This is a genomic window from Gillisia xinjiangensis (genome assembly GCF_046298265.1).
GTDB classification, from domain to species: domain Bacteria; phylum Bacteroidota; class Bacteroidia; order Flavobacteriales; family Flavobacteriaceae; genus Gillisia; species Gillisia xinjiangensis.
Genome location: NZ_JBKAHK010000005.1, coordinates 1 through 57,671, shown reverse-complemented (window position 1 = coordinate 57,671; position 57,671 = coordinate 1). Strand labels below are relative to the sequence as shown.

At 37.8% G+C, this 57,671-nt stretch carries 59 protein-coding genes and 1 tRNA gene (1 of these 60 running past the window's edge); 27 read left to right on the top strand and 33 right to left on the bottom strand.

The features are described 5' to 3' along the window. The 3 genes from ACKGJN_RS09760 to ACKGJN_RS09750 all read left to right on the top strand — a co-directional run. Positions 1-328, top strand: partial view of a non-canonical purine NTP diphosphatase gene (locus ACKGJN_RS09760; protein WP_409539304.1) — the 3' portion only. 245 nt of this gene lie to the left of the window's left edge; 328 of the gene's 573 nt are visible here — the last part of the coding sequence; its start codon lies off the left edge, out of view; the stop codon is at positions 326-328. Positions 329-404: 76 nt separating this feature from the next. Further along, a complete protein-coding gene (locus ACKGJN_RS09755; protein WP_409539303.1) occupies positions 405-2,225 on the top strand; it encodes a DEAD/DEAH box helicase in 1,821 nt (606 codons plus the stop codon). Positions 2,226-2,298: 73 nt separating this feature from the next. Next, complete coding sequence (locus tag ACKGJN_RS09750; RefSeq protein ID WP_409539302.1) at positions 2,299-3,057, top strand: carboxypeptidase-like regulatory domain-containing protein; 759 nt, start codon at positions 2,299-2,301, stop codon at positions 3,055-3,057. A 48-nt stretch (positions 3,058-3,105) separates the two neighbouring features. Here the strand turns inward: ACKGJN_RS09750 and ACKGJN_RS09745 are convergent, their stop codons facing one another. The 3 genes from ACKGJN_RS09745 to rocD form a co-directional block, all read right to left on the bottom strand. Further along, on the bottom strand, positions 3,106-3,675 hold the full coding sequence (locus tag ACKGJN_RS09745; protein WP_409539301.1) for an SRPBCC family protein: 570 nt from the start codon (positions 3,673-3,675) through the stop codon (positions 3,106-3,108). Positions 3,676-3,707: 32 nt separating this feature from the next. Then, positions 3,708-4,367: a TrmH family RNA methyltransferase gene (locus ACKGJN_RS09740; RefSeq protein ID WP_409539300.1), complete on the bottom strand. Its 660-nt coding sequence runs from the start codon at positions 4,365-4,367 to the stop codon at positions 3,708-3,710. 71 nt (positions 4,368-4,438) lie between these two features. Then, entirely contained in the window at positions 4,439-5,719 is a 1,281-nt protein-coding gene (rocD, locus tag ACKGJN_RS09735; RefSeq protein ID WP_409539299.1) for an ornithine--oxo-acid transaminase, read from the bottom strand. A gap of 174 nt (positions 5,720-5,893) precedes the next feature. Between rocD and rlmD the strand changes: the two genes are divergently transcribed. Genes rlmD through ACKGJN_RS09720 form a run of 3 tightly spaced genes read left to right on the top strand, consistent with a single transcriptional unit; the run spans position 5,894 to position 8,485 of the window. Beyond that, a complete protein-coding gene (rlmD, locus tag ACKGJN_RS09730) occupies positions 5,894-7,303 on the top strand; it encodes a 23S rRNA (uracil(1939)-C(5))-methyltransferase RlmD (protein WP_409539298.1) in 1,410 nt (469 codons plus the stop codon). Further along, positions 7,285-7,815: a DUF6452 family protein gene (locus tag ACKGJN_RS09725; protein ID WP_409539297.1), complete on the top strand. Its 531-nt coding sequence runs from the start codon at positions 7,285-7,287 to the stop codon at positions 7,813-7,815. The genes rlmD and ACKGJN_RS09725 overlap by 19 nt, the downstream gene beginning before the upstream one ends. After that, positions 7,781-8,485: a DUF6048 family protein gene (locus ACKGJN_RS09720; protein ID WP_409539296.1), complete on the top strand. Its 705-nt coding sequence runs from the start codon at positions 7,781-7,783 to the stop codon at positions 8,483-8,485. The genes ACKGJN_RS09725 and ACKGJN_RS09720 overlap by 35 nt, the downstream gene beginning before the upstream one ends. Here ACKGJN_RS09720 and ACKGJN_RS09715 read toward each other — a convergent pair. Beyond that, on the bottom strand, positions 8,482-9,651 hold the full coding sequence (locus ACKGJN_RS09715; protein WP_409539295.1) for a THUMP domain-containing class I SAM-dependent RNA methyltransferase: 1,170 nt from the start codon (positions 9,649-9,651) through the stop codon (positions 8,482-8,484). The genes ACKGJN_RS09720 and ACKGJN_RS09715 overlap by 4 nt on opposite strands. A 164-nt stretch (positions 9,652-9,815) precedes the next feature. On the opposite strand from ACKGJN_RS09715, the gene ACKGJN_RS09710 reads away from it, so the two are divergent. Beyond that, on the top strand, positions 9,816-10,484 hold the full coding sequence (locus tag ACKGJN_RS09710; protein ID WP_409539294.1) for a ZIP family metal transporter: 669 nt from the start codon (positions 9,816-9,818) through the stop codon (positions 10,482-10,484). A gap of 2 nt (positions 10,485-10,486) precedes the next feature. After that, on the top strand, positions 10,487-10,915 hold the full coding sequence (locus ACKGJN_RS09705) for a DUF4268 domain-containing protein (RefSeq protein ID WP_409539293.1): 429 nt from the start codon (positions 10,487-10,489) through the stop codon (positions 10,913-10,915). A 344-nt stretch (positions 10,916-11,259) separates the two neighbouring features. Here the strand turns inward: ACKGJN_RS09705 and ACKGJN_RS09700 are convergent, their stop codons facing one another. After that, entirely contained in the window at positions 11,260-12,567 is a 1,308-nt protein-coding gene (locus ACKGJN_RS09700) for an NAD(P)/FAD-dependent oxidoreductase (RefSeq protein WP_409539292.1), read from the bottom strand. A gap of 204 nt (positions 12,568-12,771) precedes the next feature. Between ACKGJN_RS09700 and ACKGJN_RS09695 the strand changes: the two genes are divergently transcribed. The 3 genes from ACKGJN_RS09695 (at position 12,772) to ACKGJN_RS09685 (ending at position 14,991) form a co-directional block, all read left to right on the top strand. Further along, positions 12,772-13,266: an RNA polymerase sigma factor gene (locus ACKGJN_RS09695; protein ID WP_409539291.1), complete on the top strand. Its 495-nt coding sequence runs from the start codon at positions 12,772-12,774 to the stop codon at positions 13,264-13,266. A gap of 2 nt (positions 13,267-13,268) precedes the next feature. Further along, on the top strand, positions 13,269-13,907 hold the full coding sequence (locus ACKGJN_RS09690; protein WP_409539290.1) for a hypothetical protein: 639 nt from the start codon (positions 13,269-13,271) through the stop codon (positions 13,905-13,907). Between the two features lie 160 nt (positions 13,908-14,067). Then, positions 14,068-14,991 carry a sterol desaturase family protein gene (locus ACKGJN_RS09685; RefSeq protein ID WP_409539289.1) on the top strand — a complete coding sequence of 308 codons (924 nt, stop codon included), beginning with the start codon at positions 14,068-14,070 and terminating at the stop codon, positions 14,989-14,991. Positions 14,992-15,063: 72 nt separating this feature from the next. Here the strand turns inward: ACKGJN_RS09685 and ACKGJN_RS09680 are convergent, their stop codons facing one another. Next, on the bottom strand, positions 15,064-15,867 hold the full coding sequence (locus ACKGJN_RS09680) for a lysophospholipid acyltransferase family protein (RefSeq protein ID WP_409539288.1): 804 nt from the start codon (positions 15,865-15,867) through the stop codon (positions 15,064-15,066). A gap of 313 nt (positions 15,868-16,180) precedes the next feature. Further along, positions 16,181-16,822 carry an NUDIX hydrolase gene (locus ACKGJN_RS09675; protein WP_409539287.1) on the bottom strand — a complete coding sequence of 214 codons (642 nt, stop codon included), beginning with the start codon at positions 16,820-16,822 and terminating at the stop codon, positions 16,181-16,183. Here ACKGJN_RS09675 and ACKGJN_RS09670 point away from each other — a divergent pair. Then, positions 16,821-17,561 carry a peptidylprolyl isomerase gene (locus ACKGJN_RS09670; RefSeq protein WP_409539286.1) on the top strand — a complete coding sequence of 247 codons (741 nt, stop codon included), beginning with the start codon at positions 16,821-16,823 and terminating at the stop codon, positions 17,559-17,561. The genes ACKGJN_RS09675 and ACKGJN_RS09670 overlap by 2 nt on opposite strands. Before the next feature lies 1 nt (position 17,562). Here ACKGJN_RS09670 and ACKGJN_RS09665 read toward each other — a convergent pair whose 3' ends face one another. After that, a complete protein-coding gene (locus ACKGJN_RS09665; RefSeq protein WP_409539285.1) occupies positions 17,563-18,276 on the bottom strand; it encodes an RDD family protein in 714 nt (237 codons plus the stop codon). A 36-nt stretch (positions 18,277-18,312) separates the two neighbouring features. On the opposite strand from ACKGJN_RS09665, the gene ACKGJN_RS09660 reads away from it, so the two are divergent. The 8 genes from ACKGJN_RS09660 to ACKGJN_RS09625 all read left to right on the top strand — a co-directional run bounded on the left by ACKGJN_RS09660 (position 18,313) and on the right by ACKGJN_RS09625 (position 25,986). Beyond that, a complete protein-coding gene (locus ACKGJN_RS09660) occupies positions 18,313-19,296 on the top strand; it encodes a stage II sporulation protein M (RefSeq protein WP_409539284.1) in 984 nt (327 codons plus the stop codon). Further along, positions 19,271-20,122 carry a hypothetical protein gene (locus ACKGJN_RS09655; protein WP_409539283.1) on the top strand — a complete coding sequence of 284 codons (852 nt, stop codon included), beginning with the start codon at positions 19,271-19,273 and terminating at the stop codon, positions 20,120-20,122. Before ACKGJN_RS09660 ends, ACKGJN_RS09655 begins: the two co-directional genes overlap by 26 nt. Next, positions 20,094-20,888, top strand: a complete 795-nt coding sequence (locus ACKGJN_RS09650; protein WP_409539282.1) for a DUF4129 domain-containing protein — start codon at positions 20,094-20,096, stop codon at positions 20,886-20,888. The genes ACKGJN_RS09655 and ACKGJN_RS09650 overlap by 29 nt, the downstream gene beginning before the upstream one ends. Continuing rightward, entirely contained in the window at positions 20,881-22,083 is a 1,203-nt protein-coding gene (locus ACKGJN_RS09645; protein ID WP_409539281.1) for a DUF4350 domain-containing protein, read from the top strand. Before ACKGJN_RS09650 ends, ACKGJN_RS09645 begins: the two co-directional genes overlap by 8 nt. Then, on the top strand, positions 22,076-23,074 hold the full coding sequence (locus tag ACKGJN_RS09640; RefSeq protein WP_409539280.1) for an AAA family ATPase: 999 nt from the start codon (positions 22,076-22,078) through the stop codon (positions 23,072-23,074). Before ACKGJN_RS09645 ends, ACKGJN_RS09640 begins: the two co-directional genes overlap by 8 nt. Further along, positions 23,075-24,403 (top strand): DUF58 domain-containing protein, encoded by a 1,329-nt coding sequence (locus tag ACKGJN_RS09635; protein ID WP_409539279.1) that lies wholly within the window; start codon positions 23,075-23,077, stop codon positions 24,401-24,403. Between the two features lie 106 nt (positions 24,404-24,509). Then, complete coding sequence (locus ACKGJN_RS09630; RefSeq protein WP_409539278.1) at positions 24,510-24,935, top strand: DUF2141 domain-containing protein; 426 nt, start codon at positions 24,510-24,512, stop codon at positions 24,933-24,935. Between the two features lie 79 nt (positions 24,936-25,014). After that, positions 25,015-25,986: a LysR family transcriptional regulator gene (locus tag ACKGJN_RS09625; protein WP_409539277.1), complete on the top strand. Its 972-nt coding sequence runs from the start codon at positions 25,015-25,017 to the stop codon at positions 25,984-25,986. Positions 25,987-26,062: 76 nt separating this feature from the next. On the opposite strand, the gene ACKGJN_RS09620 is transcribed toward ACKGJN_RS09625, so the two are convergent. From ACKGJN_RS09620 to ACKGJN_RS09610, 3 genes are all read right to left on the bottom strand, one after another. After that, complete coding sequence (locus tag ACKGJN_RS09620; protein ID WP_409539276.1) at positions 26,063-26,740, bottom strand: hypothetical protein; 678 nt, start codon at positions 26,738-26,740, stop codon at positions 26,063-26,065. 373 nt (positions 26,741-27,113) lie between these two features. Further along, positions 27,114-27,308, bottom strand: coding sequence for a hypothetical protein (locus ACKGJN_RS09615; RefSeq protein WP_409539275.1), 195 nt, complete (start codon positions 27,306-27,308; stop codon positions 27,114-27,116). Positions 27,309-27,561: 253 nt separating this feature from the next. Further along, positions 27,562-28,014 (bottom strand): DUF4442 domain-containing protein, encoded by a 453-nt coding sequence (locus tag ACKGJN_RS09610; RefSeq protein ID WP_409539274.1) that lies wholly within the window; start codon positions 28,012-28,014, stop codon positions 27,562-27,564. Between the two features lie 146 nt (positions 28,015-28,160). Here ACKGJN_RS09610 and ACKGJN_RS09605 point away from each other — a divergent pair, with 146 nt between their 5' ends. The 4 genes from ACKGJN_RS09605 (at position 28,161) to ACKGJN_RS09590 (ending at position 31,253) form a co-directional block, all read left to right on the top strand. After that, positions 28,161-28,685: a DUF4870 domain-containing protein gene (locus ACKGJN_RS09605; RefSeq protein ID WP_409539273.1), complete on the top strand. Its 525-nt coding sequence runs from the start codon at positions 28,161-28,163 to the stop codon at positions 28,683-28,685. Next, the gene (locus ACKGJN_RS09600) at positions 28,682-29,026 is read left to right on the top strand and encodes a PadR family transcriptional regulator (protein WP_409539272.1); all 345 of its coding nucleotides are present in this window, start codon (positions 28,682-28,684) and stop codon (positions 29,024-29,026) included. The genes ACKGJN_RS09605 and ACKGJN_RS09600 overlap by 4 nt, the downstream gene beginning before the upstream one ends. Then, complete coding sequence (locus tag ACKGJN_RS09595) at positions 29,019-30,770, top strand: PspC domain-containing protein (RefSeq protein WP_409539271.1); 1,752 nt, start codon at positions 29,019-29,021, stop codon at positions 30,768-30,770. Before ACKGJN_RS09600 ends, ACKGJN_RS09595 begins: the two co-directional genes overlap by 8 nt. Before the next feature lie 255 nt (positions 30,771-31,025). After that, a complete protein-coding gene (locus ACKGJN_RS09590) occupies positions 31,026-31,253 on the top strand; it encodes a hypothetical protein (RefSeq protein ID WP_409539270.1) in 228 nt (75 codons plus the stop codon). Positions 31,254-31,325: 72 nt separating this feature from the next. Here ACKGJN_RS09590 and trxB read toward each other — a convergent pair whose 3' ends face one another. Further along, positions 31,326-32,303, bottom strand: coding sequence for a thioredoxin-disulfide reductase (gene trxB / locus ACKGJN_RS09585; protein WP_409539563.1), 978 nt, complete (start codon positions 32,301-32,303; stop codon positions 31,326-31,328). A 274-nt stretch (positions 32,304-32,577) separates the two neighbouring features. Between trxB and ACKGJN_RS09580 the strand changes: the two genes are divergently transcribed. Further along, positions 32,578-33,210 (top strand): trimeric intracellular cation channel family protein, encoded by a 633-nt coding sequence (locus ACKGJN_RS09580; protein WP_409539269.1) that lies wholly within the window; start codon positions 32,578-32,580, stop codon positions 33,208-33,210. A 184-nt stretch (positions 33,211-33,394) separates the two neighbouring features. Here the strand turns inward: ACKGJN_RS09580 and ACKGJN_RS09575 are convergent, their stop codons facing one another. The 21 genes from ACKGJN_RS09575 to ACKGJN_RS09475 all read right to left on the bottom strand — a co-directional run bounded on the left by ACKGJN_RS09575 (position 33,395) and on the right by ACKGJN_RS09475 (position 55,960). Continuing rightward, positions 33,395-34,936, bottom strand: coding sequence for an acyl-CoA carboxylase subunit beta (locus ACKGJN_RS09575; RefSeq protein ID WP_409539268.1), 1,542 nt, complete (start codon positions 34,934-34,936; stop codon positions 33,395-33,397). 9 nt (positions 34,937-34,945) lie between these two features. Further along, positions 34,946-36,385: an acetyl-CoA carboxylase biotin carboxylase subunit gene (gene accC, locus ACKGJN_RS09570; protein WP_409539267.1), complete on the bottom strand. Its 1,440-nt coding sequence runs from the start codon at positions 36,383-36,385 to the stop codon at positions 34,946-34,948. Positions 36,386-36,480: 95 nt separating this feature from the next. Beyond that, on the bottom strand, positions 36,481-36,990 hold the full coding sequence (locus ACKGJN_RS09565; protein ID WP_409539266.1) for an acyl-CoA carboxylase biotin carboxyl carrier protein subunit: 510 nt from the start codon (positions 36,988-36,990) through the stop codon (positions 36,481-36,483). Positions 36,991-37,220: 230 nt separating this feature from the next. Further along, positions 37,221-38,129: a sterol desaturase family protein gene (locus ACKGJN_RS09560; RefSeq protein ID WP_409539265.1), complete on the bottom strand. Its 909-nt coding sequence runs from the start codon at positions 38,127-38,129 to the stop codon at positions 37,221-37,223. A 109-nt stretch (positions 38,130-38,238) separates the two neighbouring features. After that, on the bottom strand, positions 38,239-39,519 hold the full coding sequence (locus tag ACKGJN_RS09555; protein WP_409539264.1) for a phenylacetate--CoA ligase family protein: 1,281 nt from the start codon (positions 39,517-39,519) through the stop codon (positions 38,239-38,241). Between the two features lie 3 nt (positions 39,520-39,522). Continuing rightward, positions 39,523-41,193 (bottom strand): C45 family autoproteolytic acyltransferase/hydolase, encoded by a 1,671-nt coding sequence (locus ACKGJN_RS09550; protein ID WP_409539263.1) that lies wholly within the window; start codon positions 41,191-41,193, stop codon positions 39,523-39,525. A 16-nt stretch (positions 41,194-41,209) separates the two neighbouring features. Continuing rightward, positions 41,210-44,194 carry an MMPL family transporter gene (locus tag ACKGJN_RS09545; protein ID WP_409539262.1) on the bottom strand — a complete coding sequence of 995 codons (2,985 nt, stop codon included), beginning with the start codon at positions 44,192-44,194 and terminating at the stop codon, positions 41,210-41,212. Next, a complete protein-coding gene (locus tag ACKGJN_RS09540; RefSeq protein ID WP_409539261.1) occupies positions 44,195-45,343 on the bottom strand; it encodes a DUF2062 domain-containing protein in 1,149 nt (382 codons plus the stop codon). 133 nt (positions 45,344-45,476) lie between these two features. Continuing rightward, positions 45,477-45,851 carry a hydroxymyristoyl-ACP dehydratase gene (locus tag ACKGJN_RS09535; RefSeq protein ID WP_409539260.1) on the bottom strand — a complete coding sequence of 125 codons (375 nt, stop codon included), beginning with the start codon at positions 45,849-45,851 and terminating at the stop codon, positions 45,477-45,479. Between the two features lie 92 nt (positions 45,852-45,943). Next, a complete protein-coding gene (locus tag ACKGJN_RS09530) occupies positions 45,944-46,567 on the bottom strand; it encodes a LolA family protein (RefSeq protein WP_409539259.1) in 624 nt (207 codons plus the stop codon). After that, positions 46,554-47,324, bottom strand: coding sequence for a polysaccharide deacetylase family protein (locus ACKGJN_RS09525; RefSeq protein WP_409539258.1), 771 nt, complete (start codon positions 47,322-47,324; stop codon positions 46,554-46,556). Before ACKGJN_RS09525 ends, ACKGJN_RS09530 begins: the two co-directional genes overlap by 14 nt. Beyond that, positions 47,321-48,385 (bottom strand): beta-ketoacyl synthase N-terminal-like domain-containing protein, encoded by a 1,065-nt coding sequence (locus ACKGJN_RS09520; RefSeq protein WP_409539257.1) that lies wholly within the window; start codon positions 48,383-48,385, stop codon positions 47,321-47,323. The genes ACKGJN_RS09525 and ACKGJN_RS09520 overlap by 4 nt, the downstream gene beginning before the upstream one ends. Further along, on the bottom strand, positions 48,375-49,568 hold the full coding sequence (locus tag ACKGJN_RS09515; protein WP_409539256.1) for a beta-ketoacyl-[acyl-carrier-protein] synthase family protein: 1,194 nt from the start codon (positions 49,566-49,568) through the stop codon (positions 48,375-48,377). The genes ACKGJN_RS09520 and ACKGJN_RS09515 overlap by 11 nt, the downstream gene beginning before the upstream one ends. A gap of 3 nt (positions 49,569-49,571) precedes the next feature. After that, positions 49,572-49,829, bottom strand: a complete 258-nt coding sequence (locus ACKGJN_RS09510) for a phosphopantetheine-binding protein (protein WP_409539255.1) — start codon at positions 49,827-49,829, stop codon at positions 49,572-49,574. Then, positions 49,822-50,421: a hypothetical protein gene (locus ACKGJN_RS09505; protein WP_409539254.1), complete on the bottom strand. Its 600-nt coding sequence runs from the start codon at positions 50,419-50,421 to the stop codon at positions 49,822-49,824. Before ACKGJN_RS09505 ends, ACKGJN_RS09510 begins: the two co-directional genes overlap by 8 nt. Next, the gene (locus ACKGJN_RS09500) at positions 50,414-51,562 is read right to left on the bottom strand and encodes a beta-ketoacyl synthase N-terminal-like domain-containing protein (RefSeq protein WP_409539253.1); all 1,149 of its coding nucleotides are present in this window, start codon (positions 51,560-51,562) and stop codon (positions 50,414-50,416) included. The genes ACKGJN_RS09505 and ACKGJN_RS09500 overlap by 8 nt, the downstream gene beginning before the upstream one ends. Before the next feature lie 19 nt (positions 51,563-51,581). Further along, positions 51,582-51,968, bottom strand: coding sequence for an acyl-CoA thioesterase (locus ACKGJN_RS09495; protein ID WP_409539252.1), 387 nt, complete (start codon positions 51,966-51,968; stop codon positions 51,582-51,584). Between the two features lie 35 nt (positions 51,969-52,003). Beyond that, complete coding sequence (locus tag ACKGJN_RS09490) at positions 52,004-52,453, bottom strand: hypothetical protein (RefSeq protein WP_409539251.1); 450 nt, start codon at positions 52,451-52,453, stop codon at positions 52,004-52,006. A gap of 10 nt (positions 52,454-52,463) precedes the next feature. Beyond that, a complete protein-coding gene (locus ACKGJN_RS09485) occupies positions 52,464-53,342 on the bottom strand; it encodes an LpxL/LpxP family acyltransferase (RefSeq protein WP_409539250.1) in 879 nt (292 codons plus the stop codon). Position 53,343: 1 nt separating this feature from the next. After that, positions 53,344-54,081, bottom strand: a complete 738-nt coding sequence (fabG, locus tag ACKGJN_RS09480) for a 3-oxoacyl-ACP reductase FabG (protein ID WP_409539249.1) — start codon at positions 54,079-54,081, stop codon at positions 53,344-53,346. 349 nt (positions 54,082-54,430) lie between these two features. Then, positions 54,431-55,960, bottom strand: a complete 1,530-nt coding sequence (locus ACKGJN_RS09475; protein ID WP_409539248.1) for an HAL/PAL/TAL family ammonia-lyase — start codon at positions 55,958-55,960, stop codon at positions 54,431-54,433. Positions 55,961-56,055: 95 nt separating this feature from the next. Here ACKGJN_RS09475 and ACKGJN_RS09470 point away from each other — a divergent pair, with 95 nt between their 5' ends. Next, a complete protein-coding gene (locus ACKGJN_RS09470) occupies positions 56,056-57,294 on the top strand; it encodes an NAD(P)/FAD-dependent oxidoreductase (protein WP_409539247.1) in 1,239 nt (412 codons plus the stop codon). Between the two features lie 141 nt (positions 57,295-57,435). Further along, positions 57,436-57,520, top strand: a tRNA-Ser gene (locus tag ACKGJN_RS09465). Positions 57,521-57,671 lie beyond the last annotated feature (151 nt).

The window sequence follows — 57,671 nt, the reverse complement described above, 5'->3', positions numbered from 1 at the left end:
TCATTCTGCAAGATATGCGGGTAACAGGAAAAATGACGATGCCAATATATCTAAGTTACTGGACAATTTAAAAGACAAATCCAATAGGAAAGCGCAATTTAAAACCGTGATTGCCTTAAATCTTAATGAACACCAAATATTGTTTATTGGAATTTGTAAAGGTGAAATAACCAGGGCGCGAAGGGGAGATTTCGGTTTTGGGTATGATTCTGTTTTTCTACCGGATGGAAGTGATAAAACATTCGGGGAAATGACACTTGAAGAAAAATCTGGCTTTAGTCATCGCGGAAAAGCTTTACGCGAGTTGCTTGATTACCTGAGTAGTTAGCATATTTTATTCATTTAAAAATTTTTGTAATAAGCTATAAACTAATGCTTACCTTTGCAACTTATTAAAATTTTATATGAATAAATTTGAACAATTAGGATTAAATCCTGCAATACTCAAAGCAATTGAAGATATGGGCTTTGAAAGCCCGAGTGAAGTACAGGAAAAAGCAATCCCCATTTTATTGGAAAAAGACACCGACATGGTGGCTCTTGCACAAACCGGTACCGGGAAAACCGCAGCTTTTGGTTTTCCGCTCATTCAAAAGATCAATGCTAACAGTAAGCAAACGCAAGGATTGATTCTTTCCCCAACCAGGGAATTGTGTTTACAAATTACAAATGAGCTTAAAAATTACGCGAAACATACCCCGGGATTAAACACCGTTGCAATTTACGGAGGAGCAAGTATTACAGATCAATCCAGACAAATCCAGCGGGGTGCACAAATTATTGTGGCCACTCCCGGTAGAATGCAGGATATGATCAACAGGAAATTGGTGGATATTTCAAAAATAGAATTTTGTATTCTTGATGAAGCCGATGAAATGTTGAATATGGGATTCTTTGAGGACATCACTGCGATTCTCTCCCATACTCCAAAAGAAAAGAATACCTGGTTATTTTCGGCTACCATGCCTAAAGAGGTATCAACAATCGCTAAAAAGTTCATGCGAACTCCAGTTGAGATTACCGTTGGTACAAAAAACCAGGGAACTTCAAATGTTTCGCACGAATACTACATGGTAAATTCAAGGGATCGTTATGCTGCGCTTAAACGTCTGGCAGATGCAAATCCTGATATTTTCTCTGTAGTTTTTTGTAGAACTAAACGGGATACTCAAAAAGTTGCCGAACAACTTATTGAAGATGGCTATAATGCTGCTGCATTGCACGGCGATTTAAGTCAGAATCAAAGGGATTTGGTGATGAAAAGTTTCAGAAGCCGTCAAATCCAGATGTTGGTTGCCACCGATGTTGCCGCAAGGGGAATTGATGTAGATGATATCACTCACGTAATTAACTATCAGTTACCAGATGAACCTGAAATTTATACGCACCGAAGCGGTAGAACAGGACGTGCCGGGAAAAGCGGAGTTTCTATGGTAATCGTTTCCAAAAGCGAATTACGAAAAATAAAAAGCATAGAGCGAATTATAAAGCAACCTTTTGAACAAAAAGATATTCCCGATGGGATGGAAATTTGCAAGGTTCAGCTCTTTCATTTGGCCAATGACATAAAAAACACTAAGATCAATAACGATATTGAGCCTTATTTACCTGGTATAGAAGAGGTTCTTAATGATTTTTCTAAAGAAGAACTTATACAGAAAGTATTTTCTGTCGAATTTACCAGATTCTTTAATTACTACAAAAATTCATCCGATCTTAATTCTAAGGTTTCCGGAACAAGAGCAGAAAGCTCTGGTGGTGGAGACAGTACCAGGTTCTTTATAAACGTTGGTACTAAAGATGATTTTGACTGGATGACCCTGAAAGATTTCTTAAAAGCAACTTTAGACCTTGGAAGAGACGATGTTTCCAGAGTAGATGTGAAAGAAAGTTTCTCTTTCTTCAACACCAATTCTGAACTTGCTGAAAAAGTGATCTCTACATTCCAGGATTTCCAACATCACGGAAGACGCATAAGTGTTGAGATTTCTCAGGATACCGGTGGCGGAAGGTCTTCAGGACGAAGCAGAAGCAGCAAACCCCGTGGTGATTTTAAACCCAGAGGCGGCGGCGGTTCAAGATCTTCAGATTCCGGAGACGGAGGAGGAAGGAGAAGATCCTCTAAACCTTCTGAAGGTGGTGAAAGCAGATCTTCAGGAAAAGGCGGAAGTCGTAAAAAAAACATTGAAAGTTCTGTGAACCGAAGAAAATCCAGACGTTCATAAAATAAATCAAGGCAGCGGGGGTAAGTTTGGTATAATATTTACTATACTTACCCCTCACTGCATTTATACTTTTATGAGATTATTACTACCCCTTACATTTTTATTTTTATTGGTCTTTAACGCAAATGCGCAGGACCAGGACATCGTAACCGGAAAAGTTTTAAATGCCTCCAATGATCTTCCATTGGAAAACGTGAATATTGTAAATCTCAATCAGGTTAAAGGAACCATTTCAAACTCTGAAGGAGATTTTGAAATCGCAGCTACCGTTAATGATACCCTCTATTTTTCTTATTTAGGTTTCAGGACTATACAGGTACGGGTTACCAATGACTGGTTAAAATACGGGTCGGTTAAGGTTAAGATGACAGATATTGGTATTGCCCTGGAAGAAGTGATAGTGAGACCAATTCAATTAACCGGATACCTTGAGATCGATGCCAAAAACATCCCTATTTACGAGAATAATCGGTACAGTATTTCAGGACTGAATTCTGCTTATGAAGGCGGAGGTTCTTCCTCCAGTGCTGTTGGAAAGGCTTTTGGCGCGATTTTTAATCCCGCAGATGCACTCTATAATATTTTCGGAAAGAAGCCCCAACAAATGAAAAAGCTTCGTCAAATGAAAGATGACGCGGAGATAAGAACGCTGCTCCAATCTAAATTTGACCGGCAAACTTTGGCTGCAGTTCTTCAAATAAATGAAGTTGACATTGAAGAAATTCTGGCAAGGTGCAATTATTCCAAGGATTTTATTCGAAGTGCAAACGATCTTCAAATACTGGATGCTATAAGTGGTTGTTATGAGGAATACAAAGTGTTGAAGAGATAATTAAATATTCAGAATAACCTTCGATCAATAATTAAAATGTTATACTATTTACTTTTCCGAAGGAAAAACTTTTAAGCTGCTTTTTTCATTTTTGGTCTCCATAAAGACTTTAAGATTTTTTAAACCTTCCTCCAGTTTTTCACCATAGGCTTTATCTACCGGATAAATAAGAGCCATTACAGATAAAGGAAAAGCAAGCCCTCCCTTTATTCCCCAAACGATCTTGGTTTTATTTTCGTCGATCTCCTTCAATCCCTTATACTCTATCAATACCATTCTCACGGGTTTTACAACTAAAATTTTGGTTTCGATTATTTTACCCTGGTTGATCTTGGTTATTTTCTGGGTGCCCTCGTAAAATGTTTTATGTCCTTTCCAGTAGAGCAAGGCATCCATTTTCCCATCTTCTCCACTATATTTAAGATTTCCGTTAAAATCATTTTTAAACCAGGGAATCCATAAATGCTCTTTTCGCAACTGCCTTACAATATTGAACACCTCATCTTTTGGCCTGTTTATCACCACCGTTCTGTTTATTTCAAATTCTTTACCGGCCCAAGCGTGCAGAAATGCAATAAAAGTTATAATACCGATAATGATATAAAAAAATAAGGTCATAGGGGATAGTTATCAGCTTTAAATGTAAAAAATTATTCGGTATTAGAATAACTTTTGATCATTTCATCACAATTTTTAAATGTTTTTCTTAACCACTCAAATTTAACCGCATTTTTCTCATTTTCTGTTAATTCCCAATTTATTTTACTTTTCCTTAACTCCTGTGTAATGTGCTGCAAAATAATAGCCGCTGATACAGAGATATTTAAGCTTTCCGTAAAGCCTACCATTGGAATTTTTAAAAAAGTATCGGAATTGTCCATAACCTCCTGTGAAAGGCCATGTTTTTCGGTTCCAAAGAATATTGCCGATGGTTTGGAAATATCAAAATCTGATAAATTTTCAGAATTTCCGTAAGGCGTTGTTGCAACAATCTGATATCCTTTTTCACGTAATGCCTCTACACAATCCTTACTGCCTTTATGCCTGTTTAGGCTCACCCACTTCTGGGCACCCATCGCGATCTCCCTGTCTATTCTTTTTAGATTTCTTTCTTCGATCACATGGATATTCTGTATTCCGAATACATCACAACTTCGCATTACCGCGCTGGTATTATGAAGCTGATATACATCCTCCGTTGCCACAGTAAAGTGATTCGTTCTTGAATTCACCACTTTTTCAAATAAGGATTTCCTCTTTGGGGTAAGAAAACTTTCTAAATATTTTATAAGGCCGGGTTCAACAGTCATTTATTTGTTTTGATTTATAAAAAGGGGCTGTTCAAATTGAACAGCCCCTTGATTAACAAAAATGATAAAATTTATTTTTCAAACGTTTTTAAAGTTTTTATGATAATTTGAACACAGTCCAGTAATTCCTCTTCATTCATTACCAGGGGAGGTGCAAATCTAATGATATTCCCGTGAGTAGGCTTGGCCAGCAATCCGTTCTCCTTTAATGCCATACAAATATCCCAGGCGGTAGAGCTCTCTTCAGAATCATTAACCACAATAGCATTTAGTAACCCACGACCTCGTACCAGGCTTACCAAATCACTGTTCGTTATATATTTATTTAATTCATCTCTGAATAATTTTCCCAGTTTTCTCGCATTTTGAGCCAGATGCTCATCTTTCACCACTTCTAAAGCAGCAACACCTACGGCACTTGCCACTGGGTTTCCTCCAAAGGTAGAACCGTGTTGTCCCGGCTGTATCACATTCATCACGGCATCATCTGCCAACACCGCCGAAACAGGATAATTCCCTCCGGACAATGCTTTTCCTAATATAAGAATATCAGGCCTGCTATAAGTCTCCTGACGTTCACAATGACCTTCACAGGTGCAGTTTCCGCAAACAGCAAGCAAAGCTCCTGTTCGTGCGATACCTGTCTGGATTTCATCTGCAATAAACAAAGCATTGTATTTTTCACACAAAGCCTTGGATTTTTTCATGAAATCATCTTCAGGAGTAAAAACTCCCGCTTCTCCCTGAATAGGTTCTACCAGGAATCCCGCGATATTATCATTGCTTTTTAAAGCCGCTTCAAGGGCTTCTGTATCATTGTATGGAATTTTTATGAATCCCGGGGTATAAGGTCCAAAATTTTTCCTTGCATTTTCATCGTTTGAAAAAGAAATTACGGTAGTGGTTCTTCCGTGAAAATTATTTTCACAAACAATGATTTGGGCCTCCTGCTCCTTCACACCCTTTTTTTCGTATGCCCATTTCCGGGCGATTTTGATGGCTGTTTCAACTGCTTCTGCACCGGTATTCATCGGCAAAACCTTATCGAATTTGAAATATTCCGTAATATATTTTTCATAAGGTCCCAGAACATCATTATAAAATGCTCTGGATGTTAACGAAAGGGTTGATGCCTGATCGTGCATAGCGCCAATTATCCTTGGATGACAATGCCCCTGATTAACTGCGGAATAAGCCGATAAAAAATCGTAATATTTTTTCCCCTCAACGTCCCAAACGTGGACTCCTTCTCCTTTTTTCAAAACCACAGGTAGCGGATGATAATTATGCGCTCCGTGCTTTTCTTCCATTTTAATAGCTTGTTCTGAAGAAGTGATTTTTTCTAAATGCATGACAGTATTTTTTATGATTTATGTTTAAATAATTCCTTCTTTTCTGTTTCTGAAAAAGTAAATAAACAAGAGGAGAGAAATCATCCAAATGCAACCAGCGCAAATTACTAAATCTTATCTGAAATTTATAATTCCAGCATTAATAAATCTTTACAATTATCCTATTTTTGCGCTATGGGTAGAAAGAAACAAAACATCATATTCGAGAAACTGGAAATAACCGATGCCGGCGCAAAAGGTAAAAGCATCGCAAAGGCGCCCGACGGAAAAGTAATATTTATAAACAACACTGTTCCAGGAGATATTGCCGATATCCAAACCACCAAAAAGAAAAGGTCGTTTTATGAAGGGACCGCAATTGAATTCCATAAGCTTTCAGAAAAGCGCGTCGACCCCGTTTGTCAGCACTTTGGGACATGTGGAGGCTGTAAATGGCAATTTATGGGCTATGAGCATCAATTATTCTACAAACAACAGGAGATCGAAAATAATTTAATCCGAATAGGGAAAATAGAATTACCAGATGTTACCCCAATTTTGGGAAGCAAGGATATTTATTTTTACCGGAACAAAATGGAATTCTCCTTTAGTGACAGCCGATGGCTAACTCTGGATGAAATTAACAGCGGGAAAGAGTTTGAAGATAAAAATGCACTTGGATTTCACATTCCCGGCATGTGGGATAAGATCCTGGATATTAAAAAATGTCACCTGCAGGCAGACCCCAGTAATGATATCCGGAATTTTGTGAAGGACTTTGCAAATAACAATGACCTGGCTTTTTTCAATACCCGAGAACAAACCGGCCTTTTGCGAACCTTGATGATACGAACTTCCTCCAATGGAGAGATTATGGTTGTTGTTCAGTTTTTTAAAGAAAAAAAAGAGAAGCGGGAGTTATTGATGGATCATTTAGCTGAAAAATTTCCGGAAATAACTTCTTTGCAATATGTGGTCAATTCAAAGGGGAATGATACGATTTATGATCAGGAAGTGATATGTTATAAAGGGAGGGACCATATTTTTGAAGAAATGGAAGGTCTGAAATTCAAGATCAATGCAAAATCCTTTTACCAAACAAATTCAGAACAGGCGTATGAGTTATACAAGATAACCCGAGACTTTGCCCAGCTTACCGGCAACGAGCTTGTATACGACCTATATACAGGGACTGGTACTATCGCTCAATTTGTGGCTAAAAATGCCAAAAAAGTGGTAGGAATAGAAGCTGTTCCTGTTGCCATTGAAGATGCCCGTGAAAATGCAAAACGCAACAATATTGAAAATACCGAATTTCATGCAGGGGATATGAAAAAGGTATTCACAACCGGATTTATCGAAAAACATGGACATCCGGATGTGATTATTACAGATCCTCCCCGTGATGGAATGCATAAGGATGTAATTGCTCAAATAATTGGTATCTTGCCTCAGCGCATCGTCTATGTAAGCTGTAACTCGGCCACACAGGCAAGGGATCTGGCTTTACTGGATGAACATTATAAAGTCACCCGGGTACAACCTGTAGATATGTTTCCACAAACTTTTCATGTAGAAAATGTAGTATGCTTAGAAAAACGATAATCAAATATGCATTCTTTTCGCTGGCATTTGGTTTGGTGCTTCTTACCTCCTGCCAGCGGGATGATATTTGCCCGCAATCTACGGTTACCACGCCTCAGCTTAGAATCTCATTTTTTGATTTTGAGGAACGCGATATTCCGAAACCTCCGGCAAATCTAAGGGTGAAACTCTCTGAGACTGATTCCATTCTATTAAACAGGGTGAATATTCCGGACATACGGATCCCGTTAAGAACCAATCAAAATTTTACCGAATACGACTTCATCCTAAATGCTGCTGTTCTTGATTCTACCGGAGTAGATACTACGGGAAATCCGGACAGGCTGCTTTTCGCATATGCGCGAAATGAAATTTATATCAACCGGGCCTGTAGTTATAAGGTGAATTATATAGATTTGAATGCAAATTTACAACCTGAGCAGGATGCTAATAGCTTTTGGATAAAAGAAATAAACATTACAGAAGAAATCATCGAAAATGAAACCAATACGCATATTTTTATTTACCATTAGCCTTCTCTTTTTTTTCAGCACTGCGCTACATGCTCAAACAGCTACAGATAGCATTCAGTTCGAGGAAAAATTTGGGATACGTGTGGGAATAGACCTTAGTAAACCTCTTCGCACTTTACTGGACGAGGATTATAGCGGATTTGAAATTTTAGGCGATTACAGGGTCTATAAGGATTATTATCTGGCAGCGGAGATTGGAAATGAAAAAATGGACTATAGTGAGGATAATTTAAGTGTTACTTCCAATGGCAGTTATATAAAACTTGGAGTTGACTATAATGCCTATGAAAACTGGGCCGGAATGGAAAATTTGATCTTTGTGGGCCTGAGATACGGATTCGCAACCTTTTCTCAAACCTTGAATGAATATGCCATTTATACCGATACCCAGTTTTTTCCTCCGAATATTGTTCAGGGGCCCTTTGAAACAAGTGGTCTTACCGCCAGTTGGGTAGAACTTATGGTTGGAATGAAGGTGGAACTTTTTAATAATATATTCCTGGGCGCGAATCTTCAGTTAAAAAGAAGGGTTACTCAAAGCACACCTTCAAATTTTGACAATCTCACCATTCCCGGTTTTAACCGCAGCTATGACGATAGTTCATTTGGGGTTGGCTACGGTTATACTATCTCCTATTTGATTCCGCTGTATAAAAAATCAAAGAATTAATCCTGCAGATCTTTTATTTTATGAAGCTTTTTGGTTCCTTCATAAACTTCATATTTCAGAAATTTAGATTCCAAAGCACCGTTGAATAATTTGATCTTTCTGGAGGGACGAAGTCCTACGTGTTTAATTGCTTCGAGATTTGAGGTGATAAACCAGGCTTCGGTCCCTGGATAATTTTGTTTCAGGGTATCCCCTATCCGCTTATAAAAAACAGGCATATCAATATCAAGACGTTCGCCATAAGGAGGATTAAAAACCATATGAAGATATCTTTCACGCTCCTTTTCACTCTCGAAAAAATCCTGCTGTCTTACCTTGATAAATTCTGAAAGGTTTGCATTTTCAATATTATCTGTTGCTTTCATAATAGCAGAAGGAGCAGTATCATATCCTGTTATGGTGAAATGAAAATCTTTTACTTTTCTCAATACCGAAGCCTCAATTTGCTCGAAAAGATCAACATCCCAGTCTTTCCATTTTTCAAAAGCAAATTCCTTTCTATTTAAATTCGGCGGAATATTGGAAGCGATCATGGCTGCTTCAATTAAAATAGTTCCGCTCCCACACATAGGGTCCAAAAAGTCACATTGCCCTTCCCATCCTGAAAGCAACAGCAAACCTGCCGCAAGAACTTCATTGATTGGGGCGATATTGGTGGCAGTTTTATAGCCTCTTTTATGAAGGGATTGCCCGGAACTGTCCAGGGACAAATTACAATATTCATTTTCTATATGCACATTGATCCTAAGGGTTGGAAAATCAAGATCCACATCCGGTCTTTGACCGAATTTCTCCCTAAACCTGTCAACAATAGCATCTTTGGTCTTTTGAGCTATATATTTGGAGTGTGTAAATTTTTCTGAATGTACCGTGGCATCAATAGCCAGGGTGTCTGTAAACTCCATGAATTCTTCCCAGGCAATATTATTTACTTCCCGGTAAAGATCTTCTTCTGAAGTAATTTTAAAGGATTTAAAGGGCTTTAAGATTTTAATAGCGGTACGCAGACACAAATTTGCCTTGTACATAAACCCCTTATCTCCGGAAAAACGAACATTCCTGGTGCCTTCCTTTATATCCATTGCACCTAAGGCTCTTAATTCCTTAGCTAATATTGGTTCAAACCCGAAGAGGGTTTTTGCTACCATTTCAAAATTATTTCCCATTTTCTTCAATTCTATAACCGCAAAAATACATTAATTTTGTCCCAAATAATAATTACAGCCTAACCAGATAAACCCGATTTCAGGCTTATTTGGATTATCCATCAATGATGGATTAAAAGAATTTCAGCCTAATTGGCGTATAAAGTTTAAAGCATTATAAATTCATGATCTATATTTTACCGTTACTTGCCGTACTCATCGGTTTTATAATTTCTTTATTTCTAAAACCCTCCTCCTCCAAAAGGTTTCAGTTTTTACTTTCTTTCAGCGGTGCCTATCTCCTTTCGGTTACTGTATTTGAACTTTTTCCCGAGGTATATCGATCTGGAAACGAACAGGTAGGAATTTTTATAATGATGGGGCTTTTATTACAGATAGTTCTGGAATTCATTTCAAAAGGTGTTGAGCACGGACATATGCATCTGGATAAACAAACCAATAAATTTCCATTGCTGCTTTTGATAAGCTTAAGTATTCATTCGCTCCTGGAAGGTTTCCCGCTGGAGCAAAGCGAACATTTACTTCATGGCGTGGTAATTCACAAAATACCGGTAGCAGCAATTTTATCTGCTTTTCTTTTAAATTCAAAAATTGGCAAACCAAAAGCCATCATTTTTCTGGGAATATTTGCTTTGATGACTCCGCTGGGTAGTTGGTTGCAGGCAAATATTTTGGAAATCAGTGCCTACGGAACCTATATCAATGCAATAGTAATAGGAATTTTTCTTCACGTTTCCACAACTATTTTATTTGAAGCCTCTAAAAATCACTCCTTCAATGCTGCCAAACTTGGGGTAATCATTTTCGGGATCGCTTTGGCTTATTTTTTATAAGAATGTTCAGCAAGGAAGAATCAAAAAATATCAGGGAGGAATTCTGGACTGGTTTTGGAAAACAATATTCCAGAAAATGGATCCTCTATGATACAAAGATGAAAGAGCTTCAGCTTAAATTTAGCTTTGACAATAAAACGGCAAAGGTATCTATGGACATTTCTTCCAGGGATGCCCTTATACGCACTTATTATTTTGAAAAAATCATTGCATTAAAAAGTATCCTGCTTACCGATTATTTGCCGGATGCCACTTTTGAAGAATCTTTTCTGCTTCCTGAAGGGAAAACAATTTCAAGCATTTTTGTGGAACTGGAAAATGTGAATATTCATAACAGAAAGGACTGGCTCACCGTGTTTGAATTCTTTTATGACAAGATGAACCTCATGGAGGCCTTTTTTCTGGAATATGAACCTTGTATAAATGATTAAGACCTTGCCAGATTCGTAGTTAAACTATGAAAGGTCTGCCCTTTTTCAGAACAAACCTTTCAACAACCAACCAAAAAAATCAAATAACAATAAAAACCTGATCAGTGAATATTGGGGCAGAAAAGATCTTCATATTTGATTTTGGCTAAAAAAACAAATCAAACCTTTTTACAATAAATTTTTCACTTAAAAGCCTAATAGTGAATGCTACATACTTATTTACGGAAAATAAAGCGGTACGGTTTTTATTCTTTTGATATTTAACATTTTCTACTTAAAAATGGAAGTTACTTCTAAAGATTTTTTAGGGAAATTTATAGCTGCGGATAGCTTTTATATGTTTTCTATGACTTTTTCTGATTGTTCTCCATTGCAATTTTAAAGCCTTTAAAAGGCCTTATAATAAGTCTTGCCGCTTTATCATAATTGATATAATTGTATACCCAATTAAAGAAAGTGACAAACCTGTTTCGGAATCCTATTAAAAACCATAAATGGATGAACATCCAGATATACCAGGCAAAAAATCCACCAAATTTAAATTTTCCGATATCCACCACAGCACGGTTTCTTCCAACGGTGGCCATAGATCCTTTATCAAAATATTCAAAAGCTTTTAGTTGCTCTCCTTTCAGAAGTCGGGAAAAGTTTTTGGCAAGATGGCTTCCCTGCTGAATTGCGGGTTGTGCAACCATAGGATGTCCTCTGGGGTAGTCTTCACTTTGCATAATAGCTATATCCCCAATGGCGAAAATATTCTCATAGCCATGAACCTGGTTGAATTCGTTCACTTGATACCTGTTTGCCTTTTCAATCATTGCTGAAGCATTCAATCCCGCTACCGGCGCCCCGGTAACCCCGGCAGACCAGATAAAGGTTTCAGATCTCAGTTCAAGATCGGTATTGGTTTTTACCAGGTGACCATCATAACTTTCAACCATGGTATTAAGGTGGATATGAACCCCCAATTCCTCAAGGAATTTATGTGCATTTTCGGATGCTTTCACACTCATAGGAGGCAAAACCCGGTCAAGACCTTCCAGTAAATGGATTTGCATCTCATCAGCAGCAATATCAGGATAATCCTTAGGAACTACTTGGTTCCGCAATTCGGCAATAGCACCGCTTAATTCTACACCGGTAGGACCGGCACCGGCAAGCACAAAATTAAGGAGCGCCCTTCTCTTTTCTGGATCTTCTGTAATTACAGCCTGTTCCAGGTTCTCAAGAATCAAACTCCTGATATTTAAAGCCTGTGGAACGGTTTTCATCCACATTGCATTTTCTTCGATGCTTTTATTTCCGAAGAAATTGGTTTTAGAACCTGTGGCGATTACTAAATAATCATAATTTAAATCACCAATATCTGAATGAACGATATTGCTTTCCGCATCAATTCCAGTTACTTCCCCCATTCTGAAATAACCACCGGAATGAAGCCTTGTAATTTTTCGCAACGGATAGGCTATGGAGTCCGGTTCAAGGCCGGAGGTAGAAACCTGGTATAACAATGGCTGAAACGTATGGTAATTGTGCCTGTCCAGCAATACGGTTTGCAGCGGTAGTTTTAATAATTTTTGGGCAAGGGATATACCCGCAAATCCACCTCCTATAATGACAACACGCGGCAACTTTGTTTCAGGAATGTTCATTTTTCTTTTTTTATAAAGTTAACACTTCGATGTCACAGCGGAAACATTAATGTAAGTTTAAATATCAAACGAAAGAGTTATAACCGCTTCTTTTAGCACAGCCTTAAATCCATATTTTACATATTTAAAAACAACCAACATATTTTTCGCACATTTGTAACATCTTTATAGAAGTTAAGACTAATGATTTACTAGCCAAATTTAGTGGATAAAGAACTCGAACATCAGTTTGTTACCAATCTGGAAACGCATCAGAATATCGTGCACAAAATTTGCCGGATCTACACAAATGATCAGGCCGAGCATAACGATTTGTTTCAGGAGATTACCATTCAACTATGGAAAGCCTATCCAAAGTTCAGGGGGGAGGCTAAATTCAGCACCTGGATGTATCGGGTTGCTTTAAATACGGCAATTACCCTGTACCGAAAGAAAAAACGGGGAATACAAACAACAGATTATGATTCTGTTCATTTCAGGATTCAAGCCGAAGAATATGATGGGGAAGCAGAAAAACAGTTAACCTTATTATACAGTGCTGTAAAGGAATTAAATGATATCGACAAAGCACTGGTCTTTTTATATCTGGAAGACAAAAATTATAAGGAAATCTCAGAAACCCTTGGTATAAGCGAAGTAAATGCAAGAGTGAAAATGAACAGAGTTAAGACAAAGCTTAAAAAAATATTAAATCCCTAAGCATGGATGAATTAGAACTTTTAAAACAAGACTGGAAAAAACAGGAAGAGAATTATCCCAGGCTTAGTTATGAAGCTATAAACAAAATGATTTGGAAACGATCCTCTTCTATTGTAAAATGGATCTTTGTAATAAGCATTCTGGAATTTCTGTTCTGGGCAATTTTAAACATTTTTCTTGCCGATGAAGCATATTGGAAGGAAATGGAACTTCTTAACCTGAAGGAATTTACTATAGGTGTATATATCATTGGCTATGCGATTACATTCTTTTTTATATGGCAATTTTACAGAAATTATATTAAAATCTCATCTACGGATGATTCCGCGACATTGATGAAAAACATATTAAAAACTCGAAAAACGGTTAAATATTATATTGGTTATGTTATTATTTCCACAGCCATAACCTCCCTTGTTTACTTATATTTCACCTTTAATTATCATATGAGCAATGCTGTTCCCGAAGCAGCAGTGTCCTATGAATTTAATTTTAATCAATGGCTTTTGTTTATTGGAATGACAACTATATTAATACTTGTTTTCCTGGGTATTATATGGTTGTTCTACAGGCTTCTTTATGGCATTCTTTTGAAGCGTCTTTCCAAAAATTATAAGGAATTGATGAAACTGCAGGTTTAAGTACTATGTGCCATCAGTTCAAAAATAGTTTTAAATTTTGATGCAAAAGGTTAAAATCGAAATCATAATATTCAATTATAATCAATAAAATATTTTACTTGCTCTTTATTGATTAGTTTTGTAAAAAAGCCAAGATTGCTGGCATTAAAATAAAAGAAAAATGGATTTCACAAATCCCCTCGTGTATGGGGTGCCTTGTTTTTTAGGACTAATCCTATTAGAACTTACCTATAGCAAAACCCATCATAATAAAGATCTTTATAACTGGAAAGATTTAATATCAAGTCTTTCTCTTGGAATAGGTTCTGCTGTTATCGCAGCACTTATTAAAACGGTATCCGCAATACTTATCTTCAATTTTGTTTATGAGCTTTTTAATCCGATAGTTGCAGGTGTACGCACCAATATTATGGGATGGGAATCTTTTGGATATGTATGGTATGTTTGGATATTCTGCATGCTTTTAGACGATTATACCTATTACTGGTTTCACCGTCAAAATCATATGGTGCGGTTTCTTTGGGCAGCTCATATTGTGCACCATTCTTCCGATAATTTTAACCTTGGGACCGCAGTTCGAAATGGTTGGTTTACCATATTATATAAACCATTTTTTTATGTTTGGATCGTGATGATAGGCTTTCCGCCAGAAATGCTTGTGGTATGCCTGGGAATTGAAGCTTTATGGCAATTTCAATTACACAGCAAATACATTCCGAAACTGGGGATTGTAGAGCGCTTTTTAAATACGCATACCATGCACCAGGTACACCACGCCAAAAACCTGGAATATATGGATAAAAACCACGGTGGATTCCTAAATGTTTTCGATAGAGCTTTTGGAACCTGGAAGGAACTCGATCCTGAAATAGATATAGAATATGGAGTTTCAACACCGCCAAACTCCTACAACCTTTGGATTATCCTAACCCACGAGTATAAAAATATATGGGAGGATACCAAAAAATCAAAAAATTGGGGACATAAATTTATGTATGTTTTTGGCGCACCAGGATGGAGTCATGATGGAAGTTCCCTTACGGTAAAGCAAATGCGAAAAGCACAGAAAGAGGAAGCCGCATAACTGCTGGTTTAAAATTTCAGTGCTAAGCAAATTTTTAGTCGAATTTCCACCGCTATTTGAATCCAGGTGTATTTAATATTCCCATTTCCGTTCTTTATTAAGATCTTCCATATCTTCAATGATTTCCGGCGAAATAACCTTTAAAAATGAAGGATGTTGCTCTATGGCGTATTCCAGTTTCTCCACGATTTCTTCAACAGTCTCATTTTCATAATCTATATCAAGAGGAGGTTTGATTTGAAAAGATTGGAGGATACCCCGTTTCTTTATCCGAATGCCTTTTTTATCAAAAGAGCGACGAAAACCATCTATAACAATAGGAATTACAATGGGTTTATGATTTTTTATGATGTGTGCGGTACCCTTTCTAATGGGTTTAAAAGGCTTTGTTGTTCCCTGCGGAAAAGTGATTACCCAACCATCTTTTAATGCAATTCCTATATTTTCAGTATCATTTAAATTAACCTCCCTGTGAACATCTTTCCCCTTAGACCTCCAGGAACGTTCTACGCTTACCGCTCCTGCATAGGCCATTATTCTTGTAAGCAAGCCTGCTTGCATTGTTTCTTTGGCAGCAACATAATAAATATTCAATTTTGGATGCCATATATAGCCAATATTTTTGATCGAATCCACGCGGCCGCTCAAACTCGCATTAAAAACATGAAACATCGCGGTAACATCGGCAAAATAGGTTTGATGGTTGGAGACAAAAAGCACATTGGTTTCCGGGAGATTTTTAATGATTTCCGATCCTTCAATGTGCAATTCATTGAAGCCACGGAAACGACGATGCGTCAATAATCCAAAAAACCGGATTAGCCACTTTTTAAGAATAAGAATATGTCCAAACGGATTTCTTTTTAACAATCCCATTTACAGTTGTTTTAATCAAAAACCTCGGGGCAAGCCCAAAGGGTATGAATTGGAAAATACTTTTAAAAATTTGAGAAGCCCGACTGAATGATTCGGGAACCTGCCGGTCCGTCATACGGGTTAAAACCCTCAATGAGCGATTAAAATTGAATAGCTCTCAAAAAAAGAGCCAATATAAATAAATTCTCATTCAAAAACCTCGGCAAGCCCACAAGGTTTTTTCCGATATTTTCGGGAGGCCCGCCTGAACGATTCGGGCAGGACTCGGGGAACATGCCCGTCCGTCAAGGCCGGTTAAACCCTCAATAAGGGATTAAAGAACTTCCTTAAGCAATACTTTCAATTCATTTAGCATCATCGCCGTTGCGCCCCAAACTATATGCCCGTTTAAATTAAAGGCGGGAACCAGTATATTTTTGGCATAAGAGGTATTCAGGGTTTCAGTGATCATATTTTTCTCATCCAGAAAATGATCAATATCAACCTCCAGTATCTGTTCCACTTCGCTTTCCTGCGGAACCAGATATGGGGTTTTATTCACCAATCCCACATAAGGATGGACCCAGAAATTGCTGGGTGGGATATATAACTTTGTCAGTTTTTTTATCACCTCGACCTCCTGCTTTGGTATACCTACTTCTTCTTCGGTTTCTCTAAGTGCAGTATGTTTTAAATTCTTATCAAAAAGCTCTACCCTTCCGCCCGGGAAACCAACCTGATTGGAATGTACCCCTTTATAGGTTCTCCTTAAAATCAAAACAAGCTTTGTGTTTTCTTTCTGGTCCGGATAAAAAACAGCCATTACACCAGCCTTATTTGGCTTTCTGGATTCAATATCCAGGTTTTCCAATTCCTTCACCCTAATTATTGGCGCCAATTTATAGTGAGCTTCCTCTCCCGGAAGATCAATTTTTTTTAAATTTGGCATATTAGACCTAAAATCAGAGAATTTCATGAGCAAACATATTTTACTCCTTTCGAGTTTACTATTTCTGTTTTTTGCAAGTTGTGAAGATACGCAAAAATCGAAGAATATTAATGTCAAAACAACTACAAACAGTACCAAAACCGATAAGGATTCTTCTTTAATTAAGAAGATCCGGGAAGAAAAAAAGGAAGAAAAGAAACTCGTGATCAATGAGGAACCTATGCTGGTCCAGGAAGAATTAATTCCTTTTTTACTTGAATACGGAAAGGAGAATCCAGAAAACCGGATAAGGATAAAAACGCGTTTTGGAGATATTGAAGTTACTCTGTATCGGGATACTCCCTTACATAGGGGTAATTTCTTGTTTTTGACAAAACAGGGTTATTTTAACGGTACTTATTTTCACAGGGTAGCTGAAGGTTTTGTCATTCAGGGAGGAAATTCAGATAACCGTGAAACCAGTATCAAAAGAAACAACATTGGGTCTTTTCTTATTCCAAGTGAATTTGAAGCCGGACATCGCCATACCAGGGGCGCTTTTTCGGCAGCAAAATATGCCGAGCAAAATGTGAGTAAGGCTTCTTCCCCTTTTGAATTTTTTATAGTGCAAAGCGAGCGGGGCGCTCATCACCTTGATAATGACCATACCGTTTTTGGAAGGGTTACAAAAGGTATGGATGTTGTGGACAGCATTAACAAACAACCTGTGGGCGAAGGAGAATGGCCAATGCAAAATGTGAAAATGGAGGTTGAAATAATCGACTAACTTATTGCTGAGTGTAATAATTAAAATCCCTGAGGATGGTCTTCACAAAATTAGATGGAGTCTCCTGTGGTTCAACTTCCAGTAACTCTGAAATTTTTTTTGAAAGGGATAAAATCACCTTATGATTTCCGTCCCTTCTGGCATTTTGATATAAACTCTTAATGTTCTGAATATCTTTATCTTTTAACAGGGCAACCTGAGGGTATTTCGGGATATAATTTTCAGGGAGATCAACCATTAAAGTTTGTGATAAACCAAGCTGTTTTTTTTCAGAAATTACCGTGGTACCGGCTGCCATATCTCCCAGTCTCTGACCTTTTCCATTTAAAAGAATAGTTACCACAGCAATGCTTCCACTTGCCAGGGTGACATCGATTAATCTCAATAACCACCGGACTAAAAATTGACTAAACCGTGGACGTGAACCATCCAGTTTTACAACTCGTATGTTTAACGCAGCCTTTCCAGGCGTCCTTCCATTGTTAAAGGATTCAAACAATAAATAATATAAAAATATGGGCAAACCTATTATTAAATAGTAAACCCAAAGGTCTCCGCCCTCCATCCCAAGGCCTGCAATAGCCAAAGATGATAAAATTCCATAGGCGATGAGCAAAAAAGTATCCACCAAAAAAGCTAATATTCTCTCGCCTATTCCTGCAACCTTTTGTTGAATCCCAATATTTTGGGCGGTTTCTATTTGAAAATTGTCCATTAAATACGTTTCTTTGAGAGATATTAAAAACTACCAATGCGCGAGGCGGCTTTCGTGAAGCAAAATAAGGATAAATGGTTGGAATTTGAAAGGGAGCTTGGCACAAAAACCACCATTCCTCCTAAAAAAATTTCTGAACTCTATCTTGAAGTTACAGATGATCTTAGTTATGCTCAAACATACTATCCAAAAAGTAATACCGCTATTTATTTAAATGATCTCGCTGCACAGGCGCATCAAAAGATTTATACCACTAAAAAGGAATCCGGGAACTTCCTGTGGAAATTTTATGTTGAAGATTTCCCGCGAATGTTTTTTCATTTTCAGAAGCAATTACTCTTAAGCTTTATAATATTTGCTGTTTTTGTTACTGTTGGCGCCTTTTCGGCCTCCAGTGATGCTTCCTTTGTCCGTGCTATATTAGGAGATGCCTACATCAATATGACGATGGAAAACATCGAAAAGAATGATCCAATGGCGGTTTATAAACAAATGGGAGAACTGGATATGTTCCTTGGTATCACTATCAATAATATTCGGGTTGCTTTAATGGCCTTTACGTTGGGGATTTTAGCAGGAATAGGCACCGTTTTTGTTTTGATGCAGAATGCTATCATGTTAGGTTCTTTTCAGTATTTCTTTTACCAAAACGGAATGCTGTGGGAATCTGCCAGAACAATTTGGATTCATGGAACCATAGAGATCTCCGTAATCATTATCGCGGGATGTGCCGGCCTGGCAGTTGGAAAAAGCATCCTCTTCCCGCAAACATTTACCAGGCTTACTTCCTTTGTTCAGGGAGTAAAAAACGGATTGAAAATCGTGATTAGCACTATTCCGTTTTTTATTGTAGCAGGGTTTCTGGAAGGATTTGTAACCAGGTTAACCTGGATGCCGGATTGGTTGGCAATTTTAATTATTAGTCTATCATTTCTTAGCATTCTGTTCTATTATGTATATTATCCAATTTATTTGAACAAAAAAGAAAATTTAAATGCAAAACAATTACATTCAGTTTAAACAAAAAAGGGAGCTGGGAGAAATCATCAATGCTACTTTTAAATTTATCAGGGAAAATTATAAAACGCTTTTTAATTATTTGGTAAGCCTGGTAGGCCCCTCTTTTATTTTGCTTGTTGCAGCCTTGTCCTATTACACCTATTCGGTTCCCTCAAGTATATTACAATCAATGGATTTCTCCTCCGGTGACTTCATCATTGCATTCTCCGTACTTGCTTTAACCTTATTGATTTATTACTCTTACCTGTACGCAACCATTTATCATTATATAAAATCCTATATGAGGCATGATGGAGAAACAGTGGAAGCTGAGATCACTACTGGGGTAAAAAACGACTTTGGAAGGCTGCTCATGCTCTTTCTTGTTTCTGCTATCATAATGTTTGCAGGATTTGTCCTGTTTGTGATCCCGGGGATTTACCTTTTTGTACCGCTTAGCCTTGTGGGAGCTATCATGATCTTTAAACAAACCAATTTAACCGATTCTATTTCGTATTCTTTTACCCTCATAAAAGATAATTGGTGGATGACGTTTATAACGCTTATTGTAACAGGATTGCTGGTTTATATTATTGGCCTGGTATTTCAAATTCCGCTAATTATTTACACTTTAGTAAAAATGATGACCATGGTGCAGGAAGGATCTGCAGCAGATATGGCTTTGGATTCAGATTGGGTTTTAATCGTGCTTCAGGTTTTAGCATCTCTTATTCAATATATACTTTACTCCATCAGCGTTATTGTAATTGCTTTTATTTATTTCCACTTAAACGAGGAAAAAAATCTTACCGGTACCTTTGAACAAATCGACAACCTGGGAAAATAATCTTATGCAATTTTCTTTGGTCTTATTCCTACTACTATTCTTTTGTTCATCCTTTGGCTGGACACAGGATACTATTTCCCAAAGTCCGAAAAAGATCAGCTATGACACCAATGGCAGCATTGAGTCTTTAAAATTTGAAGAGCAGCAAATTAAGGAATATAAAACCGAGAAAGCTTTTGATTATCTAAATGCTGCAGAAAAAGACAATTGGTGGACCCGGTTTAAAGAATGGGTGACCATGAGGTATCATCAAATTTTAGATTGGTTATTTGGCGATTATGAAGCAAACACTATCCTCGCTTTTTTCCTGAAGTTACTGCCATATTTATTGCTCATGGCAATTGTAGCTTTTGCAGTCTGGCTTTTTATCCGGTTGAATCCCGGAAATTATCTTTTAGCAGCTAAAGAAGAACCTGAAGTATTTCTTACCGAAGAGGAAAAAATCATCAAATCTGAAAATATTTCCGATCTCATTGAACAGGCGATCCGTGATGGAGATTACAGGCTCGCAGTTCGTTATTATTACCTGCAACTCCTGCGGCAACTAAATGCGAAGGAATTGATACAATATGAATTTCAAAAAACTGATACCGAATATTTAAATGAACTGAAAAAGGAACATTTCAGGCCGGAACTTAAAAAGCTCATGCGGATTTATGATTTTATTTGGTACGGTAGTTTTCCAATTTCTGAAGATGACTTCAAAAAGACGCAGGGATTTTTTCAGGATTTTCAAACTTCACTAAAAACCCTTCAAAATGAGTAGAGGTTTGAAGTTAGCGTTTGGAGCTTTCCTCCTTTTGGTGCTTTTCTTAACTTACCTGGAAGCCACTCAGCCAGAACCGGTAAATTGGAACCCAAGCTACCTCGAAACCGATAAAATTGCCCTGGGGAGTTTTGTGCTTTTCGATTCCTGGACCAAAAATAAGGAAACACCCCTTGAAAAAGTAAAAATTCCCCCTTATGAGTTTTTGAATGAAGCTCCAAAGGGAACCTATTTCTTTCTGAATAACACTGTGGCATTTGATGACAGTGAACTCAAAAAAGTCTTAAACTGGGTATCCCAGGGAAATTCGGTTTTCATTTCTGCAGGATATATTGGAAAGAATTTACTGGATACGCTCAACATGAAAGCCACAACTTACAGCGGAATGGAAAATTTCATTTCCAGGCCAGGGCTTAATTTTGTGCATCCCAAATTAAAAAGAGATACCGCTTATAAATTTACCTATGACGTGGAATCACTTTATTTCAGTGAAATAGACACTTTAAATCAAATGGTTTTAGGTATTGCCAACTATACCGACGATGCTTCCGAAGAAAAGAAAATAAATTTTATAAAGTCCCAATTTGGAGATGGTGAGATTTTTTTACATTCCAATCCACAGGCATTGGCAAATTACTTTTTACTTTCCAACGATAACTATCACTATGCCGAAGGGGTTTTGGCATATATAAACCGCGATGAAAAGGTTTATTGGGATTCCTACTACAAATCAGGTAAAGCCTATGCTTCCTCTCCCCTGTATATTTTACTTGGGAACAAAGCTTTAAAGTGGGCTTACTATCTTGCAATAGCAGGCTGTATTTTATTTATAATTTTTGAAGGTAAAAGAAAACAACGTGCCATTCCGGTGGTAGCGCCATTAAAAAATCAAACCTATGAATATTCTAAAACCATAGCCAATCTTTACCTTGAACAAAAAGAATTTAAGGCACTTGCCCAAAAACAAATCAAACATTTTTATGATTATATTCGAACGAGGTACAGAATTGATACTTCCGTGGAATCTGATCATTTTTATTCGGAATTAGCCATAAAAAGCGAACATAGCCAAACCGAAACAGCAAATCTTTTTGAAAAATTCAGGGAGCTATCCAATAAAATTCAACTAACAAAACAGGAATTACAGGATCTTAATACTATGATTCAATCCTATAAAAACTCAAATAATGAATAACGAAACCTTTGAAAATCCTGAACTAAATTTTGACAACCGAATTCCGCTGGAAGATCTTAAAAAAGCGGTAATAGATTTAAAGTCTCAATTGGGGAAAGTCATCATAGGACAGGAAAATTTTATAGAACTGTTAATAGCCGCACTTTTGGCAAACGGACATGTCCTAATCGAAGGCGTTCCCGGAGTGGCAAAAACCATTACCGCGAAACTTTTTGCCAAAACCCTGGAAACAGATTTTAGCAGGATCCAGTTTACACCAGATCTCATGCCCAGTGATGTTTTGGGAACTTCGGTACTTAGTTCGAAATCTTCCGATTTTGAATTTAAACCGGGGCCAATTTTTTCCAATATTGTGCTAATAGATGAGATCAACCGCGCCCCGGCAAAAACTCAGGCTGCATTATTTGAAGTGATGGAAGAGCGGCAAATCACCATAGATGGAAAAAAATACCTGATGCCACCACCATTTATGGTTCTGGCAACTCAAAACCCCATAGAACAGGAAGGAACCTATGCCCTGCCAGAGGCGCAACTGGACAGATTCCTCTTTAAAATAAAAGTGGATTATCCTACTCCTTTGGAAGAAGTGGAAATCCTGCAATCTCATCATGATAGAAAGGGAGCTGCACCCGAAGAAGGAATCATCGCGGTACTGACTCCTGAAAAACTTCTGGAACTTCAAAAACAAATTCAGGGTGTTTTGGTGGAAGAAAAATTGCTTAATTACATTGCGCAGCTGGTTATTAAAACCAGGAATCATCCGCATTTATACCTGGGAGCTTCTCCAAGGGCTTCCATTGCAGTGATGAATTCTTCCAAAGCTATGGCAGCAATCCAGGGAAGGGATTTTGTGATTCCGGAAGACATTAAAAAAGTACTGGTTCCCGTTCTTGCCCACCGGGTGATTCTTTCTCCGGAAAAAGAAATGGAAGGAATCACTCCAGAAAACGTGATCGATCTTATTGCCAATACTATAGAAATCCCCAGATAAGTGCACTTTATAAAAGCTATCTATTTTCAGCAACGGGTATTTTGGGCCATTTTTGGAATTGCGGGATTGTTCTTGTTTTCCTTCTGGATCCCGGTATTGTATGCCATTACCTGGATATTATTAATTTTATTGCTTTTTGCTATCCTTCTGGATACCGTGATTTTGTTTTCCAGAAATGGCATAAATGCACAAAGAATACTTTTTGAAAAATTCTCAAATTCAGATCAAAACCCGGTGATTATTCAAATTCAGAATAAATACAGGTATAAGGTTTATCTTGAAATAATAGATGAACTCCCGGTTCAATTTCAAAAACGCGATTTTCTGAAGAAAACTGAAGTTGATTCTAATTCCCAAACAGAGTTTCAATATTTTGTTCGTCCTGTGGAGCGCGGGGAATACTATTTTGGAAAACTAAACCTTTTTGTTTCCAACAAATTGAAATTGGTGAAGAAACGACTGATTTTTGATGAAGACCAAATGGTTAAAGTTTATCCATCCATTATTCAGATGCGGAAATATGATTTCCTGGCTATTGATAAAAGATTAAAGCAACCTGGTTTAAAGAAAATAAGACGGATAGGACATACCCAGGATTTTGAACAGATAAAGGAATATGTCCCGGGAGATGATATAAGAAGTATCAACTGGAAGGCAACCGCCAAACAAGCCGGATTGATGGTAAATCAATTTCAGGATGAAAAAGCCCAGCCGGTTTATTCGGTAATAGATACCGGCAGACTGATGAAAATGCCTTTTAACAGCCTTAGTTTACTTGATTATTCTATAAACAGCAGTCTTGCATTTTCCAATGTCGCTTTGCAAAAAAAGGATAAAGTAGGCCTGCTTTCTTTTTCAAACAAGATAGGAAGCCTGCTTCCCGCCAACGCTAAAAAAACCCAGCTCAATTTAATCCTTCACAATCTCTATAATATTACAACTGAATTTCGCGATTCAGATTTTGGGTTGCTGTATACCACGGTTAAAAGACAACTTACCCATCGCAGTTTGCTCATGCTGTATACCAATTTTGAACATATGAATGCTTTGAACAGGCAACTTCCCTATTTGAAAGCACTTTCTAAAAAGCATATCGTGGTGGTGGTACTTTTTGAAAACACCGAGCTGGAAAAAGCTATCCAAAATGAAACCTACCAAGTACCGGAACTGGCCCATCAAATTATTGCAGAAGATTTCCACTACGAAAAAAGGTTGATTGTTAAAACACTTCAACAACACGGAATTCAAACCGTTTTAACCCGTCCGGAAGAACTTACGGTTAACACTATTAATAAATATCTCGAGATAAAAGCCCGGGGGATATTGTAGGTATAATTTTAAGTCGCTTTACTCTCAAATAAGTCACAATTAAGAATATTTTGTATATAATCCAGTTTCACTGTGTTAGATTTGACTTTCTCAAAACCTGATTCTTATGAAATATTTGATTCTATTTATAACATTGTTTGTTTCTACATTTGCCTTTTCTCAATCTGAAAACACCTCCACAGTTACCGTGAGTGTAAATAATCTGTCCAGTAATGAAGGTTGTTTGCTAATGGGTATTTATACTGAAATGATCTTTATGAAATCCGCTCCTAAATATACAGCCAAAGGGGATATTAAAAACGGAAGCGCCACGATAACCTTTGAAGGAGTTCCTCCCGGAACCTATGCAATATCTGGTTTTCATGATCTGAACGGCAATAATAAAATGGATTTTGAACCTGGCGGGAAACCAGGGGAACCTTATGGAATATCAAATAACAAGGTAAACCCTAATGGCCCTCCTGTTTGGGAAGACTCAAAATTTGAAGTTTCCCGAGAGCCGTTGAAGATGGAAATTATATTTCTGAACTAAACTATAGATGAATTGTTTATTTTTTAACAATCAAATAGAAATAATCAATACATTTGTATTTGATTATTAAATTTGATTTATGACAATTACCCAATTACAGTATGTATTAGCAGTTGCTGAATATCAAAATTTTACCAAAGCAGCTCAAAAAGTCTTTGTAACCCAGCCTACCTTGAGTATGCAAATTCAAAAACTTGAAGATGAATTGGGAGTTCGTATTTTTGACCGGAGTAAAAAACCTATTCAGCTTACCGAAACCGGGCGAAAAATTGTTAATCAGGCTCGAAATATTGTAAATGAAAGCGATAGAATTCAGGATATTGTAGATCAGCAGAAAGGTTTTATAGGCGGCACTTTCAGGATTGGCATAATTCCTACCATAATGCCAACGCTTTTGCCTATGTTTCTAAATAATTTCATCAAAAAATATCCAAAGGTCAAACTTAAAATCGAAGAACTCAATACAGATACTATTATTGAGCGACTCAAGGAAGGCCATTTGGATGCTGCAATTGCCGCTACTCCCCTGGAAACGGAAAACATCAAGGAACAGATTTTATATTATGAACCTTTTGTGGCCTATATTCCCCAAAGTCACCGTCTTTCAAAACTTGAAAAGCTAAAAGTAGAAGATCTTGATATCGATGATATTTTATTGCTTGAGGATGGTCATTGTTTCAAGGATGGAATTCTAAATTTATGTAAAACACCCAAAAATTTAAATGGTGACCATTTCCAATTGGAAAGTGGAAGTTTTGAAACTTTGGTTAAACTCGCCAATGAAGGTTTGGGAATGACATTACTTCCTTATTTGCACACCCTGGATTTGAATGAAAACGAAAGTAAAAATTTAAAAATGTTTCAAGATCCTGTACCTGCAAGGGAGGTAAGCCTTATCTACAATAAAAGTGAACTTAAAATACACATCATAGAGGCGCTTAAAAGTACAATCTCCGGAGTTGTAAAAGGTGCTATCGCCTTTCAAAATGTGAAGATCATAAGTCCTTTAAGCAAGAGTAAAAAGAAGCTGCAGTTTAAAAAGTCTAATTAGATTTTCTGAATAAAAAATTGGCTGTCTGAAAATAATTTCATCAGACAGCTTTTTTATAAATAAGAAACAGTGAACTTTAGTATTCCACTGCCGTCCAGGTTCCCTGATGATTAGGATAATTGAAAACACCACTCATTTGTTCTACTTCTATAGGACCGGTATATGTAACATTGCCTGGGTTTGAGCTATCAAAATCATAAAAAAGATCATTACCTGTTAAAGTCCAGGTACCATTAGTAAGATAAGTCCCCGGAGAAGTAGGCTCATCATAAACAGCTGTTCCATCGGCATTGAATACCACATCTCCGTGCCAGGAAGTATTTTGGTCGTAAACTACATGAAAATCCCAGGTAGTCCCTCCTAAAGAATTCGTGGTGATCGATTTTTCATTACTGTAGGCTGTACCTTCTGCGTTTGTCGCATAAGTTTTAAAATAATAGCTAGTATTTGCTTCAAGACCTTCAATTTCACTGGTAAAGTTTGCTGAAGATTCTGTGGTGAAATTATCACTTAAGCTTGGATTAGTGACGGTGCTCCATACCGTTCCACGGGCTACAACAGGATCTCCCCCGTCATCATCAACCAACCCGCTGATTTCGATAGTGGTATAGGTTTTTTCTACATCTGCAGCTGTTGACTCCAAAGTAACAGTAGGAGTAGTGGCTGTTAAAATTGTAGGATTATTATCTGTTGAACAACTTGCAAACAACAAGCTTAAACTAAATAAAGAAAAGATTTTAAAAATAATTCTCATATTGAATGATTTAATTTTTTCTACTTCGGAATTGATTTGGCTTTTCGGAATGTTCCCAAAATTTGTATAACTGAATTAAAACTCAGTTTAAGCAGAAATGCTAGCGATAAATTCAAGAGAATATCGAAATTGGACATATAATTCAGTTAAAGAGGGGTAATCTACAAAATAAATAAGAATATGTTAAATTTTATATCAAAGTATTGAATACAAATACTTCAAATGAACTATAGCATGAAAGAAAGATTAGGAAAGTATAAATTCTTTAGCAGATGAAATTAAAAGTTTTCAATTATAAAGAGCAAAAACTTTTTCGAAACCTAATTTCATAGCCTTTTCAAAAAAAATAAGCGGCTTTGAGGCCGCTTATTTTTTAGTTTAAATATATTAGACATTGATTTAATTCCGGGTTCTGTCTGGTTAATGAAATAATCCAGATTTTTAATTCCTCGATTTCATGAGGAAGTAAACGCTGAATTGCTTTTTTTACTTCTTTGCAGAAAAGAACCGCATCAAAACTAACCTTATGCAAGATAGTTTTGGTGTATTCAAACATCGCTCTCGCCATAATTTGAAATTTTTTAGGTTATTGAATGATTAGCTTAAAAGAGTAGAAATAAATCAATAGGCTTTAAATTTTAATACTTTTTAAATATAGTGAAAAATTCCTGATCTTCTCCCTTTTTAACCAGCAATTATGAAATCCTTTAGTCATTATTTTAGTTAAGGAAGCTCAAATTCCATACAAATCGTGAAATTAAACCTTCTGTCTCCCTAACTACATCACCCATGCCTGAACAAGACAATAATGAATTTCGTGCTTATTTCTTCCTGATCGTCCATTCAAATTCAAAAGTAGAAACTTCAATTCCTTCCTCATTAGTTCCAACAGACTTCATCCAGAATGTTTGTCCGTCGCCCGTAGAGATTGTTTTGTCTATGGCATCCTTGATCAATTTCCCATCACTGCATACGAAGCGTATTTTTCCGGTTGCCTTTTTGGTGAAAACCGCCTTATTTTGAGCTACCAGCATGGAAATCTTTCCCCCGCTTTCGCGAATATGGCCCATTACCAAAGCTCCTGTACTTAATTCGGCTGCCATGGCCTGGACCGCGAAATAAAGTGAATTGAAAGGGTTCTGATTGATCCATCTGTGTTTTACACCAACCTCGCAGCGCTCTTCACTGATTTCTTTCACACGTACCCCACTAATCCAGGCACTTGGCAATTTGAACATTAAAAATTTATTGAGTTTTCCCGGCGTTAAATCCATAAGTATGATCGTATTTTTTCTAAAAGTATTCAAATTTTAGAACATACCGAAATGTTAAACTTTTCATAAAATTTAAATATATACAGTACTTTGCTTTGCATAATACCTTCTTTAAGACATATATTTGTATTATAAAAATAAAAACGATGAACTCACAATCCACAAATCCCGATAAAACTATAGCAGCACTCATCCATGTTTCTGCATTTTCAAAATATATTATTCCCCTTGGGAATTTTATACTTCCACTAATTTTATGGACTGCAAAAAAGAATGATCCATTTGTGGACGACCACGGAAAACAGGCACTGAATTTCCAGATAAGTATTTTTCTGTATTTCATTTTACTGGTTTGTCTAGGAATAGCGGGAATCGTTTTTCTGGGAGTAAATTTCACTTTTCAGGAACCTTTTATTTTTTCACCAGATTTAATTCATATTGGAGATCTGGGAAAAGCTCTGCCTCTTTTATTTTTTATAGGCTTTATAGGAATCCTTTTACTGGCATTGTTCATCCTGGAAATTGTTTGCGTCATCACCGCAACGGTTAAAGCCAGTGAAGGACATTTATACAAATATCCTTTAACCATTAATTTCATCACTCCAACTCCGCTTGGGGATCATCAATCAAAAAATGAACAGTTTAACAACACTCAAAACCAAACGCTATGAACATTGAAAACACCAAGGCGCAAATGCGTAAAGGCGTACTGGAATACTGCATCCTCTCTGTGTTAAGAGATAATGATGCCTATGTTGCAGAAATCCTCGAAACGCTTAAAGACGCAAAATTACTGGTAGTGGAAGGCACTATTTATCCACTGCTCACTAGATTAAAAAACGCCGGTTTGCTTAACTATCGCTGGGAAGAATCTACCGGTGGGCCACCAAGAAAATATTACGGATTAACAGATACCGGAAAGGATTTTCTCAAAGAGCTTACCCATACCTGGGATGAATTGCAAACCGCTGTAGCTATAGTAACCACACAAAAAAACAAGAATCATGAATAAGACAGTCAATATAAATCTTGCAGGCATTTTCTTTCATATTGATGAAGATGCTTTTATAAAATTGCAACATTATCTGGATGCAATTAAACGCTCCTTAAGTAATGCCCAGGGCCGGGAGGAAATCCTGGCTGATATTGAAGCCCGTATTGCTGAATTATTTAGTGAAAAAACAAAAACCGATCGCCAGGTAATAAGCATCCGGGAAGTAGAAGAAGTGATAGCTATTATGGGACAGCCGGAAGACTATATGCTCGATGAGGAAATCTTTGAGGATGAACCAACCTATGCCCGCTCTAAACCATCCGGAAAGCAACTTTTCCGCGATACCGATCATTCTTACGTGGGCGGGGTTTCTTCAGGACTGGGCCACTATCTTGGAATCCAGTCTATCTGGGTACGATTGCTTTGGATCATACTTACCCTGGCTTCAAGCGGCGCCTTTATCCTTATCTATATCGCACTCTGGATCTTCGTTCCCGAAGCTAAAACCACAGCCGATAAACTTTCTATGCGCGGCGAAGCGGTGAACATCACCAATATTGAAAGAAAAATAAGGGAGGGTTTTGATGATGTTAGCGGAAAAGTTCGAAATGTGGATTATGAAAAATACGGAAATCAGGCCAGGACCGGAGCTTCTTCGGCAGCCAAGGGTGTTGGATCCGGAATTCTGTTTTTACTGAATATCTTTGTGAAATTAATAGGAATTCTTATCCTTCTAATAGCTGGAACAACCTTAATTGGACTTTTTATCGCTCTTTTCACGGTAGGAACCTTCGGAATTATAGATGCGCCATGGACAGATTATATTGAGATGGCAGGAATAGGTGCTCCACTTTGGACAATATCCCTGTTAACATTCTTCGCTGTTGGGATACCATTTTTCTTCCTGTTCATCCTGGGGTTGAAAATTTTGGTCAGAAAATTAAAATCGATTGGAACTCCTGCAAAACTGGTTTTGTTGGGGCTTTGGTTACTTTCCATAATAGGACTTGCTGTTCTGGGGATTAAACAGGCAACTCAGCGGGCTTTTGAGGGGGAAGTGGTAACCACCGAAGTCTTGCCTATTACACCGCAAGACACACTTTATCTGGCGATGAAATATAATCCCGATTATTCTTCCGGAGCCTATAAAACCGATTTAAAACTGAAATTTGATGAGAAAGATAACAAGATAATGTATTCAACCGATGTTCGACTGGTTGTTAAATCTACCAAGGATTCTACAGGAAGGATCGAGATCATAAAAACCGCTGATGGAAGTGATTACAAAGATGCCAAACAGCGCGGTGAAAATATTAGGTACAATACCAATTTTTTAGGAAATGAGCTATTCCTCGATTCTTATTTCACCGCCAATCTCAAGGATCACTACAGAGATCAGGAGGTTAGGGTCGTAGTATATCTACCGGAAGGCTCTACCCTTTATACCGATAAAAATATAGCCTCCTTTCACCGGTCTTCTGATTATTATGGCAATATTTTAAATTATGACCAGGAAGGAAATTATTTAAAAATCGCTGAGAATTCCATCCTCTGTGCAAGCTGTCCTCAATCTGAAAGAGACAACTGGGAAGAGGACTCCTGGGATAATGAAGATGAATTTGATGGAACCATAGATTTTGAAGGAGGAGATTCAACAGATAATGTGAAAATCAGAATCAATGGGAAAGGAATAAATATAAATAAGGATGAAACCAATAAAATACGGATCTCCCGGGACGGAATAGAAATTCAAAACAATTAAAAAATGACCGCTCTAACCAATTTCCTAATCGCGACGCTGGTAAGTATATTTGGTGCCTTAACAGGACATGATTTAATACCTGAGATTTCAGATACCAAAAGATCATTTTCTTATGAAGAAAATACTGGCTGTAATCCAGCTGATTATGATAATTGTATAAGTTTTAACGAAAAAACATGTATAGTGTTAAAAATATAACTGCGTACATTCCTATAGAATAGATTTGTCCCCGATAACCAATTAATTCACGAAATTATGAAACGATTTTTTAAAGTAAGTTTATTATTATTTGCAATGAGTATATCTCTTGTAGCTTGCAGGGAAACCAACGAAGCCGATGACTTAACTGAAGACGCTGAAGTTAAAGTAAGCGAAGACGGGCAAAAAATAAAAATAAAAACTGACGATAAGAAAATAAAAATAAAAACCGATGATGATGGTAATGTAAAGAAAAAGGTTAAAATTGATGGTGACGATAACTAGGAAATCCTAAAGTCAAAAAAAGTCCCGAAATTCGGGACTTTTTTATTTTAAACTATTTTGTACTGAGATTATTTAATTGGCAGTAACCTCTTTTTCTTCTGTCTTTTCAATAGTACTCAAATAGCGTTCGGCATCCAAAGCGGCCATACAACCTGTACCAGCAGCGGTAACTGCCTGCCGGTATTCCTTATCCTGAACATCTCCGGAAGCAAAAACCCCCGGAAGGTTGGTTTTAGTGGACTTACCTTCGGTAACTAAATATCCCATAGAATCCATATCCAGCTGGCCCTTAAAAATATCGGTATTTGGCTTATGCCCAATAGCGATAAATAAACCTGTAATTTCAATTGTTTCCTTTTCCCCAGATTTGTTATTCACCATTTGTAAACCTTCTACAACCTGTTCGCCTAAAACCTCATCAACCTGGGTGTTATATCGAAGATCTATATTTTTGGTGCTTGTCACCCGGTGCTGCATCGCTTTGGAAGCCCGCATTTCATCACCTCTAACCAGCATAGTCACTTTTTTACAAATATTTGCAAGATAAGTAGCTTCCTCGGCGGCGGTATCTCCCCCACCAACGATGGCAACTTCCTGATTTTTATAGAAAAAACCATCACAAACCGCACAGGCAGATACCCCGCCTCCTCGTAAACGCTGTTCACTTGGAAGTCCTAAATATTTTGCCGTTGCTCCTGTAGAAATAATAACTGTTTCAGCTTCTACCCAGGTAGCATTATCTACACAGGCTTTATGGATCCCTCCGGGTTCTTTGCTAAATTCAACTTCCGTTACCATCCCAATCCTCACCTTTGTTCCAAATCGCTCAGCTTGCCTTTGCATGTCAATCATCATTGCAGGCCCATCTATTCCATCTGGATATCCGGGAAAATTGTCAACTTCAGTAGTAGTTGTTAGTTGCCCTCCTGGCTCCATTCCTGTATATAACACAGGATGCATGTCTGCACGGGCTGCATATATCGCCGCAGTGTAACCCGCAGGACCCGAGCCTATTATCAAACATTTTATTCTTTCGATTGTATCGGTCATTTCATCTGTTTTTATTATTGTTTTAGCGGTCTCCCGATAGCTATCGGAAGTAACATCCAAATAATCATTCTCCTGTGTGAGAAATTTTACTCTCATGGATGTTTCATATAAATTTAATACTGTAAAAGTAGGAACTTTAGCCTTAACCTTACAGTAATTTCTGGTTAGTTTTGACTTTTGATTAAGATTAACAAAGTTCAATTTATGCCATAATTTCTAAAAACTCAAATGTTTGCTTTAAAATATACCTTTAAAAAGTACCTTTGCCTTGAAAATGGAAATATCTCTCTTTAACATACTCGATTTACTGGGAACCATGGCTTTTGCTATTTCTGGAGCTTTAGCCGCGATGCACCGAAAACTTGATCTTTTCGGAATTTTCATAATAGCTTTTGTGACCTCTATTGGAGGTGGAACGCTTAGGGATATACTGCTGGGTAACACCCCTGTTATGTGGATGGAAAACACCATTTATATGTACTTAATAGGACTCGTAACAATTCTTGCAATCATCTTTAGAAATAAGATCAATTATCTAAAAACCTCACTTTTTCTGTTCGATACCATTGGACTCGGAATTTTCACTATAACAGGAGTGGAAACGGGAATTCAAAATGGCCTTAGTCCAATAGTTTCTATAGCTATTGGAGCTATGACAGGAACTTTTGGAGGAGTGATACGTGATATTTTATGTAACGAGATCCCGGTGATCTTCAGGAAGGAAATTTACGCAACAGCTTCCATTCTTGGTGCGCTGACATTCGTGATCCTGTATGATTTAGGGGTCAATACAGATGTAATCTATATAGTTACCTCGCTTATTGTTATAAGTATACGACTGGTAGTTGTAAAATATAAAATTTCACTGCCCTCTTTTACACTTTCTTCTGAAAATAAACAATCTTAAAAATTATTGAATTTATCATTCCTTCGCAGAAAACTCACGTGATTTGTCAAAGAAAGAAATATCCCGGAATACCGACCGATGAAATCTCACCCGGACGGAATAGTATCTATAAAAACGGGTTTAAAATTAAACCCCGTCAGGATTTAAATCAAGACGGGGTACCTGAAACTTTTACCTTGATAATTTATAGCGGAATATTCCCGTGTTTCCTGTCTGCCCGTAACACCTTTTTATTTTCCAGCATACTAAAGGCTTTTAGTAATTTTCTTCGTGTATCCTTAGGCATAATCACCTCATCTATAAATCCTCGTTGTGCCGCTTCAAATGGAGTGGCAAATTTTTCGGCATATTCGGTTTCTTTTTCAGATAATTTCAACTCCGGATTCTCAGCTTCCTGAATCTCTTTCCTGAAAATAATCTCACTGGCACCTTTTGCTCCCATTACTGCAATTTCAGCAGTTGGCCAGGCAAAATTAAGATCGGCTCCTATGTGTTTGGAATTCATCACATCATAAGCACCTCCATAAGCTTTCCTCGTGATAACCGTAACCCGCGGCACAGTGGCTTCGCTAAGTGCATAAAGCAGTTTGGCGCCGTGAAGGATGATACCGTTCCATTCCTGATCTGTACCCGGTAAAAATCCCGGAACATCCACCAGTACCAAAAGAGGAATATTAAAACAATCACAAAAACGTGTAAATCTTGCCGCTTTTTTAGAGGAATCAACATCCAATACCCCGGCAAGGCTCATGGGTTGATTTGCCACAATTCCAATACTTCGCCCGCCTAATCTTGCAAACCCAACAATAATATTTTCGGCATAATTCTTATGGATCTCAAAAAAGGAATCTGCGTCGATAATACCCTTGATAACCTCATGCATGTCATAAGGCTTATTAGAGCTGTCCGGCACAATATTATCGAGCTTTTCCCGGTGTTCATCCTCAAATACAAAGGGCAGCTTTTCAGTGGTTTCCTTATTGTTCTGCGGAAGGTAACTCAGCAGTTTTTTAATATCTTCCAAACAGGCGATATCACTCACAGAAGTGAGATGCGTTACGCCAGATTTAGTAGAATGTGTACTTGCACCTCCCAGCTCTTCAGAAGTTACATTTTCATTGGTCACCGTTTTTACCACATTTGGCCCGGTAACAAACATATAACTGGTATCCTGTACCATCAAAGTAAAATCTGTCATCGCAGGGGAATAAACCGCACCTCCTGCACAGGGGCCCATAATTGCAGATATTTGCGGAATAACTCCGGAAGCCTGCACATTTCTGTAAAAAATATCGGCATAACCACCCAAAGAACGCACTCCTTCCTGGATCCTTGCACCGCCAGAATCATTCAAACCAATTATAGGAGCTCCCACCTTCATCGCATGATCCATTACTTTGCATATTTTTTCGGCGTGAGTTTCAGATAAAGATCCTCCAAAAACCGTGAAATCCTGAGCAAAAACATAAACCAGCCGGCTGTTAATAGTTCCATAACCGGTTACAACACCATCCCCGTAGAACTTTTGGTTTTCCATTCCAAAATCGGTTGTACGGTGCGTAACCAGAATTCCAATCTCTTCAAAAGAACCTTCATCCAGTAAATAATCCACCCGTTCCCTGGCGGTTAATTTCTTTTGATGGTGCTGTTTGGCGATCCGTTTTTCACCGCCGCCTAAATGTGCCTCCGCAATTTTATTCTTTAATTCCTCTTTATTTTGGCTCATAGTATCTCTTTAATTCGGTAAACGCAACAATTCCTGATCCTTCAAATACTGTTGTAACGCAACAAGAGAAGCGAGTTTTGCTTCCTCTTCAATCTCAGAATGCAGTTTATCTGCAGAATAATAATTCTTCACAAAGTGGGTATCGAAATTTCCGCTTCGGAAGGCTTCATGCTCAAAGACAAATTTTCCAAACGGAAGGGTGGTCATCACTCCTTTTACCTCATAGTTTTTGATCGCTTTCAGCATTAACTGTATAGCTTCTTCCCTGCTCTTCCCGTAGGTGATGAGTTTAGCAAGCATCGGGTCGTAATAAATGGGCACTTCCATTCCTTCCTCAAATCCGTCGTCGAGACGAATTCCTTCGCCACTCGGAGTTCTGTAACGCTCCAGGGTTCCCACACTGGGCATAAAATCATCCAAAGGGTCTTCGGCATAAATTCGCAGTTCAACAGCGTGTCCGGAGATCTTCAAATCCTGTTGTGAAAAGGCGAGAGTTTCACCCCACGCTACTTTTATTTGTTGTTCTACCAGATCTATCCCGGTTATAAATTCGGTCACCGGATGTTCCACCTGTAACCTTGTATTCATTTCCAGAAAATAAAAATTCTTGTTTTCATCCAGCAAAAACTCAACAGTTCCCGCTCCTACATAATCACAGGCCTGAGCGACTTTAATTGCCGCATCCCCCATTTTTTTACGGATTTCTTCCGTTAAAACCACAGAAGGTGCTTCTTCCACCACTTTTTGATGTCTCCTTTGTATGCTGCATTCCCGTTCAAAAAGATGAAGTGTATTTCCGTGAGTATCGGCCAGGATCTGAATCTCAATATGCCGCGGAGAGGAAATATATTTTTCGATAAAAACAGCTCCATCTCCAAAGGCGGATACCGCCTCACTGATGGCACGTTTCATTTGGTCTTCCAGATCCATCTCCTGTTCCACTATCCGCATCCCTTTTCCGCCACCTCCTGCAGAGGCTTTTATCAAAATTGGAAAACCAATTTCATTTGCGATTTTCTTGGCCTTTTCAACATCTGTAATTGCCTCATCAATTCCGGGAACCATAGGTATTCCAAAGTTTTTTACAGCATCTTTTGCTGCAAGTTTACTTCCCATAATCCGGATCGCTTTGGAACCCGGGCCAATCCAGGTGATACCATTTTTCTCCACTTTTTCAGCAAAATCGGCATTTTCAGAGAGAAAACCATATCCGGGATGTATTCCATCCACCTTTAATTCCTTTGCGACTTCTATTATTTTATCGCCCAATAAATACGATTCATTTGAAGGAGCTTCGCCAATGCAAACAGCTTCATCTGCAAATTTAACGTGAGGTGCATTCCTGTCGGCAGTAGAAAAAACAGCAACTGTCTTGATGCCCATTTTTTGAGCCGTTTTCATAACCCTTAAGGCAATCTCCCCGCGATTGGCTATTAATATTTTTTTCATTTATTCAATTTAATTTTCACCAGAAAACATCAATTCTATTTGATGATCTTCATAGCCAATTATTTATACCATATTCATGTAAATGGAATTTTTTATTACTCCCCCTTCGGATGCTGGGGGGCGTCCATCTCTATCAATAACTGATTTTTTTCAACCGTTTCTCCTTTTTTAACAGAAATTGATTTCACTACCCCGTCCCTGGGTGCGGTTAAGGTGTTTTCCATTTTCATCGCTTCCAGAACAAGCAAATAATCTCCCTCTTTTACGGCATCCCCTTCTTTTATATTTACATCCAGGATCAATCCCGGCATAGGTGCCTTAATATCGTTCACAACTACCGCCTCGCCCAAAGACAAGCCCATTTCTTCGATAAGAAGATCGAGTTCATTGGAGATAACCACTTCATAAATATTGGAATTGATCTTAACCGAATACGTTTTTTTATTGAAGGCAGCTTCTAAAATTTCAGCCTTGAAAGAACGACCTTCCTTTAAAACGTGAAATTTAGTTGGAGCGATTTTTTGTGTATCTAAAGAGGATATTTCTTCATTTCCGAAATTGTATTCCAGCGAATCATTTACGATGACCTTATATCTGTTTTGCATATTATTAATTTTTAAACCCTGCTTTTCAGCAAATGCTGTAAATATAGAAAATTATGAATGCTATTTATAGGATAATCTCAGGAAAATGCTATAAAAAGCAGTCTATGAATTCTTTCAGATGCCTCTATTTAATTTATAATATTTCAGGTTTTGAGATTTTTTAAAAACAAACGAAAAAACCCCACAGTTTGTAAAATCTGTGGGGTTAATATATGTTTATTACTTTATTATTAAGCCTGTTTTGAAATTTCCTGTTGGGAAGCTTTGGCTTTTTTTCTGAAGGGAAAAATCAGCTGATTTTTGAAATCTTCGGGAAAATCCTCATCTCCATGAAATCCCAGTTCAATATTCTTTCCATCGCTGGGGACATAAGCCGTTCCGAATAAATAATCCCAGATACTTAAAGAAAGTCCGTAGTTCATTCCGTAGGGATGTTCTTTCGGAAGCTCTTTTGAATGGTGCCAGATATGCATTTTTGGATTGTTAAAGATATATCCAAAAGCTCCGTAATTCCATCCCACATTTGCATGATTCAAATGCCCCACAAAAACAGAAAACATATGCACCACAAAGAATTCCTGGATGCCAAAACCAATCATAGCCAGCGGAATATATTGTACGGTTTTGTAGACGATGGTTTCCATAAAATGAAACCTGAACTGTGCAGCAAAACCCATTTCTTTCACGCTGTGATGCACTTTATGAAATTCCCATAACCACGGCTGCCGGTGTAATTGGCGGTGAATGTTCCACTGAATAAAATCGGCAATGAAAAACATCACTAATAACTGACTCCATGCAGGCCAGGTTTGCACCTTAAAAGCCACGATATTCTCTATCCCAAACAGGCCTAAAAAATCATTAAAAAGCTCCACTCCCACGTTGGAAATCGCATTAAATCCTATCAGAGAAAAGAGGAAGAAATTAAAAAGAATATAAAAACTGTCGAGCCAGAAACCTTTTCGGAAGATCTTCTGGTTAGTTCTCCATGGAATAAGAATTTCAACAAACCAAACCAACAAGGACACCGCAATAAGCCAGTAGAAGTAATTATTCCAGGATGGATTGGAAATCTCCTGAACCAGATAATTGAAATAGCCAGTGAAAGATTCCAGTATTATATTAAGGTACTTTTCCAACGATTGTCAAATTTTAAAAAATTATGTTACACCTTAGACGTAAGATGCAAAAATACATAACAGGTTATAAGTGCATAGTAACAATTGTTACATATTATGGGATTAAAGTTCATCTGTGATCAAGAAAAACCTTCGCTTTAACAGCATCTTTCTGATTTTTCAATTCGTTGATCTTTGCTTCCGAAACCCGCTCGATTTTTGGAGTGACAAGGATTTTTGCTTTAAAGGCATCTTTCAGTAAGAGCACATAATCTGTAGAAAAAGTATCGGGAATTTTCACAATGACTTCATCCACGCCGGCAATTCCTTTTTTGGCTTCAATCACAAAATTCTTTATTTCATCCAATCCATTCAATACTTCAATGATGTTTTGAGGATATACAGTTGTTCCCTTTAGTTTTATCATCTGGCTTTTTCGGCCAATCAAGGAACTTAGCCTAAGCGTGTTCCTTCCGCATTCACAGGGTTTTTCAGAATATGTGAGTATATCACCGGTTGCAAAACGCAGCAAGGGCATCGTTTGATTTTGCAAAGTTGTAATTACCAACTCCCCGGGTTCTCCTTCTTTTACGTGTCCTCCTGCTTTATTGAGTATTTCAGTAAATATAAGATCCGGCTGGATGTGATTTCCATTGTGAAATTTGCATTCGGTAAAAGCAGTGGCCATTTCTGTAGAGGCATAGGTGGAAAACAATTCAATATTCCACAGATCTGCGATTTTTGTTCCTAAGGCATTCAATGAATTATCCAGGTTCCGGATGGGTTCTCCAATGCAAACCGCAGCCTTTAGTATTGAGTTTTTATAATCTATTTTATGTTCTATGGCATATTCAATCATTTTAAGCAGAAAGGAAGGAACCGCTACCAGATAATTGGGTTTGAAACGCTCTATGGAATCCCATTGCAATTGTGGCAATCCGCTGCCGGTACGCACAATTCCCGCACCGAGTTTCCGCAGGCCCAAAAAATAAGCCATCCCGGCCATAAAGCGCCTGTCCAGAGTAGTGGTTATTTGTACAACATCTTCTTTTTTTACACCTACCAATTCAAAAGATCGCATTTCATTTAAGGCAAGACGTTCCAAATCGGGTTCATTCAGCGCCAAATTGACCGGTTTTCCCAAAGTGCCGGAAGTCGTTACAAAATCGATAATTTCGGTTTTTGGGACACAAATAAAATCTTCATTGAAACGCTGGAGATCTTCTTTGGAGGTAATTGGGATTCGACGTAAATCTTCATAAGTGACTATATTATTCACGTCGATATCAAATTCTTTGAATTTTTGCTGATAAAATTTACTGTTCCACTGAAGATAAAGAAGTTGCTTTTGCAGCTCCAACCATTGAATTTGCTTTATATTTTGAATTGATGTTCTTGATTGGTCCAACATATACTATAGTTTTCTATAACTTTTTTTGATCATTTTTTCAAGATATTGTTCATCAAGACTTGTGGGTACTTCCCTATGCAATGCCTGTTTAAAATAAATGACAGCCTTCCTAAAATTCCTTTTCTGAAAATAATACTGCCCGGCCATAGAATAGGCTTTCCAGTAATATGGATTTAAAAGTATCAATTGATCCAGCTTTTTTTCTGAAATGTTTTCTTCCGAAGAAATGGCGTACTTAATTTCTTCATTTAACTTCCTGAATTTTTCATAGTCCCTGAACTCTTTAGAATTCACAAAATCGGCTTCCGGAATACTTTCAGCAATATCTGCAACACTTTCAGCCACATTTCCCTGCTCGAATTTTTGGAAAGCAGCTACCAGATCATAAGCTACAAATGCTCCCAATTGATATGGATTGGCAGAAACCCATACTTTTCGTGCATCTGGCTTAAATAGGATCCCATGATGCGCCAGCAATTGATTTATGGCTTTCTCATTTCCATACCCCAATTTTGAACCTTCTAAACCTTCCGTATTTCTTAAGATCGCTGCAGCTTTATCGGGAGTGAGCTTATCATTTTGTGACAGCAATTCCTCCATTCTATCAAACCTGTATTGGGTATGACTTTCTTCAATGGTTTTTAAATTCCTTCTATCTCCTGTATATTCAGCGCTTTGAAAATGGTTGCTGCATATTAGCTCATCAGCATTTTCAACTTCATAAACTCCAAAATTCCTTGGAGAAACTTCTATTAACAGTGCTTTTTGTTCCCTGGCGCTTCCTATCATAATGGCTTCAGAAACAAAAACCTCTTTTTTTTTGGCGATCTCAATCGCTTCAACAGTGGTTTCTGCATATTGAAGTATTTCCCTGGCAACCAGTGAAATTGGCGTTTTTGCCATTAATGGTATATTCGATTTTCCGGCATTTATGGTAACCGAAAGGCCTTTTTCATTCATTCCGCTTACTGCTCCTATCATTCCGCCCCAGGTATACATCATGAATTTATGGCCCTTTTCGGGATTGATAAAAGCTACTATCTTTTCCCGGGCGAATTCATCGTTTACGTAAAAATCGAAATTCCGTCCTAGCATTAACTGTCCGTCCTGAGTTTTAGAATCCCAGGCAGCGAAAGAAGTACATCCAACCAACATCAAATCCTGTAATGCATGTCCAATATCATGCGCCCCATGAAGATAAAGGGATTGCAAATAAGAAGATGCAAAATTATCATCTTTTTCAAGTGCAAACCTGGAAACTCCATAGATCTCAGCTTTATACTCTTCAGTAACATGCAGGTACAGTTTTCGGTTAAAAAAAGCCACAACTTTTTTTAGAAATTTCTGATATCCTTCTTTAGGCACCAGGCTTTGGATTTTGCTCATAATTGCTTCTTCCTGGATGTGCATTAATTCACGGGTAAGACTTCCGCCCTTTAGCCCACGTTCCAGGGCATTTCCTTCCAAATACAATTCCCATATCCCATACTCGTTTTTAAGGAGTGTGTTCTTTCCAATGGAAAACAGGCTATCATTATGTTGAACCCGAAGGGTATCAATATTCTCAATTCCGGTAAGATCTGGAAAGGTTTTAAATGGTTTTTGAATACTACAGGAACTTATCAGTACAGTACTAAAAAGGAATATCAATATGTTTGAAAGCCTGTACATCATTTATCATTCCTTGTGATTACTCCATTTTTCGCAAAACTACAATGTCATTTTGCCTGTAACTTATTTCAAAATCAAGATCGAGTATCCACCTGTAAACATATTCGGGATCTAAAATGATCACGGTTTTGGCCTGTTTTGAAATCAGATCTCTAATTTCCCCATTCATATGATAAAGTGGTGCTTTTGAAAGAATAAAAACTTTAAAATCCTTTATTTCTGAAGGAATTGAATCTGAAAAATCTAGCCGTTCTGTCTTTGCAGCAAAACAATTTTTGGCGATCACTAATTTCTCCGGATCTGGCTCTATTCCTACGATCTCAATTCCTGGTTTTTTGTAATTCAAATAGACAGGAAGTATTCCCAGTCCCGAATAAAAATGGATCACCTTATCACTTTCCTCCATAAATGCTGAAAGTTTTAAATAACGCTCTTTTTCTTTCTGAAACTGTCGCCTGACTTCCTTAAAAACCGACTTGAAACGGTAATTATCATAAACCGCGCTTTTAAAATACAATTTATCACCTTTATACCGGTTGCCTGAATTGCTAAAAATCTGGTTGATGCTCAGCGCTGGTTTTCCCTTTTTAATCCTATTCAGAAAAAGCAAAGCAAATAAATATCCCTGTAAAATAAATGCCACTAAAACCGCTGAAACAACCCCTATAATTGAAACCATGGAAATAGATCTAAGCGCAGGATGTTCGGCAAAAAATAAAGCCCCAATACCCAGTAACGTAGTGATTACAGAAAGCAAAATGGAAGTACGATAGGTCTTTAAAACCCTTATCCCGGTTTCATATTCCCTCAAAAATCCGTTGGTGATAAAAATGCTGTAATCCAGGCCTAAACCAAAGATGAAGGTAGAAATGATGATATTCAAAATATTGAACTGTATATTTAAAACCGCCATAATCCCCAGGGCGATAATCCAGGTGATAACAATAGGCAACAGGGTAAAAATACTCAGTTCAAAAGATCGGTATGAAAATAATAAAATAATAAAAACCGCGATAAGCGAATAGGCAATAAGGGAATTGAAATCCTCCCGAAGGTTTCCTAAAAAACTCTCATTTATTTGCTGCCGATCTATAACCATCAGGTTTTCTTTCCCCTTAAATTTTTCGACAAGCAGCTCAAGATCATCTTTTTCAACATCTACTGAAGTTGTTACCGTGGCGAAATCTTCCCTGGAAGAAATAAAATCGTCTAAATAAAGGTTTGTGGTTTCCCTGTAATCATTTAAAAGAATTGGATTGAAATCTTTTGAGAGCAAATTGTAAAAACTCTCAAAGCTTTCAGCTCTAAATCCAAAAGTTTCTGATTCGTCAATGAGATCACTTTTTACGCTGTTTCTTTTCTCCGGTGTCCAGAAATCTTTCCATCGTGCTATTTTTTCCACCTGTGTACTGGTAGACAGTACCACTCCTCCAAGACTGCTGAAACTGCTGATTTTTTCCTGATTCTTTAGCTCCTTTAATTCCTTGTATAGATCATTATTGCTTTCTAAAGACTCATCGATGCTATTTCCGTAGGTTATGATATGTACAGATTTTGATGCCCTTCCTGCAATATCCTGAATTCGGTTCTCTTTCTGCTTAATTTCTTTCGGTTCAAAATTGATGGCAGATAGATCTTTATTGAATTCAACTTTCGTGAAAAAGAACAAGCCGCCAATAAATAAAAGGAGCATCGCTATTATAAGGATGTGTTTTTTATGAAAATCTATTCCGGCGATAGAATCCAGAAAAGTATTTCTATCCTCAGAAACCCCTTCCGGAACCTGGTAGAACAGCGGGATTAGAATAAGTGCAAAAACCGAAGCCACCGCTACACTTATGGCAGCAAAAATACCCAGATCGTTCAAAGCTTCACTTCTTACAAAAAGCAAACATAAAAAAGCGACGGCGGTGGTACTGCTGCTCATAAAAACCGGAATGGTTACCTCCTTATACAGCTTTTGAATATTGCGGTTTTTCTTGTAGTGAGTTAAAATATGCAGGGAATAATCTATGCTTATTCCCAGTAAAATAGCGCCAATCCCGATAGAAATAGCCGAAATATTTCCTTTTAAAAGATATAAAATCGCAATGGCGGTAATCCCCCCTAACAATCCCGGAATAAATAGAAGCAGAGGAACATAGATCCTGCGGTAATAATAAATCAGCAGTAATAACAGAATTCCCACAGCAATTCCTATCGTGATCTTAATATCTTTTTTAATTTGACCGGCATTGGCCACTGAATATAGAACACCACCAAAAAAGTCTCCTTCAACCCCTTCAAATTTTTGATTTAATCCTTTCTGAATTGTTTTCAACTTCCCTAAAAAAAAGCTGTTCTTATCGGTTTCCGAAGATGGTAGGGAAGGCGTTAAAAAAAGCAATACATGGTGTTGATCTTTAGTGATAAGGAAATTATTATAAATCTCAAAATCATCTCCTACCTGCAATTCCTTCAGCTTTTCTAAACCCAGGGAAGTAATTGAGAGCGGATCCTTAAAAAGGTATTCTTTGGTAACCAGCCCGGTGGGGGAAATCAGGTTTTTGTAGTTGTTCTTTAATCGTTCCTGAATAAGTTCCTGGCCAAGCCGGGATTCAATATCCTGATAATCGGCTTCATTCAGGAAAAGCGGTAAATTGTTATAAATAAAGTCATAGATCTCCCGGACTCCTTCCTCCGGAACTTTTCCCTGAATATTTTTAACATATTCCGGAAGCTGAATGTTAACCGAATCTATAAATTGCTGTGCATATTGAGTGAGGGCTTCAGGATTCGCTTCCCCTGAAGTTGAAGAAACAGAAACGATGATCTTATCGGAAAACCTGGTTTGATCCAGAACTTTTTTTAGAATATTTTGTTGTTCCCCGGATGGGATCAGGCTGGAAACATCTTCCTCCAGCGTTATTCTGGATGCAAGAAAAAGAACGATCGCCAGGAATGAAAAACCAAGTACAAACCCGATAGCTTTATTCTGACGTAAAAAGGTATATATTCTTAACATCTATGATTTCACAACCTGCTTTGGGTTAAAAACCGAAAATAAGAAATAAAAGACAACCCACAGTGAAGATGCAAGGATTCCTGCAAGGGCAATACTTCCTAAAAGATACTTCCAGAGACCCTGAAAAACTTCTGTAGAAGAATCGAAATCGGTTAAATTCACTTCCCAGCTAATTCCATTTCCTGTGATTAGAGAACCAAGTTGATAACTGGCATAAATTATCACCGGGATAAGCGGAGGAATACTGATATTTGAAAACAAAAAGGCGATCACTTTATTCAATTTAAAAACCGCAGCCAGCAAAAATACCAGCAGCGTATGCAATCCCCAAAGAGGTAAAATCCCTACAAAAATACCTAAAGCCACCGCAGCTGCTTTTTTATGGGCCGGCTCCTGACTTTTAAGAATATCTTCATTCCAAAACCGTTTGAATCCTTTTTCCCTTAAATCCCTGTATTTGTTGCGTGGATGTATATAAAAGAAACTGGCCATTACAAACCAAATATATAATAACACGATACGCACAATATCTTTGAACGGCCGGAAATGGGAAACCCGGTTCTCCTTATCGTAAAAAACCTTTATAGGAATATTTCTGACCTCCACATTTCGCCAGGCTGCTTTAACTATAACCTCTATCTCCAGCTCGAATTTTTTGGTGAACAATTTAATTCCATTTACCGCTTTCAGAGGGTAAAGCCTGTATCCGCTTTGGGTATCGTGTAATTCGGTTCCGGTAACAACCAAAAACCAAAAATTGGAAAATTTATTTCCGGTGGAACTTTTCCCCGGAATTCCATCCTGATTCATATTCCGGTCTCCCACCAGTAAGAGCTCAGGATCCACTGCTTTTTTTGATTCCAGTTCGCTTAAAAATATATCAAGGTCATCCGGATAATGCTGCCCGTCTGAATCTATCGTGATCGCATACTCATAACCCAGTTTTTCTGCCAGTTTGAATCCCTGCTTTAAAGCTTCCCCTTTTCCCTGGTTTTTTTCAAAATGAATAAGTTCCACTTGAGGAAATTGCTCTAAAATAGCAGAAGTGCCATCTGTAGAACCATCATTGATGATAACCAGGTTATTTGTGTAAAGAAAAAGATCCTGAATAACGATAGGCAGTGTTCCTTCATTATTGTAAGTGGGCATTAGGATACAACACTTTAAGGAATCGAAGCGGGATTGAAATATGGGTGATTTGCTCAAAATTCAGCTGGATTTTAATGCAAAGATATTATTTATATTCGGCTTGGGGCAGCAGGCTTTTCTTTCAATTAAAAAATCAAATGACAATCTTATATTCCGAACTTATTTTTAATGAAATATTCCCCTTGTGCTTAGCGATTCCTTTAAGTTTTACAACATCCTGTTCCTGAAATATTTCAGAATAAAGAAAAAAATGATCATCGGTGTTTGGATCCACGACCGCCATAAATTTAACATTACTTGCCTTCTTAAGCTGAAGTTTTCTATTGGTTTGTCTTTCTGCTTCCTCCTTGAAAAGTTGCATCAGGATTACGCCGGGAGTAACCGGAAGTCCCGGAAAATGGCCGTCGTAAATAGCATGATCCTTATTGATTCGGATCTCTGTAACAAACTCATTTTCTATTTTTTCTGAATGTACTACCGAATAGAATTCCTTTAGAAGCATTTCCATTTGAATTATTAATTAGCTACTAAAATAGACAGAAAATTAACCTTTGGAGGTAAATGGAAAGGTATTTTTATATAATTGTGACTCCAAAAGAATCAATCCTTAAAGATTGCAGGATCTATAGGCTGATTGATTTGAACGTTTTTAAAATAAATCTCTGTGAAATCCCCGGAATCTTCTACCAGTTTCACGGAATTCACCAGGTTCTTGCTATTGAAGATTAAAACTATTTGAGCAAACATTTGCCGCAGGGAAGGATCCCGTGGAATAAGCACAACCATTTTATCATTATTTACCCGAACGTACGTGAAATCGAAGTTTTTTGTATCGGCCAGTAATTTCCCATTCATACTTCCGGAAATAAGGCTGAACAGTTTTTCAAAAAGTTTATTGGATCCCAAATCGGTAACACTTTTTTCACCTTCATCGTCAATATGAAGCTGTGCATCTTTGAAAAGAATCTTAAAATTATAGGGTTTATAATACTCCCACTTAAGGATATCTGGAGATTTAAAATACAACTTTCCGGAACTTACCGCTTCAGCCTGCATCATCTGTATATATTTCACCTGAAGGAAATCACCGGACATGGTTTCAATCTCATCTGCCTGTCGCTCCACATGTTCCCTGAAATCTTTAACTGCTGAAACTGAAATAGGAGTTTGCTGTGCAAATACAGAAACAGAAAATAAAAAAATAAGGATCTTAATAATACGCATCTATTTGAAATAAATCATCTACCCGAACCGGGGAATAATTGTTATCCTGCAGGAATACCAACAACTGTTCCAGTATTTCTACCGATGCAGAATTGTTATCGTGCAGCAGGATTACATCCCCCAAACGGACCTTTTTTAATATTCTTTTTAAAATATATGTCTTCGAACTCAATATTGCATCATACGACCGCACATTCCATCCAATCACCTTATGACCCGAAATTTCAAGTGCTCTTTTTGTTTTCGGATTAATTATACCGAATGGCGGACGGAAAGTCCTGAGTTTCACCCAACCTGTTTTTTCGGCAATCTCATCACATCTCCGAATTTCCTCTAAAATTTTGGAGGAGGACAAAAATCCCATTTTTCGGGTATGCGAATAGGTATGATTCCCAACAAAATGACCATTTTCCAGAATTTTTTTAAATATATCAGGATTTTCTTCAATATTCTTACCAATACAGAAAAAACTTGCCTTTACCTGATATTTTTCCAAAATCTCCAGAATTCTCAAGGTGTTTTCAACAGGACCATCATCAAAAGTGATCGCTATTTTTTTATCTGAAACAAACCTGTTATTGTTAAATGCTTTTACAAAAAAGTTGAATTGAACATTCGTGGACACAATTAGCAAAAACAACAAATATCCGGCAGCAAATCCCAGAAGCAGCCAAAAAAAAGCAATATTGAAAGAAACAAGCAGCACTCCCAAGAAGAAGAGAAAAACAACAATGTTATTGATCAATTTGTAATTCACCGGGAGCTTAGTAAAATAATACTGTGATTTTCACCAAGGTATTGATTATAAATCAAAATATTCTTTGGAGTCTTAACCGGAACCGAATTGAGTTTTAATATCCCTGGAATTACACCATTTTTAAGGATGTTGCAAGCCAGCCAAACCGCATATCCGGAAACGGTATTATAATCTCCAACCAGGTGTTTATAGCCTAACTGGGTTCTATTTCTGAAAATCCCAGCTTGCAAATCAGCATAAAAATGGTCATACCCGGAATCCCCATTATTTCCAAAAATTACCAGTTCGATTGCTTCTTCTGTTAAACTATTTTCCTTCAGAAAACTATGTATTCTTTCTGAAACATCTTCAGAAGTATGTGAATTGAAAACAAGTACATTAAGCAATTCTGCATAAGTTCCTAAAGTTTTCGTAGATGAAATCGAAAAGAAATGAGCTCCTTCTGAAGTGATGGTCCCGGGAGATTCGGTTTTAAAAAGATCAAGATTGCGGGTTTCGTCCTGCTTCAATTGCCCGTCTAAATATAGAAATGGCGTGATTTTTTTTGAAACCTCATCCACTCCCCCAACCAAAACAGTATCCAGTTCCGGTTGTTCCAAAAACTGTAGCTGAGCATCCATAAATGCAGATTCCAACGAACCGGAATTTTGTGTATAGGTCACGTTATAGGCTTTACACTTCAAGTTAAGCGCAATTTGCCCTCCCACCGTGTTATGGGTAGATTGAATAAAAGCAGTTGGTGAAAGGAATTCTTCATGCTGTTCCAGCAGGGTTTCCAGAAATTTTTCTGTATCCTGCTGGCATCCCTGACCTGTGCCCGTGATAATTGCGCCAGGCATTGAGATTTCTGCATCTTTCAAAGCAATTTTCGTCGCCGTGAGTCCCATTTTTATCGCTCCTGACATTCTCCTTAATGCAGATGCAGGAATAAATTCTTTATAATCGGGAGTGATTGCGGGGATGATATTTTGATGATATTCTGCAATAGAACCTGAAAAAACAGCATTTCCCGCCTGGGCTGAAATACTCGCGATCCCATTGATATAAAGCTTATTTTTCATCCCTGCTAAAAATTAAGGAAGTACAATTCCCGCCAAAACCAAAGGAATTGGAAAGCACATACTTCAGGTTTTTGGATGTTAGCTCTAAAACAGGTTGAATCCCTGTTTTCTCCATTTTAGAAGAAAAATTGAGATTGGGAAATATCTGATTATTTTGTAAGCTCAGCAAACTATAAACTGCTTCTATCGCCCCTGCAGCAGCCAGTGTATGTCCTGTAAAAGCCTTGGTAGAGCTAAGTTCGGGTATTACTACCCCAAAAACCCGTTGGATTGCCATGCTCTCTGAAAAGTCATTATTATTTGTGGCCGTTCCGTGAGCATTGATGTAATCTATTTTATTTGAAGAAATCCCCGCACTTTTTAGTGCTTTTTGCATCGCCAGAAAAGCACCTTCCCCGGTTTCAGAAGAAGCGGTTTGATGGAAGGCATCGTTAGCATTTCCATACCCTGTAATCCTTCCCAGAACCTGCTTCCCTGCCAAATATTCATCTGCTTCCAGAACAAGATAGGCAGCTCCTTCCCCTAAATTTAAACCATTTCGGTATTCATCAAAAGGTTTGCAATTTTCAGAAGAAAGGATCATCAGGGAGTTAAAACCGTTCAGGGTGAATTTTGTTAAGCAATCTGTTCCTCCTACCAGTACCCGCTTTAATTTCCCGGCCTTGATCATACGGGCCCCCAGCATGATAGCATTTGCCGAGGAGGAACAGGCAGTGCTTATCGTGGTAACAAATCCCTGAGTTTTTAAATAATCGGAAATCCGGCCAGTAGTGAAGCCAGGATGTTGCGCCTTAATAAACCTTCTTATTTCAGCATTTTCGGCGAATTCCTGAAAATATTCCTCGGTTTTGTCCATTCCCCCAACACTACTTCCGGATATAAATCCGGTTTCATTTAGTTCAGTTTCAGTAATTCCGGCCTGGGAAATTGCTTCTTTTCCTGCAATGCAGGCTAAAAGAGCAGCCCGGGTAAACGTATGATTTTCAGGTAATTTTAATTTTTTGACAAGAACTTCATTTGAGTTTTTGATCTCACCAACCGGTAAATTTGTATGTCGGGTCTTAAGGATTTCAGGAAAAGAAATTCCGTGTTGTTTGGCACAAAGGGCGCTGTAATTTTCTTCCACATTGTTGCCAATGGAGGAAATAATTCCCATTCCGGTAATGGCAATTCCTTTCTCCATGTATTATTTGGTACGGTGCGCTTCTATATATTCTGCCATTTTATCTATGGAAATAAAGATCTCTTTCCCCTGCTCTGGTTCTGTTAATTTAATTCCGTAATCTTTTTCAAGCAAAACGATCAATTCCAGGGCATCTATGGAATCCAGTCCCAAGCCGTCTCCAAACAAGGCATCGTCATTTTCAATATCTTCCACCTCAAATTCCTCCAAATTTAATTGTTCAATAATGCTCTGCTTCAATTCCGTGCGTAAATCACTCATTTTCAAAATGGTATAGTTCTTCTAATTTTTCTACGGAAAAGGGAACTTCCCCATTCCTTGAAATCAGGCACAAAAATACATCATATTCGGCGTTTTTCCATTCTATCCACCCACAAACCACAGCACTTGTCTTTAAGCTATCCAATAAAATTTCAGAATAATCCTTCAGTAACCCTGCATCAAACCTATTTGAAATAAAAAATGCATTTTCGCTTTGAAGCTTATGTCTAATACTGATCTCACCCAGAACAATATTGGGTAGGGTATACACGAAAACAGCGGGCGAAACGGTAGTTTCCATCAAAATTCTGTGCTGTTTATCTGTTTCCAGACTTGATGTTGAATTGGAGAAAACAAGGGCCGTATCGGCTGAAATTTCATTATTTCTGAACAGTATCTCTGTAGCCAAAATCCCAAGTTTACATAAGGCATCCATTTTATGGAATTTTGGATAGGCAATTTCAAGAAATTTATAGGCTTCCTTTAAAAATTCCTGTCCTGGCTTTTCAGAAAAAAAGAGCTGCTTTTCTCCGTGAAAAATCCTTTGATCCCGGATCCTTAAGGAATCGGATATTTTATAGCCTTTACTCATCTTCTTCCTTTTTAAATACCAGGGCCAGATTACAGCCTCCAAATCCCGAAGCGGTTTTTAAAGCATATTTAAGCGGAATACTTTCAAAATTTTCAATCAAATTAAGCGGTTTTGAAACCCCTATTTCATCAAAATTAAGGGAAGGGTATAATTCGTTGTTTAAGAGGCTGTGTTTGGTTAAAACACTCTCCAACAAAGCCGAAGCCCCCAAGGTATGCCCATAATATCCTTTAAAACTGTTTACAGGGACAGCGTCTAAACCAGCCCGGTTCAAAGCGATCGCTTCCATTTCATCATTAAAAATAGTAGCCGTTCCGTGTGCAGAAACATATTGAATTTCTTCTGAAGTTATTTTGGCATCTTTCAGTGCATTCTGAATGCTCTTATACAAACCTTCCGCAGTTCTGGACGGTGCGGAAATATGGCTGGCATCGTTGGAGGATGCATCCCCTATCAAACTGATATTGTTTGTATTAATTCTTTTCTCAGAACTCACCAGCATAGCCGAAGCTGCTTCCCCAAGGCTTATGCCGTTTCGGTTTTTGGAAAAAGGTTTGCACGGATAATCGCTTAAGGCCTGAAAAGACTGGAATCCGGAAACCACAAAATCTGAAACCAGATCCCCGCCTACAATTATGGCCTGTTCAAATTTCCCTGCACTAATAAATCGCTTTGCAATTGCAATTGCCAATCCACCGGAAACACAGGCATTGGAAACAAGTATAGGTTCCGATTTAAACCTGAAAAAATCTTTGATGACCTGGCCGAGTTCAGTCAGATAAACCCTTTTTTCTGGAAAGGCATCGTTTTCCTGCAGAAGATCTATATTCCCTTTGGTAGTGGAAACTATAAGGGAGGTTTTACTTCTATCTAAATCGGGGTTTTTGGAAAGTATTTCGTGTACCGCAAGCAGCATCATTTTCTCGAGTTTGGTGAAGTTTTGAGGATTACCAATTTTGGAGAAATGTTGGTTTAAAATTTCATTTTCTATGATACCGGCATAAAATCCGCCGGAATCTAAACGCTTATTTTCATGGAATACCAACCCGGAAATTTTTTTTCGAATGGCGTTAAGATTTTCAGAAACTGAAAATCCCAGGGGGGAAATAATAGCATCATCAAGCAGGTACATCTTCTTCATTTACAATAATCCTATTTGTCTACAATAATCCCATTTTCTTTTTCCAATCGGCAAAAAATGGCGGATTTAATAGTGATAACTCTCTTTTTTCATTCAAAAAAACCTGTACGGTTTGTCCTGTACAAATGAGTTTATCCGATTTGAAAATTTTATATTCAAAGACGATCTTTGCAGCCGCCGAATTTACGAAGGTTGTTTCCACCATAAATTCATCTCCATACGCTAAAGGCAATTTATGTTCACAGCCAGATTTAACTATTGGTGTGGAAAATCCATGTTCTCTTGCGTGTGAATAAGAAATTCCATGTTTCAGGCTAAAATCTTCTCTTCCTTCTTCAAAATATTTCAGGTAATTCCCATGCCACACGATTTGCAAAGGATCGCATTCATGAAACCTGACTTTCATGATCGTGTTTGTTTTTAAGATATCTTGCTGGGACATTAGTCTACAGTAACTGTTTTCATTTCAGAAATTGCAATCACTTTTCCCTCTTCATTTTCAGTTTTTGCGGAAACTGAAGTTACATTCATGATCTCATGAAGGATTTCAACATAGGTTTTTAATTTGGTTCCGGCTTTGGGAAGTTCAAATATCTCTACTGATTTGATAACACCTATAAATCCGGTTTTAGGTTTGGTGAGCCCGGCTAAAAATCCGTGATACCCCCTGTGCAGGGACATGCTTTGCGCCATATGTTCGATCAATCCGGGTTCTGAAAAAATCGAATTTTCTACCAGAATATTATCCTCAGGGATATCAAAACCGGTTGTTCCGGAAAGGTTGGTATATTCAAACAAGGTGTCTACCATCACAAAAGGCGGCTTTTGCGGAATAAGTTCCAGGATCCTTTTTAGGCTAACAATAGGTCCCAAGAGTAGATTTTCTGTCATAAAGCGGGGTTTAGTTAAAATCGTTCCAGAAATCGTAATAATTATACCATTGATAAGGATATTTTCTCACCATCGTTTCCAGGTTTTCAAGATACAATTTTAAAAGTTCTTTCCCTGTTTTTTCGTTTCCGGTTGCCGGCCGTGCATAAAAGTGATAATGGAAATTCTTTTCCCTCATAATATGCACAAACAACACGGGAATAGCATTTCGAACAGCCAGTTTAAATGGGCCTTGCGGAAATTGTGTTTCTTTCCCTAAAAACTCAGCGGTATAGGTTTTAGAACCTTTTAAATACCTGTCGGCTGCAAAAACAAGCAATTCGTTTCGATCAAGCACTTTTCGCATTTCAAAAATATGGGAAAGATCATCTTTCAAAACGATGGTTTTTAAACTGGCCTTTCCGGTTACAGATTCCAGGTAATTCTTAATTTGCTGATGTTCAAAGTCAGACATAACTAAATTAACAGAAGCAGGGTTGATTTGATCATCAAAAAATTGCTTTGCCAAATTAAAATTCCCGATGTGTGCAGTGAGCAGGATGCCTCCTTTTCCTTGTTTTAAAAGATTCTGAATATTCCCAATCCCGTCAAACTCAAAACTGTATTTGTGTTTAGATCCGGTTGCGATGGCGAACTTGTCAAGCTGAATCTTTCCGAAGGTGAAATAGCTTTTATAAACATTTAAAGCGGCCAGAAATGTTGAATAATTCAACCGCTTCCTAAAAAGATAAAAGGTGCTTTTGGTTGAGCTAAAAGAAAAAACTATAAAATAAGCGGCCACAAACAGCAAGACAAAATAAGAAAAGTAAAGCCCGAATGTCTTTATAAAAAACACATAAATCCTTAATCCCAATACCGATCCTCTGGATTTTCCTTGCCAATTCGCCATACTATGAATACAAGCCCCCGTTGATATTGATGACCTCCCCGGTAATATAAGAAGCTTTTTTTGAAGCCAGAAAAACCACCAGCTCTGCAACTTCTTCAGCTTCCCCGAAGCGGTTTAACGGAATCTGTTTTTTGAGTTCCTTTTCATCAAATTCTGAAGTCATATCGGAAGTTATAAAACCCGGTGCAACTGCATTTACCGTCACTTTTCGTTTCCCGATTTCCTGTGCCAGTGCTTTTGTAGCGGCTACCAAAGCCCCTTTTGCCGCCGAATAATTCACCTGGCCTGCATTTCCCTTCAATCCTGAAAGTGATACTATATTGATGATCCGCCCGTAACGCTGGGTGAGCATATTTTTGAGCAAAGGCTGGGTAACGTGATAGAAGCCGCCTAAAGAAGTGTTTATCACAGCATTCCAGTCTTCGGGTTTCATCCATAAAAAGAGTCCGTCCCTTGTAATTCCGGCGTTGTTTACAAGTACTTCTATGAGTGAATCAGGATTGTTATGCTCCCATGCTTCCAGGATCTCCTTTGTTTGCTCCGGATTGGAAACATCAAATTTCAACAATTCACAATGTACCCCTTCAGCCTGAATATTTACCTTGGTTTCCAAAGCGGCAGCATCATTGGAATTATAGTTAAGCAAAATATTATAGTTTAAATCGGAAGCCAGTTTTATAGCTATTGCCTTTCCAATCCCACGGGAAGCTCCTGTTACCAAAGCGTATTTTTGTTTCATAATTCGGGATTGGTTAATTGGTTGATTCGTTAATCGAATTTTTATTTATGGATTAATTCCTTTTTCCACTTCCCTAAAAGGGAGAAGAAGAATTTCCGCTCGATTTAGTAAAAACTTCCATCTTTTTCAGACGCTATTTCTCTTGTCTCTTTTCTATATTCTTTTTTCTATTTTCTATTTTCCATAATTCGGACTTTTTTTAGCCACGAATGCACGAATGTTTTTTAAAGTCTTGACTCCTGGCTCTTAAATTTTTGATTCTAACTTTTCAGTCTCTTCTCTTTATTCTATTTTCTCTTCTCGAATCTTGGCTCGTGGCACTTAAATTTTGAATCTTGAATCTTAAATTCTAAACCTCATTTTCCTTGATAAAATTCTTCACAGTTTCAAGAATTGGAGACAAAGGGATATCTTCTTTAAATTCCGGAATGATCTCCTTTAAAATATTCAATTTATCCCTGGTGGCGGTTGATAATTCCCCGTTAAAATCCAGATATCTCAAAGCCTGAACAATTGTTACCACTTCTACTGAAAGCACTTCAAAGGCATTATCGATCACCGTTTTTGTGGTACTGGCAGCATTGGTTCCCATACTCACAATATCCTGATTATCGTTATTATTCGGAATACTGTGAATGTACATCGAGGTGGAAAGCATCTGGTTTTCGGCGGTGGTTGAAACCGCGCTGAATTGAGCACCCTGCATTCCAAAATTGAGACCCAGTTTGCCAAGATTAACAAAAGGCGGTAAAATGTTGTTCAGCTTGTTATTCAGCAAATAATTCAGCTGTCTTTCAGCAAGCATACTAAGTTTTGTAATCACCAGTTTTAATTTATCCATCTCCAAGGCAACGTAATCTCCGTGAAAATTTCCACCGTGATAAACCTGCTTTCGCTTTACATCAATAATTGGGTTATCGTTGGCAGAATTTACTTCTTCCAATAAAATATTCTGTGCGTTTTCTATAGTGTCGTATACCGGACCTAAAATTTGCGGCACACAGCGCAAACTATAATATTCCTGAACTTTTTCCTTAAAATATTCCTTTTCTGAATTGTTTCCGCTGTATAAATGTTCATTCCTGTCCCGGGTAAGTTTGCTGTCCTTAAGATGTTCCCTCATTTTAGCTGCTACTTTTTGCTGACCGATATGCAACTTGGAACTATTCAATTCTGATGAAAGGTGATCATCATAAGCCCGCACGATTTCATTGATCGCAGAGGAACAGAAAATAGACCAGTTTAATAAACGTTTGGCATAAATAATATTTACAATACCAATACCCGTCATAGCTGAAGTCCCATTCATAAGAGCCAAACCTTCCCTTAATTCAACCTGAATGGGTGTTATGTTTTCTTCTGAAAAAACATCGGCGGTTTTCCTGTGAATCCCTTTATGAAAAACTTCCCCTTCCCCAATCAACACCAAGGCAAGGTGAGCCAGCTGCACAAGATCTCCCGAGGCTCCTACCCCACCGTGTTCGTAAATTAAAGGTGTAATATTTTTATTGATAAGCTCCTGCATTGTTTGAACTGCAGAAGGATGAATACCCGATTTTCCAAGTGCGAGGGTATTAAGGCGGGCAAGCATAAGCGCTTTCACATATAACGGCTCCATGGGCTTCCCCATTCCTGAAGCGTGGCTTCGAATAAGATTGTATTGTAATTGCTTGCGGTCCTTGTCCTTGATTTTATATTGAGCCATGGGTCCAAACCCGGTATTCACCCCATAAATGATCTTGTTTTCTGAAAACTTCTTCAGAAAATCAAAGCTTTCAGAAATACGGTCCATAACAGTTTCATCCAGTTTAATTTTATTTTCCAAAAAAAGAACCTGGAAAAAAATATCAAAATTAAGGGGATCTTTAATGTGAAGCATAGGCCTGAAATCCTTGAATTGGGGTTATTGATCTTGAATTCGTGGTGTTAAAACTCTTAACAAATGTACTATATTTACCCCGCAAATGAAATGGAATGAAAAAGGAAATTGCAGATGTCTTAATTATTGGTGCCGGTCCTTCAGGGATGGTATCTGCCGCATATCTTCATAATCAGGGAATTAATGTGATAGTAGTGGAAAAAGCTGTTTTTCCCAGATTCAGCATAGGAGAAAGCCTTATTCCTCAATGCATGGATAATCTCGAAGAAGCCGGTTTGTTGGGAGCAGTTAAAAAAGCAGGGTTTCAGAAAAAATTCGGTGCCCGTTTTATAAAGGGAGATCAGTTGGGAGAATTCGATTTTAGCAAGAAATACGGAAATGGATGGGACTGGACCTGGCAGGTTCCAAGAGCCGATTTCGATATGGTTTTGGCCGATGAAGTATCCCGAATAGGAGTAGAAATTCTATTTGGAACTGAAGTTCTTAGCGTGAAATTTAAAGGAACCAACTCGGTCACTACCATCAAAAATCCTAAAGGTGAGGTATCTAAAATTCACGCAAATTTTATAATCGATGCAAGTGGATTTGGACGCGTGCTGGCAAGGCAGTTAAATTTGGAGGCAAAACCTAAAATTGCAGCCCATTCCTCAATTTTCACACATATTACTGAAACCAAGCGTCCAAAAGGAAAGGAAGGGGAACTTATAACCTTTGAGGTTTTGGACACTGGTGTCTGGTTTTGGTATTTTCCATTTTCCAATGGAAACTCAAGTCTTGGATTTGTAGCCCCAAATGAATGGTTCGACAATTTTTCGGAAGACAATTCTGCAGCGATGAAACAAATGCTAAAGAAACTGGAGTACTATAAAAACAGGTTTGATGAATATCCCTTTTTATTTGAACCTCAAAAAATTGAAAACATATCCAAAAATGTTTCGGAATTGTATGGGGATGGTTTTGTACTAACGGGGAACAGTGCAGAATTCCTTGATCCGGTTTTTTCTTCCGGAGTATCTTTTGCCACCGCTTCCGGACTGCTGGCTGCAAAACTGGTTGTAAAGCAATTTAGAAATGAAGAAGTGGACTGGGAAAAAGACTACGTAGCCTATTTAAAAAGGGGGATCGATGTGTTTTCCACCTATGTAAAGGAATGGTATTCCGGGAATCTACAAAAGATCATTTTTCATCCTTCCCCCCGGCCGGAAATCAAAGCTCAAATTTGCGCTGTTTTGGCCGGATATGTTTGGGATGAGACCAATCCATTTGTGAAAAAACATAAACGCATCGTTAAAAATGTATCCAAACTTATTGAAATGGAAGAAAATAAACTTTGATTGAAAAAGATAAAAATCTGAGGTCAAAGGATTTAGTTTATCAGGCTTAATTTAAGTTGAAAAAAGTTTTAAAAGGTTTGCATTGTATGGAGGTAAAAGTTACATTTGCAACCGCAAAATACTTGCGGAGTTCATTTAAATGGAGAGTTGCCAGAGTGGTTAATGGAGCAGTTTGCTAAACTGTCGACGAGCAATTGTCGCGTGGGTTCGAATCCCACACTCTCCGCTGATAAATTCAAGGTTTAAGGTTCAAAATTCAAGTTGATTTGAAATTTTTGAAATATTGAAATTTAAATAACAGCTTTAGCTGTTATCTCGGGGTGTAGCGTAGCCCGGTTATCGCGCCTGCTTTGGGAGCAGGAGGCCGCAGGTTCGAA

Coding starts and splice junctions, on each gene's coding strand:
- ACKGJN_RS09755 (WP_409539303.1), top strand. CDS start 405: ATGAATAAATTTGAACAATTAGGATTAAATCCTGCAATACTCAAAGCA.
- ACKGJN_RS09750 (WP_409539302.1), top strand. CDS start 2,299: ATGAGATTATTACTACCCCTTACATTTTTATTTTTATTGGTCTTTAAC.
- ACKGJN_RS09745 (WP_409539301.1), bottom strand. CDS start 3,675: ATGACCTTATTTTTTTATATCATTATCGGTATTATAACTTTTATTGCA.
- ACKGJN_RS09740 (WP_409539300.1), bottom strand. CDS start 4,367: ATGACTGTTGAACCCGGCCTTATAAAATATTTAGAAAGTTTTCTTACC.
- rocD (WP_409539299.1), bottom strand. CDS start 5,719: ATGCATTTAGAAAAAATCACTTCTTCAGAACAAGCTATTAAAATGGAA.
- rlmD (WP_409539298.1), top strand. CDS start 5,894: ATGGGTAGAAAGAAACAAAACATCATATTCGAGAAACTGGAAATAACC.
- ACKGJN_RS09725 (WP_409539297.1), top strand. CDS start 7,285: ATGCTTAGAAAAACGATAATCAAATATGCATTCTTTTCGCTGGCATTT.
- ACKGJN_RS09720 (WP_409539296.1), top strand. CDS start 7,781: ATGAAACCAATACGCATATTTTTATTTACCATTAGCCTTCTCTTTTTT.
- ACKGJN_RS09715 (WP_409539295.1), bottom strand. CDS start 9,651: ATGGGAAATAATTTTGAAATGGTAGCAAAAACCCTCTTCGGGTTTGAA.
- ACKGJN_RS09710 (WP_409539294.1), top strand. CDS start 9,816: ATGATCTATATTTTACCGTTACTTGCCGTACTCATCGGTTTTATAATT.
- ACKGJN_RS09705 (WP_409539293.1), top strand. CDS start 10,487: ATGTTCAGCAAGGAAGAATCAAAAAATATCAGGGAGGAATTCTGGACT.
- ACKGJN_RS09700 (WP_409539292.1), bottom strand. CDS start 12,567: ATGAACATTCCTGAAACAAAGTTGCCGCGTGTTGTCATTATAGGAGGT.
- ACKGJN_RS09690 (WP_409539290.1), top strand. CDS start 13,269: ATGGATGAATTAGAACTTTTAAAACAAGACTGGAAAAAACAGGAAGAG.
- ACKGJN_RS09685 (WP_409539289.1), top strand. CDS start 14,068: ATGGATTTCACAAATCCCCTCGTGTATGGGGTGCCTTGTTTTTTAGGA.
- ACKGJN_RS09680 (WP_409539288.1), bottom strand. CDS start 15,867: ATGGGATTGTTAAAAAGAAATCCGTTTGGACATATTCTTATTCTTAAA.
- ACKGJN_RS09670 (WP_409539286.1), top strand. CDS start 16,821: ATGAGCAAACATATTTTACTCCTTTCGAGTTTACTATTTCTGTTTTTT.
- ACKGJN_RS09675 (WP_409539287.1), bottom strand. CDS start 16,822: ATGAAATTCTCTGATTTTAGGTCTAATATGCCAAATTTAAAAAAAATT.
- ACKGJN_RS09665 (WP_409539285.1), bottom strand. CDS start 18,276: ATGGACAATTTTCAAATAGAAACCGCCCAAAATATTGGGATTCAACAA.
- ACKGJN_RS09660 (WP_409539284.1), top strand. CDS start 18,313: ATGCGCGAGGCGGCTTTCGTGAAGCAAAATAAGGATAAATGGTTGGAA.
- ACKGJN_RS09655 (WP_409539283.1), top strand. CDS start 19,271: ATGCAAAACAATTACATTCAGTTTAAACAAAAAAGGGAGCTGGGAGAA.
- ACKGJN_RS09645 (WP_409539281.1), top strand. CDS start 20,881: ATGAGTAGAGGTTTGAAGTTAGCGTTTGGAGCTTTCCTCCTTTTGGTG.
- ACKGJN_RS09640 (WP_409539280.1), top strand. CDS start 22,076: ATGAATAACGAAACCTTTGAAAATCCTGAACTAAATTTTGACAACCGA.
- ACKGJN_RS09630 (WP_409539278.1), top strand. CDS start 24,510: ATGAAATATTTGATTCTATTTATAACATTGTTTGTTTCTACATTTGCC.
- ACKGJN_RS09625 (WP_409539277.1), top strand. CDS start 25,015: ATGACAATTACCCAATTACAGTATGTATTAGCAGTTGCTGAATATCAA.
- ACKGJN_RS09620 (WP_409539276.1), bottom strand. CDS start 26,740: ATGAGAATTATTTTTAAAATCTTTTCTTTATTTAGTTTAAGCTTGTTG.
- ACKGJN_RS09615 (WP_409539275.1), bottom strand. CDS start 27,308: ATGGCGAGAGCGATGTTTGAATACACCAAAACTATCTTGCATAAGGTT.
- ACKGJN_RS09610 (WP_409539274.1), bottom strand. CDS start 28,014: ATGGATTTAACGCCGGGAAAACTCAATAAATTTTTAATGTTCAAATTG.
- ACKGJN_RS09605 (WP_409539273.1), top strand. CDS start 28,161: ATGAACTCACAATCCACAAATCCCGATAAAACTATAGCAGCACTCATC.
- ACKGJN_RS09600 (WP_409539272.1), top strand. CDS start 28,682: ATGAACATTGAAAACACCAAGGCGCAAATGCGTAAAGGCGTACTGGAA.
- ACKGJN_RS09595 (WP_409539271.1), top strand. CDS start 29,019: ATGAATAAGACAGTCAATATAAATCTTGCAGGCATTTTCTTTCATATT.
- ACKGJN_RS09590 (WP_409539270.1), top strand. CDS start 31,026: ATGAAACGATTTTTTAAAGTAAGTTTATTATTATTTGCAATGAGTATA.
- trxB (WP_409539563.1), bottom strand. CDS start 32,303: ATGACCGATACAATCGAAAGAATAAAATGTTTGATAATAGGCTCGGGT.
- ACKGJN_RS09580 (WP_409539269.1), top strand. CDS start 32,578: ATGGAAATATCTCTCTTTAACATACTCGATTTACTGGGAACCATGGCT.
- ACKGJN_RS09575 (WP_409539268.1), bottom strand. CDS start 34,936: ATGAGCCAAAATAAAGAGGAATTAAAGAATAAAATTGCGGAGGCACAT.
- accC (WP_409539267.1), bottom strand. CDS start 36,385: ATGAAAAAAATATTAATAGCCAATCGCGGGGAGATTGCCTTAAGGGTT.
- ACKGJN_RS09565 (WP_409539266.1), bottom strand. CDS start 36,990: ATGCAAAACAGATATAAGGTCATCGTAAATGATTCGCTGGAATACAAT.
- ACKGJN_RS09555 (WP_409539264.1), bottom strand. CDS start 39,519: ATGTTGGACCAATCAAGAACATCAATTCAAAATATAAAGCAAATTCAA.
- ACKGJN_RS09550 (WP_409539263.1), bottom strand. CDS start 41,193: ATGATGTACAGGCTTTCAAACATATTGATATTCCTTTTTAGTACTGTA.
- ACKGJN_RS09545 (WP_409539262.1), bottom strand. CDS start 44,194: ATGTTAAGAATATATACCTTTTTACGTCAGAATAAAGCTATCGGGTTT.
- ACKGJN_RS09540 (WP_409539261.1), bottom strand. CDS start 45,343: ATGCCCACTTACAATAATGAAGGAACACTGCCTATCGTTATTCAGGAT.
- ACKGJN_RS09535 (WP_409539260.1), bottom strand. CDS start 45,851: ATGGAAATGCTTCTAAAGGAATTCTATTCGGTAGTACATTCAGAAAAA.
- ACKGJN_RS09530 (WP_409539259.1), bottom strand. CDS start 46,567: ATGCGTATTATTAAGATCCTTATTTTTTTATTTTCTGTTTCTGTATTT.
- ACKGJN_RS09520 (WP_409539257.1), bottom strand. CDS start 48,385: ATGAAAAATAAGCTTTATATCAATGGGATCGCGAGTATTTCAGCCCAG.
- ACKGJN_RS09515 (WP_409539256.1), bottom strand. CDS start 49,568: ATGGAGAAAGGAATTGCCATTACCGGAATGGGAATTATTTCCTCCATT.
- ACKGJN_RS09510 (WP_409539255.1), bottom strand. CDS start 49,829: ATGAGTGATTTACGCACGGAATTGAAGCAGAGCATTATTGAACAATTA.
- ACKGJN_RS09505 (WP_409539254.1), bottom strand. CDS start 50,421: ATGAGTAAAGGCTATAAAATATCCGATTCCTTAAGGATCCGGGATCAA.
- ACKGJN_RS09500 (WP_409539253.1), bottom strand. CDS start 51,562: ATGAAGAAGATGTACCTGCTTGATGATGCTATTATTTCCCCCCTGGGA.
- ACKGJN_RS09495 (WP_409539252.1), bottom strand. CDS start 51,968: ATGAAAGTCAGGTTTCATGAATGCGATCCTTTGCAAATCGTGTGGCAT.
- ACKGJN_RS09490 (WP_409539251.1), bottom strand. CDS start 52,453: ATGACAGAAAATCTACTCTTGGGACCTATTGTTAGCCTAAAAAGGATC.
- ACKGJN_RS09485 (WP_409539250.1), bottom strand. CDS start 53,342: ATGGCGAATTGGCAAGGAAAATCCAGAGGATCGGTATTGGGATTAAGG.
- fabG (WP_409539249.1), bottom strand. CDS start 54,081: ATGAAACAAAAATACGCTTTGGTAACAGGAGCTTCCCGTGGGATTGGA.
- ACKGJN_RS09475 (WP_409539248.1), bottom strand. CDS start 55,960: ATGCTTCACATTAAAGATCCCCTTAATTTTGATATTTTTTTCCAGGTT.
- ACKGJN_RS09470 (WP_409539247.1), top strand. CDS start 56,056: ATGAAAAAGGAAATTGCAGATGTCTTAATTATTGGTGCCGGTCCTTCA.